The organism is uncultured Bradyrhizobium sp., from assembly GCF_947648125.1.
In the GTDB taxonomy this organism is placed as follows: domain Bacteria; phylum Pseudomonadota; class Alphaproteobacteria; order Rhizobiales; family Xanthobacteraceae; genus Bradyrhizobium.
Map to the genome: position 1 here is coordinate 1 of NZ_CANSMR010000041.1, position 48718 is coordinate 48718.

A 48718-nucleotide genomic window follows, 5' to 3' on the forward strand; every position below is an offset into this window, starting at 1 on the left:
TGTCGCGCCGCTCCAGGGCAAGCTCGCGCTCGGTGGCTATTCGGGGCTTGGCCTCACCGGTGCATCCGCCGCGCAGGTCGTCTTCGGCCGGGCGCCTGAGATCACCGATGCGCTGAATACCACCTCGGTTTTGCCCGACAACCGGATCGGGACCGCATTCTTCAATTCGGACGCGCTCAATGTCGCCAGGCTGGGCGGTCTCAGCGTTGCGAGCAGCAAGGACATCCTCGTCGAGGCGCCGCTTGAGCTTGCTCCCGGCGCGCAGGTGACCTTCATGGCGCCGCATATAGAGATCGGCGCGAACGTCACGGCGCATGGTGGCAGCGCGACGCTGACCAATCTGATGCATGCCGTATTCGGCCAGGGGCAGAACGAGCTATGGTGGGCGCTGAACTATGCGAACGGCAAGTCGCAGGTCACGATCGGCCAGAACGTCGCCGTCGATCTCAGCGGATTGTGGAGCAACGAACTGACCGGAACGGATGGGTCCGGCCGGGCGCATCTCAATGGCGGCAATTTCACCGTTTCGACCACAGGCGGCATCACGCTTGCGAGCGGGTCGCTCATCGATGTGTCGTCAGGTGGCGCCATCCTGGCGAACGGCAAGACACAGGGCGGCAAGGGCGGCGATGTCAGCCTGGTGGCCAATGACTATTCGCATCTAGCTTGGACGCAGTTCTTCACCAATCCGCTCATCCTCGACGGCACCATTCGCGCCTACGGCTTCGGTGGCGGCGGCACGCTGACGCTGAACGCCGGCCAGGAGATCTCGATCGGCGAAGCCGTGGCCGATGCGCTGGTGCTCGATCCGGCGATCTTCCAGTCCGGTTTCACGGCCTACAACATCAGCAGCAACATCGGCATCCAGATCGGCGAAGGTGTCCGTGTGGACGCCGAGGTGCCGGTCTATCGCTTCACCTCGCGCAGTTTCACCACGCCCAGCGGGAGCCTCGTCACGGAGGCCGCGGACCTCTGGACGCCCGCCAAATTCACGATCAATTCCTTCACGCGCAGCGCGACGCCGCGCGTCGGCGCAGATCTGACGTTCTGGAGCCTGCATGATTTCACGCTGGCGAAGGGCGCGTCCGTCAGCGTCGATCCAGGGCATTCGGTCTCGATCTTCGCCAATCGCCAGACCCTGATCGACGGAGCGATCAGGGCACCCGCCGGCAATATCCTGATCGCGAGCCTGCAGGACGCCACCGGCGACGCCCGCTACAATATGGGTTACGGCGAGTTCGGCCTGACGCGTTCGTTCTGGATCGGCGACGACGCGGTGCTGGATGTTTCCGCGCGTGATGCGGTGGGACGCGATGAGCGCGGGGTTTCGTATGCGGCCGTGCCCGACGGCGGCACGATCCGCATCGGAGCGCTGGATCCGAAAAATCCCGTTGTCAGCGACGCCTTCGTGATCGTTCGCCCGGGCGCGCTGATCGACGCGTCGGGTACCTCTGCATTGGTCGATGTGCAGAGCGGCTACAGCTATATCCCGACGCTTGCCGCGAGTGATGGCGGGACGATCTCGCTCTATTCCAGCTTCGGCATGGCGCTCGATGGCACCTTGCGCGCGGCGGCCGGCGGTAGCGGCGCGTCGGGCGGCGCGCTGAACCTGACCATGTCGTGGCGCGGCTATATCGTAGGACAGCCGAACGCCAATTCGCCCTATGCCAGCGGCGATCTGCCGCTGGAGTTCCAGAGGTCGCGCGATATCACGCTCGTGCAGACCGCCACAGGCAGCGGCCTGAGCGCCGATCTGTCGCCTGGTCAGGCCGATCCGGCCCTGCAATTCGGACGGACGGTGATTGGCGTCAACCAGGTCGAGAAGGGCGGCTTCGGCTCGCTCGTGCTCTATACCCGCGATCTTCTCATCTTCGACGGCAATGTGGATCTCAGCCTCTCGCGCAGCCTTCGGCTTTCGAGCGGCCTCATCGCCGCGGCGCCTGACACCCCGAACAGCACAGTTCGCTTGTCCGCGCCCTATGTCCGGCTCGATGGCGTCTACAACGCCGCCGATGCGCAGACGTCGGTGGGATATGCCCCCGGGATCAACAATCTCCACGTCCGCAATCCGGCGGCGGGCGGAAGTTTCTCCGTCGCAGGCAACTTGATCGATGTCTACGGCTCCGTCCTGTTCGGAGCCACCGGCGTGCAGGGCAGTGGGGCGGTCGATCTCGGTCCCGGACGTCCTGTCAGCATTCCATTCGATGCCCGCGGGTTTCATCAGGTCGCGTTGCAGAGCAGCGGCGATATCCGGTTCGGCAATGGCGGCCTCGATGTTGAAAACCTCGCGCTGACCGCCGGCCAGATCTATCCCTTGAGCGGCGCGGTCGCCACGATCTTGGTTGGAATAAGTGCCGCCTATGATCCCGACGCCCGTCTCGTTATCCGCCGCAACGACGACCAGACACCGGCGGTACCGGCTTCGGTGTTCGGCGATCTAACTCTTGTTGCCGCCAATATCGACCAGGGGGCGTTCTTCGCGCGCCGCTGGGCCGCATCTGGTTCAACAATGATGCTGCGCGGATCGTCTTCCGCAGCGGAAGCATCACCTCCGCGAGCGCAGCCGGCTTGATCATGCCGTTTGGCGGCACCTCGGATGGCATCACCTATCAAGGCGCGGACGGCACGCTGCACAATCTGGCGAGCGCTTTCTATGACGATCATACGAGCAATCTCAAGATCGCCAGCGGCATTTTGATCAATGCCGCGTCTGTTGTGGGCGAGCCGGGCTCGGTGCTCGATCTCTCCGGCGGCGGCACACTCACCGGCGCGGGCTTCATCTCCGGCCGTGGCGGTTCGGTCGACGTGCTGAAGACCGCGCTCGTTAACGCCAATCCGGTCAACAGCTACAGCGCTGCGGGCAACAAGGTCTATGCCATCCTGCCCGGTTACGCCGCCGACTACGCGCCAGTGATCGCATCCAATGGCGCCGGTGATCCCGTGATCGGCCAGCAGATCACGTTTCCTTCGGGTGCGCCGGGATTGCCCGCGGGCACCTATACGCTGCTGCCCTCGAGCTACGCGCTGTTGCCTGGCGGTTACCGCGTCGAGCTTGCCGCGACAGGAACGACCATGATGGCGCCCGTGACCGCGGGCAATGGCTCCGTGGTCACGTCAGGCTATCTCGGCGTTGCCAACGCCGGAATCAGGGACACGCTGCCAACCCGGGTGATCCTGACCTCCGGTCAGACCACGCGGCTTTATTCGCAGTATAACGAGACCGGCTATGCCGATTTCGAGCGCGCACAGGCGGCCCAGTTCGGTGGCTTCCGGCCTCATCTGCCGGAAGACGGCAAGGTCCTTGTACTGAATCTCTTCCCGTCGCCGGACAATACGAAATCGCTGTCCTTCGCCGGCACCGCGCTGTTCGACGGCGCCAAAGGCGGCGTTGACGGCACGCTCGTCATCAGGCCGCGGCTCGCCTCATCGGCTGACGGCGTGCTCGACATCACGGCACCGGGAACCGCACCCGTAGCGGGTCATACGTCAATTTCGAGCGACGACATCAATGCCTTCAAGGCATCGACGGTGCTGCTGGGTGGCGCAAGCGTGTACTTCGAGGTCGACAATCCCGGGGCCGGCGCCAATATTTACTTTGATGGGAGTTCGACCGCAGCCGTCAACCTGCTCGATGGCGCTACGATCCGTGCGGGCCAGGTGTTCCTGATCGGCAAGACGGTCAACATGGCGGGCGGCGCGACCATCGACACGCGCGGGCTGAGCAGCAACGTGATCGATTCCACGCTGGGTTACTCCTACGCCAACATATCTACCGACTCGTCTGCAAACCCTGCCTACAGTCCGGCCGTGCTCGCGGTCGCCAATGGCCGGTTCCAATTCCTGGACGCGGTTGGGCCGGGCAACATCAGCATCGCGAGCGGTGCCTCGTTGCTCACGGACGGCAGCGTGGTGCTGGCCGCGCCGGGCGGACTCTCAATGGGTGACGTCAATTTCGGCGCGCGTTACCTCAACGTCACGCAGGAGCAGATCAATGTCGGCACCGCGGCCGCGCTTGCCGCGGCGCAGGCCGCAGGCCAGCTGCCGTCGGGCTGGAATCTCACCCAGAGTGTGCTCGACAAGCTGCTGCGGCCGTCGACGACTGCCGGCAGCCCGACGCTCGAGCAACTCATCATCACGGCAAGCGGCGCCTTCAACCTGATCGGCAGTGTCGACCTCGACGCCACGCGCCGGGGCGGCGCCTCCACCGATTCCCTCAAATTCGTTCTCAATACACCGGCGATTTATGGCCTCGGCGCCGCGGGCGACACCGCCAGCATCACCGCCGACACGCTGGTCTGGAACGGCATTCGCACGGGCAACGGCAGCACCACGAGCCCTTACGGCAGCCAGGCGCCTGGCGCGGTCCTGCCCGGCGGGCCCGGCACGGGCGCGGGGCGTCTCGCCATCACGGCCAACGAGATTCTGTTCGGCTATGACGCCTCGCTGAGCAAGCCGACCGATGGTGCAACGCTGAACCGTATTGCGCTCGGCTTCTCCGACGTTACGCTGACGGCTGCGAAACGCATCACCGCGAACAGCAACGGCACGCTGAAGGTGGGGCTCAGCCAGGACAGCACCGGCGCGTTGCAGGGCGGCGCGCTCACCATCGCGACCCCGCTGATCACGGCGAGCGGCGGGGCTACGCTTGATATCAGCGCGGGCGCAGCCGTCCGTCTGGTCACGCCGGTGGGGTCCGCTCCCGCCGACACGCGTGGCGTGACGGATCTCGGCGGCACGCTCTCTTTCACCGGCGACAGCGTTCTTGCCGACACCGCATTCGCCTTGCCGTCCGGCAAGCTGACGCTGAATGCGACGCACGATGTCGTGCTCGGCACAAACGCCACGGTCGACCTGTCGGGCCGCGGCATCGCCTTCTTCGACGTCACCAAGTACAGCTGGGGCGGCGATCTCATCCTGAACTCCACCAAGGGCAACATCATCCAGAATGCGGGTTCGGTGATCGATGTCTCGGCCATGAACAACGCGGCGGGCTCGATTGCGGCCAAGGCGATCGACGCCGCGCATGGGCAGGTGTCGTTCGGCGGCACGCTCATGGGATCGTCGACCGGCGATTACGATAGCGGCCAATTCACGGTCGCGGCGCAGAATTTCGGCGATTTCGCCGCGCTGAATGCCAAGCTCAACGATGCCGGTTTCTTCGGCTCCCGCAGCTTCGATCTCCGCCAGGGCAGCCTTGTCGTCGGCGATGGCGTCAAGGCGCGCTACCTGACGATCTCGGTCGATCAAGGCAGCCTCACCGTCACGGGCAGGATCGACGCGAGCGGGTCGAAGCCCGGTACCATCCGCTTGTCCGCGCGCGACGATTTCACGCTCACATCGAATGCCGTGCTCGATGTTCACGGCAATGTGCTGCAGACCGACTCTTACGGCGCGCCGATCGAAGCCAACAACACCGCGCATGTCGAACTCACCACCACGCACGGCACCATGACGTTGGCCGCGGGCGCGACCATCGACATGACCTCGCCCGATGGCGTGCAGCGCGGCAGGCTCGAGCTCAACGCGCCGCGCCGCGGCGGCACCGGCGGAGACGGTGCGGGTGCCAACGATATCGCCGTCGACGCGCGTGGGCCGCTCAATATTCGCGGTGCCGGCAGCATCGCGATGAACGGCTTCCGAACCTACGACCTGCCGGGCGGCAGCGTCATCGATCAGGCTTATCTTGACGGGCTGCACGACGACAGCACGAAGTTCATCAACGCGGCGCTCCAGAATGGCGACTTACAGAACCGCCTTGCCGGGCTTGCGGCCTATGGCTCGGCCTTCCATCTGCGGCCTGGCGTTGCCATCACCTCAAGCGGTGATCTGTCGACGAAGGGCGATCTCGATCTCTCCGGCTATCGCTATGGTCCAAATGCCGATCCGGCTGTGCGCGGCTCCGGCGAGCCGGGCGTGCTTGTCATTCGCGCGGCCACCGATCTCAAGATCAACGGCAGCATCACCGACGGCTTCGCGCCGCCGCCGGCATCGCCCGACGCGGTCGTAACACTGATGCAGGACGCCACGGTGGGGGCCGGTGGCTATACCGTCAAATTCGGGGGAACGACGCTCGGCACGGGATCGAAGCTTCCCGCGACGGCCCGGGTGAACCTGTGGCTGGAGTTCACGGCCACCGGTCCGGGTATTGATCGCAGGATCGGCGTCACTCCGAGCAGCGACCATCCGCTGCCCGTCGATATCGAATTGTCTCAGCAGTTCAGGCTAGCCCTGCCTGGAAGCATCAAGCCAACGTTAAGGGGCGGGAACATCTACAATTCGGACGGCAGCGTCCTCTATAAGGCGGGCGATCTGCTCCAGGGTACGGTGACCTGGCCGGCTGGCACCAAGCTCAGCGCGGGTGTCTATTTCGATGGTCCCGGTGCGAACAGGCTCCTTGGGGCAGGAATTTTTTTTTACCCGACGAAGCTTCCCCCCAACACGGACCTTACACTCTTCAGAGGCTTTACGTTCCGGCAAGACGTCGATCTCCCAGTCGGCTTCGTGCTGCCACAGGGAACGGTCGTCAGCCTGCTGACGGGGCCAGGTGATCGCCAGATCTGGGCGATCGCACCGATGCTGACGCCCGGGATGCAATCCTGGTCGATGCGGCTGGTCGGCGGTGCCGATCTTGCCAGCGCTGACAGCCGCGTGCTGCAGACGGCCGACGCGCTGGCCGGTTCGGGCAATGTGGTGCTGAACGATCCATTTAATGTCACCGTCAACAAGCCGACGACATCAGGCGTCAGCGTCGTGCGCACCGGGACGGGCAATCTCGAACTTCTCGCCGGTGGCAATTACGACCAGCAATCGCCATTTGGCGTCTACACCGCTGGCACCGCGATCAAGGAGACGGGGACGGCGGCGAACGATCCCTACAATCTTGACCGCGGCACATTGGCCGATGGCACGGTACTGGGATCGGCAAACGCCAACTATAAGCCGACGCTCGGCCCGGAGCGGATGTACTACGCCGAGCATGGCGGCGACTTCCTGCTTGTCGCGCAGGGCGATGTCAGAGGCACGCTGGCGAAGCGGACGACGGAGATCGGGTCCTGGTTGTGGCGCCAGGGTGGTTCGGAGATCGGCCAGCGGACCGCCTGGGGGATCAATTTCGGCAGCTATACGTTCGATCTGATCAGCGATCAAAGCCGTTTGTCCCTGGGACTATCAGCCTTCTCCGGTCTCGGCGCGCTCGGCGGCGGCAATGTCACGGTGCAAGCCGGAGGCACGGTCGGTGACGCAGGGCGGGGCGTCGTCATCGCCGTCGGCGGCAGCGGCCGCGTGATGGCCGATGGCAGCCTTGTGCAGTCCGGCGGCGGCACGCTGTCGGTGAAGGCGAGCAATATCGGCACCGGCGGCAATCAATTCGTGGACTTGCGCGGTGCAATGGATGTCGCGACTGGAGATTTCGGCAGCCTCACCGCGACCAATGACCGCAACTACGGGTTGGATCCGCGGCCGATCAATCCGCTGACGCCCTATTCAATGACCACTCTCAGTGGTGGCGATTTCGCACCTGGCGACAGTGCGATCGACATCCGCGCCCGTGGCGACCTGGCGGTCGGAACCATTCTCGATCCGGGCCGCGTCGGCACCACCGGTCTGACCGCCGCCGGCAACGGCGGCGAGGGGGCGAGCTGGTTCACGCTGTGGACCGGGACCACCGCAGTCGACATGATGGCCGCGGGCGGTTCGCTCTCGCCGGGCAGCGGCCCGGTCAGCTCCCGTTTCCTGCCCTCGATCGTGCGGGCGGTCGCCGCAAACGGAAATATCTACGGCTTCGGTGGGGGAATGCTGCTGCCGTCACCGAGCGGCGCATTCGAGGTCCTCGCACAAGGATCGATCTTCGGCAACGCGCTTGAGACCGGTCTATTGACGACACCGACGTCGGGCTTGGCAACGCCGTTCAGGCCTGGCTGGGCGACCCTGACGGATGGAGCGAGCATCACTGCGTCCAATTATTGGGGCGACTACAATGCGGTCAGCGATCAAATCAACGGCGGGCAAACGGTTTACTCTTACGGCAGCGGCGGACAGCCCTTCGTGTTCGATGCAAACACGGTGAAGGACAGGGTTGTGCCGGTCCAGAGCGATCTGTCGCGCATTTATGCAGTGAACGGCGATATCACGAGCGTCACCTATGGCCGGATCCTGACAACGGGCCGGACCGTCGCCGGCGCTGCCGTGAACAGTGTCTACTATCAGGCGGCAAGACCGCTGCAGATGCTTGCGGGTGGTGACATCGTCAGCACCAAGGGTCTGATCTTGCACACCGATATCAACGATGTGTCCACCATCGCGGCCGGCGGCAGCATCATCTATGCAGGTTGGCCGGGCAACGACAGTGGAGTAAACCGAGGCTGGGATATTGCCGGACCGGGTACGCTCGAAATCACGGCGGCCAAGAACATCTACCAGGGATCAACGGCGACGGTCGAAAGCATCGGAGCTCTCGCCGCCGGCGACAACCGGCCCGGCGCTGGTGTCGTCATGCAAGCCGGCGTCGGCGCGGGCGAGATCGGCATCGGACAGGTGGACTGGTCCGGCTTTGCCAGGCTCTATCTTGATCCACACAATCTTGCGGGCGCGGGGCCGATCGCTGACCAGCCCGGCAAGGTGGCCAAGACCTATGGCGACGAGCTCTACGATTGGCTGAAGCAACGCGTCGGGTACAGTGGGGCCAAGGCCGATGCGCTCAACTACTTCCTCACGCTGGCACATGCGCAGCAGCGAGTCTTCCTGCGCCAGGTCTACTATGCCGAGCTGACCGCAGGCGGGCGCGAGTACAACGAAGTCGGCGGCCCGCGCGCCGGCTCCTATCTGCGCGGGCGCGAGGCGATCGCCGCGCTGTTCCCAAATGAGGCCGCCTACCGTGGCGACATCACGATATTCACCGCGGCGACCGGCACGCTAGGCAAGCCGAACTACGCCATTCAAAGCGGCTTTGTTCACACCGATTTCGGCGGCGACATCCAGTTCCTCACACCGGGCGGCGGCGTCACGATCGGCACCGAAGGGCTGCTGCCGGGCGCCGATGCCGGCCTCATCACGCAAGGCGCGGGTAACATCCAGATCTACTCGCAGAACAGCGTGTTGTTGGGGCTCTCGCGCATCATGACCACGTTCGGCGGCAATATCGTCATCTGGTCGGCGGAGGGCGACATCAATGCCGGCCGCGGCGCCAAGACCACGGTGATCTATACGCCGCCGAAACGCGCCTACGACAACTACGGCAATGTCACGATATCGCCGGTGGTACCGTCCAGCGGCGCCGGCATCGCAACATTGCAACCGATCCCGGAGGTGGCGCGCGGAACCATCGATCTGATTGCGCCGCTCGGCACCGTCGATGCGGGCGAAGCCGGAATCCGCGCGTCGAGCTTCGTCAACATCGCGGCCTTGCATATCGTCAACGCTGCCAACATTCAGGCGCAGGGTGGCGTCATCGGCGTGCCGCAAGTTCAGGCGCCCAACATGGGCGCCCTGAGCGAGGCCTCGAACACGGCGGGCGCCGCTGCCAAGCAAGCGGCCGTGCCGCTGCCGCAGGCAAACGAGCAGCCCTCCGTCATCATCGTCGAAGTGCTCGGCTACGGTGGTGGCGACGGCGGCGATGATCAAAAGCGGCGCGGCAACGACAAGCAGAGCCAATACGATCCGAACAGCGCTTTCCAGTTGATCGGCGATGGCCAGTTGACCGCGGAGCAGATGAAGAAGCTGACGCCGGATGAGCGCCGTCAAGTCGCGAACTAACTTCTGCCTACGTGGCGGGGCTGCGATTTGGCATTAGCGACGCGGGTCTAGCCGGCTGCGCGGGGCAGGGAGCCGTTTGCCGTGATCTCGGCCGAGAGCTCCTCGATGGTCTTGCGCTGCTCCATGGCGGCTCGCCGGATCAGCGCAAAGGCGGCCGGCTCGGCCAGCGCATGGGTGTGCATGACCTGGAGGACGGCGGCGAGCACGACGCGGCGGGATCGAAGCCGTTGTTCGAGCTTGAGCACCTGCTGCTTCAGCTCATTGGTGCGCTCGCTTCGTTCGAAGGCCAGGACGAGCGCGGCATAGATGCCGGCCGAGCGCAGCGGCTTGACGAGGAATGAGGCCGGATCGAGGTCGAGCACCAGCTTCAGGCGGCTCGGCGTCTCGGTGCCGAGCAGGGCGATGACCGGGCTTCGCCCAAGCGACGCGCGCTGCGCCGTCGAGGCGAGCGGCAGGAATTCGTCGTCGATCAGCGTCACGTCCGGCCGGCAGTCGATCTTGGGGCCGCCATCCCATATGACGATGTCGATCCCGAGACGCTCGAACTGACGCCTGACGATCGTGGCGTCGCGCTCGTCCTTGATGGCGACGAGCGCCTTGCGTCCGCGCAGCGAGAATGAAGACGGCTTGCTCATTTCACAACCCGCAAATGGGGCGCATTCGGCAACGTTCCATCCCTTGCGGGGCCGGCGGCGATGTCGAGCTGCGTCAGATAGGGATCCGGTTTAACCGGGGCTTCAGCTTCCCAGAAGATGTCAAACTGTCCTTCGGCATTGGAGACGGCGAGCCGCGGCGTCAGGACGCAGTGATTGTTGCTGCCGTCGATCCAGACCGGACCTTGCGGCGAATTGTAGCGATGGCCGGCCGCGGCGCGCCGCACCTCGCCGATATCGGATGTGCCGGCGCGTTGCAGCGCGCGAGCCAGCAGATAGACCGCGACATAGGCGGATTGCCCGTCGACCGACGGGCTGCTGTGCGCGCCGTGGCGCGCTTTCCAGCGTGCGACGAAGGCCTGGTTCTCGGGCAGGCGAATGCTTTCGAAATAGGCCGACGACGTGATGCAGCCGGCCGATGCGGGACCTGCGATCTTGAGCTCGGGCTCGCACAGGCTGCAGCTCAGCATCGGGATGTCGAGACCCGCAGCAAGGGTCGCGGCATGGAAGGCGCGGATGAAATCATAGCTTGAACTGCCGACCAGCGTGTTGAACACAACCGGCGGCCGGCGCCGCACGATCTCGTCGACGATGTGCGTGACCGCGCTTTCACCGAGCTCAAGCAGGCGTTCCGCGAGAATCCGCCCGCGCGCCGCCGTCACCAGCTCGCGGGTGACGCGATTGGTTTCCCAGGTCCAGACATAGTTGGAGCCGACGCAGAAAATCTCGCGCGACAGATTGTCGAGCACGTAGCGCACCAGCGGCAGCACGTTGTGATTGGGTGAGGCCCCGACGTAGATGACGTTGTCGGAGCACTCGAACCCCTCGTAGCGCGCCGGATACCAGAGCAGGCGGTCGGTGCGCTCGACGATCGGAAGCACCTGCTTGCGCGATGCCGAAGTGTAGCAGCCGATGATGTGCTCGACCCCGACATTGCGAATGAGATCGTCGCAGACCGTATGGTATTCGGAAATGATGCCGCGGGGATCGCGGACATGTGCTGATATCGCGAAGTCGAACTCGTCCTGCTCGTTGATCTCGTCGACCGCCATCATGGCGCTCTTCAGGATCTCGCGCCCCATGGCCTGATAGGGCCCATGCTGCGAGCAGATAATGCCAACGGGAATGGACGGCTTCGTCATCGAGAACTTTCAGTGCACTTCATGCAGGAAACCATCTTCGCAGAGACCGGCGCAAGTGGTCATGCCGATTTGCTGCGCAGCACCTCGCGAAATTTGTGCAGCCAGCCTCGTTGACAACGCGCTGCACACCTCCTTAGAATTTTCTCCTACAGGGCTTCCTGTCGAACCTTGCGTGCGTCGATCTGGCCGATGACGTCCCGATCGCCGCGCAGAGTGCTCCGTTCGATCCCGGACCCACGCGATAGTTCATAGCCGCGGCATTTGGGCCATTCGTCACCTTCGTTTTGGAGGGGCGGGTGGCTTTTTGCTTTTGCCGCCAAACAAATTGACGACACGTCCGTGTCGTCAAGCCGGAGGCGCATGCGCGGTGATGGGCAGCGCCTGCGCTTGCGTCGTGCCAAGTGCGGGGATGAGAAACGATGCCGACAACGGATCTTCACTATCTCGGGCTCATTGAGGTCGGGCAGCAAATCCAGGCCAGGAAACTCTCACCGGTCGAGGTGACGCGAGCGATGCTCGGGCGGATCGAGCAGCTCGACGGCCAGCTCAAGAGCTACGCTAATGTGATGGGCGACGCAGCGCTTGCCGACGCCGTGGCCGCCGAGAAGGAGATCGCATCCGGCAAGATCAAGGGGCCGCTGCACGGCGTGCCGATCGCCGTCAAGGATTTGTGCTGGGTCAAGGGCGCGCCGGCCGCGCACGGCATGACCATTCATCGCGACTTCCGTCCCAGCGAGGATGGCACCGTGGTCGCGCGGCTGAAGGAAGCCGGCGCTGTTATTCTCGGCAAGCTGCAGCAGACCGAGGGCGCCTATGCCGATCATCACCCGAAGATCGATCCGCCGAAGAATCCCTGGAATGCCGATCTGTGGTCCGGCGCCTCGTCGAGCGGTTCCGGCGTCGCCACCTCGGCGGGGCTCTGCTTCGGTTCGCTTGGAACCGATACCGGCGGGTCGATCCGCTTTCCCTCAGCCGCCAACGGCATCACCGGGCTGAAGCCGACCTGGGGGCGTGTCAGCCGCTACGGCGCCTTCGAACTCGCCGCAACGCTGGATCACATCGGTCCGATGGCGCGCAGCGCGGCCGATTGCGGCGCGATCCTCGCCGTGATCGCCGGCCAGGATCCCAAGGACACCACGTCCGTGCCGTTGGCCGTGCCTGATTATCTCGCAGGTCTGACTGGAGACTTGCGCGGCGTGACGATCGGGGTCGATCGGCGCTGGACCAGCGAGGGCACCGACGAGGCCGCCGGCAAAGTGCTCAGCGAAGGCCTGCGGGTTGCCGCTGATCTCGGTGCGAAGATCAAGGACATCACGTTCCCTGATCCGAAGGCCGTGATCGAGGACTGGTTCCCGCTGTGCGGCATCGAAGTGGCCGTTGCGCACGAGGAGACCTATCCGGCGCGCAAGGACGAATACGGTCCGGCACTCGCCGGCCTGCTCGATCTCGGCCGCGCGCAGTCCGGCATGGACTATCAGAAGATCGTGCTGCGGCGCGAGGCGTTTCGCGGCGCCGTGCGGCTGTTGTTCGAGACGGTCGATCTCGTCGCGGTTCCGGCCCAGGCGTTCGCTGCGCCGACATTGGCCAAGATGGCGGCGCTGGGTGAGGACCCGTCGCTGATTACCGGGCTGCTGCGCTTCACCTGTCCGTTCGACATGACCGGCAGCCCGACCGTGACGCTCCCCGGCGGCTTCGCGCCGAACGGTGGTCCGGTCGCCTTCCAGTTTGTCGGCCGTCATTTCGACGAGGCAAGCCTCGTCCGTGCGGGCGATGCCTTCCAGCGCGTCACCGACTGGCACAAGCGTCATCCCGCGATCTGAGTTGAGGAGCCGTTCGCATGACCGAAGACTGGTTGAAGAGTTCCATCATGGCCAAGCGCGCCGTCGGCAAGGGCGCGACCGGCACGACCCATAGTTTGACCATCGAGCAACAGGGCAGCTTCCATTACGTCTATGGACCCTATGCCAAGCCGACGCTGTCGATCGATCCGGGCGGGGTTGTCGTCGTCGAGACCGAGGATGCCTTTGGCGGCGTGCTCACCAGCGAAAGCGACAGCCCCACCGCGAAGCTGAACTTCCCCTACCTGAACCCGCAATGCGGGCCGATCGCGGTGAAGGGTGCCAGGAAGGGCGATTGCCTCGCCGTCTATATCCGCGATGTCGAGACCCGCGGCGCGCAGCCGGCCGGGACAACCTGCATCATCCCGGAGTTCGGCGGCCTGGTCGGAACCGCGTCCACGGCACTGCTCAATCCGCCGCTGCCGGAGCGCGTCAAGAAGCTGCATGTCGATCGCAACGGCGTGCGCTGGAATGACAAGATCACGCTGCCCTATGAGCCGTTCATCGGCACCATCGGCGTGTCGCCCGAGATCGAGGCGATCTCCTCGCTGCAGCCCGACTATCACGGCGGCAACATGGACCTGCCCGACGTCGCACCTGGCTCGATCATCTATTTTCCGGTGCATGCCGAAGGCGGGCTGCTCTATGTCGGCGACTGCCACGCCACGCAGGGCGACGGCGAGCTCTCGGGCGTCGCGCTCGAACAGCGCGCGACCGTGACGCTGCAGATCGATCTGATCAAGAACTGGAGCTTTGCCTGGCCGCGGCTCGAGACGCGCGACTTCATCATGACCATCGGCAGCGCGCGGCCGCTCGAGGATGCCGCGCGGATCGCCTATCGCGAGCTCGTGCGCTGGATGAGCGCCGATTACGGCTTCGACGAGATCGACGCCTACATGCTGCTCAGCCAGGCCGGCCGCATGCGGCTCGGCAACATGGTCGACCCCAAATACACGATGGGGGCGTCGATCCTGAAGAATTACCTCAAGGCGTGACGTCCAACATCTTTCAACAAGGAACATCGCGATGAATTCGGGGCGTATATTTGGAATGGCTTTGCTTGGTGCCGTGCTCGGGACGGCTGCAATTGGCGCTGCTCAGGCGGCCGACCCGCCGCTGAAGGTCGGCTTGCTGGAGGACGTCTCCGGCGACCTTGCCTTCATGGGCATGCCGAAGCTGCATGGATCGCAGCTCGCGGTCGAGGAGATCAACAAGAGCGGCGGCATTCTCGGCCGCCAGATCGAGCTGATCCACCTTGATCCCCAAGGTGACAATGCCCGCTATCAGGAATTCGGCCGGCGGCTGCTCAACCGCGACAAGGTCGACGTGCTGATCGGCGGCATTACCTCGGCGTCGCGCGAGGCGTTGCGTCCGATCGTCGATCGCACAACCACACCGTACTTCTACACCAACCAGTATGAAGGCGGCGTGTGCGACGCCTCCATGGTCAGCATGGGCGCGGTGCCGGAGCAGCAGTTCTCGACGCTGATCCCCTGGATGGTCCAGAAATTCGGCAAGAAGGTCTACGTCATCGCTGCCGACTATAATTTCGGCCAGATCTCCGCCGAGTGGAACCGCAAGATCATGAAGGACCTCGGCGGCGAGGTCGTGGGTGAGGAGTTCATCCCGCTCGGCGTGTCGCAGTTTGCGCAGACGATCCAAAACATCCAGAAGGCGAAGCCGGACTGGCTGCTGACGATCAATGTCGGCGCCGCGCAGGACTCGTTCTTCGAGCAGGCCGCCGCCGCCAACCTCAATCTGCCGATGGGGTCCTCGATCAAGATCATGCTCGGCTTCGAGCACAAGCGGTTCAAGCCGCCGGCGCTCAACAACATGCATGCGACCGCCAACTGGTTCGAAGAAATCGACACGCCAGAAGCCAACGACTTCAAGAAGCGCTGGCACGCCAAGTTCCCCGACGAGCTCTATATCAACGACATGGGCTACAACGCCTATAATGCGCTCTACATGTACAAGGCGCTGGTCGAGAAGGCCAAGTCGACCAAGCTCGAGGACATGCGCAAGGTGATCGCGACCGGTGATGCCTGCATCGACGCGCCCGAGGGCAAGGTCTGCATCGATCCGAAGAGCCAGCACACGTCGCACCGCATGCGCCTGATCTCGGTCGGCCCCAAGCATGAAGTGACCGTCGAGAAGGACTACGGCACGATCCAGCCGTACTGGCTGGGCGAGATCGGCTGCGACCTCACCAAGAAGAACGACAAGGACCAGTACACGCCGAGTCATCTTCCCAGCAAATCGTGATGCGCACGGGCACGAATCTTGCTCGTGTTTTGCATCTCGAATTTGAAGCGAGCCGGCGCCGCAATGATGCGGCGTCGTGACCATGGAGACAGGAATGTCGGCTGAACTCTTCTCGGTATTCTATCAGTTCGCCGACGTCTTCGCGTTCCTGATCCTGTCGGCGGCGGGCCTTGCCATCGTGTTCGGCATGATGGGCGTCATCAACATGGCGCATGGCGAGTTCATCATGTGCGGGGCCTATGTGACGGTCGGGCTCGTGAATCTCGGCGTGCCGCTGCCGATCGCCCAGATCCTGGCCGCGCTGACCGCGGGGATCATCGGCATGATCGTCGAGTACCTCGTCGTGCGGCGCTTCTACAAACGTCCGCTGGACTCGTTGCTGGCGACCTGGGGCCTCAGCCTGATCGTGACGCAGTCGATGCTGCTGATCGTCGGGTCCGCGGTGCGCGGCATCGGCACGCCGGAAGGAAGTTTTGCGATCGGAGGCTACACGTTCTCGACCTATCGGCTTGTGCTGTTCGGCTGTGCCGTGGCGGTGCTGGCCGGGCTCTACATCATCTTCATGAAGACGCGCTTTGGCGTGATCGCGCGCGCCACGATGCAGAATGCGGCAATGGCGAAGGCGCTCGGCGCGCGCACCGGGCGCATCTATTCCATCAGCTTCGGGATCGGCACGGCGCTCGCGGGACTCTGCGGTGCGCTCTATGCGCCGACCATGACGCTGATCCCGACCATGGGCGCGACCTTCGTGGTCGAGAGCTTTGTCACGGTAGTGATCGGTGGCGCCAATGTTCTGCTCGGAACCGCGCCGGCCGCGGTGTTCCTGGCGATGATCAGGATGGCGCTGAATGCGAGCTACGGGCAAATCATTGGGCAGATCGGCATGCTGTTTGCTGTCATCCTGATCATCCGGGTGCTGCCTGAAGGGCTATCCAGCGTGCTGGTTCGTCGTGGGCGCTAGACGGGAATTGCTGATGTTGAAGCTGCTCGACGGTCCGCAGACGCTCGGACGCGGAAAGATCTTTTGGTCCGGCTTCCTTACCGTACTGGCGGGGGCGCTGATCTATCCGCTGTTCGCCGACTCCTATGATGTCGGCAACTTTGCCTACTTCCTGATCTGGATCTTCATGGCGCTCGGGCTCTGCCTGATGTGGGGCTACGGCGGCATGCTGTCGTTTGGCCAGACCTTCTTCTTCGGCATCGCCGGTTACGGCTATGGCGTGCTCGCCATCAACATGGGCGGGGGCACGGCCACGATCGCCGCGCTCGTTCTCTCGGTCGTCATCGCGATGATTGCGGCAGGGATCCTCGGCTATTTCATGATCTGGGGCGGCATCAGCGGGATCTTCTTCGGTATCGTGACGCTGTCGGCAACGCTGGTGCTTGCCTTCTTCCTCGGGCAGACCGCCGGGCCGGAATGGCATATCGGACCGGCGCGGCTGAACGGCTTCAACGGCATGAAGGGGATGGACCCGCTCACCGTCGGCAATTTCGACATTGAGGGGTCGGCGCTCTATTACGTCATGATTGCGCTTATCGTGATCGTGTACGTCGCGCTGCGCATGCTGGTGAACTCGAGCATCGGCAATGTGATCGTGGCAACGCGGGAAAACCCGCAGCGCGCCGAGATGCTCGGCTACGACGTCCGCAAATATCAGCTCCTGACATTCGTGATCGGCAGCGGCCTCGCAGGCCTCAGCGGCGCGCTGTACACGTCCTGGGGGCAGTTCATCACGCCATCCAGCATCGGGCTCCCGGCGGCAGCGATGCCGATTGTCTGGGTGGCATTCTCCGGGCGCAACGATCTGACCGCGACCCTGGTCGGGTCGTTCCTGCTGCTGTTCGGCTTCCAGACCATCACAGTCTACAGCCAGCAGGCCGCGCTGGTGCTGATGGGCGTGCTCCTGCTCGCCACCGTGATGCTGGCGCCGCAAGGCTTTGTGCTTGGCATCGGCAAGCTCGTCGTCGACTGGTGGAGCAGGCGCCGGCGGCGCGACGAGGCTCCGACGCTTGCCGATACCGCCCGTCTGCAATCGGATGAGACCTGATCCATGGCGCTGGTCGATGTAAAAGGCGTCTCCAAGCGCTTCGGTGGACTGACCGCCGTCTCCGAGGTCGATCTGACGGTCAATGCCGGTGAAGTCCATTGCCTGATCGGGCCCAACGGCGCCGGGAAGAGCACGCTGTTCAAGTTGATCGTCGGCCTCTATCCGCCGACCACGGGCAGCATCTTCTTCGACTCCGTCGATATCACCGCCGAGCGGCCCTACGCACGTGTGCAGCGTGGCATGAGCATCAAGATGCAGGCGCCGAGCGTGTTCAAGGAACTGCCGGTGCGGCAGAACATCCAGATCGCGCTGCAGGAACGTCTCTCGGGCGCGGAATGCCGGGCCGAGGAGGAGCGGCTGCTGGCGCTGCTCAATCTGGCCGAGGACTCTGGCAAGCTCGCCGGTGCGCTGTCGCACGGCCAGCAGCAATGGCTGGAGATCGGGATGGCGTTGGCATTGCAGCCGCAGCTTCTGTTGCTGGACGAGCCGACCGCCGGCATGTCGCCGGAAGAGACCTACAAGACCGGCGAACTGATCAAGTCGTTCAATGCCGAGGGCATGACGGTTCTGGTCGTCGAGCACGACATGGCGTTCGTGCGTCAGGTCGCCCAGCGGGTCACCGTTCTGCATCTTGGCAAGATCTTCGCGCGCGGCAGCCTCGAGTCCATTCTGGAGGACGAGAAGGTCGCAGAAATCTATCTGGGTAAGACTCATGCCCACTGATCGCATCCTGGACGTATCGGGACTTTGGGCGGGCTACGGCGCGACGCCGATCCTGCAGGACGTCAGCATGCAGGTTGCGCGCGGCGAGATCGTCGGCGTGATCGGTCGCAATGGCGTCGGCAAGTCGACTTTGATGCGGTGCCTAATCGGGCTGCTGCAGACCTGGCGCGGCACCATCACCTTCATGGATCAGGATGTGACGCAGCTCGAAGCCGATGCGCGGGCGCGCGCCGGCTTTGGCTACATCCCGCAGGGCCGCGATGTGTTTCCGCAGATGAGCGTCGAGGAGAACCTGCAGGTCGGCGAGCTGATCGGCGGACCCGACGGAAAGAAGCTGCCGGAGCTCGTCTACACGTATTTTCCGCGCCTGAAGGAGCGCCGGCGGCAGATCGCCGGCACCATGTCGGGCGGCGAGCAGCAGCAGCTTGCGATCGGCCGCGCGCTGATCGGCAATCCCTCCTTGATGATCCTCGACGAGCCGTCCGAGGGCATCCAGCCCTCGATCGTGCAGCACATCTGCGAGGCGCTGCAATCGTTCCGCGCCGAGCTCGGCACGACGATCATCTTCGTCGAGCAGAACCTCGACACCATCCTGGCGATCGCCCAACGCTGCTACATCATGGAGAAGGGCAAGATCACGCGATCGCTGGCCGGCGAGCAGGTCAACGCGGACAATGTTCGCGCGCAATTGTTGCTTTGATCGGCCGCGCCATGTGGTGAGACAGTACGCGTTCCATAATCGATAACAACGGAGGGAATGGATATGGATCTGGGACTCAAGGGAGCAAAGGTTCTCGTGACCGGCAGCACCAAGGGGATCGGCCGGGCGATCGCCGACACATTTGCAGCCGAGGGCGCCAATGTCGGCATCTGCGCGCGCAATCAGGCGGATGTCGACACTGCGGTTGCCGCGATCAAGGCCAAGGGCGTTGCGGCGTTCGGTGGCGCGGTCGACGTCTCCAACGGACCGGCGCTGAAGGCCTGGGTCGCCGACATGGCCTCCAAGCTCGGCGGCATCGATGTCGTAGTCGCCAATGTCAGCGCGCTGTCGATCGGGCAGGACGAAGAGAGCTGGGAGAAGGAATTCTCCACCGACATGATGGGGACGGTGCGGCTCGTCAACGCGGCGATGCCGTATCTCGAGAAAAGCGCGGCGGCGGCGATCGTCACGATCTCCAGCGTGTCGGGGCGCGAGGTCGATTTTGCCAGCGGCCCCTACGGGACGTTCAAGGCCGCGATCATCCACTACACGCAAGGCCTCGCCTACCAGCTCGCGGCCCAGGGCATTCGGGCCAATTCGGTGTCGCCGGGCAACACCTATTTCGAGGGCGGCGTCTGGAACATGATCAAGGACGGCAATCCCGAACTGTACAAGACCGCGCTGGCGCTCAACCCGACCGGCCGGATGGGCACGCCACAGGAGATGGCGAACGCCGCCGTGTTCCTTGCGAGCAAGGCGGCGAGCTTTATCACGGGGACCAACCTCGTGGTGGACGGTGCCCTGACGCGCGGCGTCCAGTTCTAGCCGGGGCCACAACGACATGTCAGCGGATCCATTGCACTACAAGTCCATCACCGAGATCTCCGGGCTCATTCGCCGCGGCGAGGCCAAGGCCGCGGAGATCACGGAGGCGATCCTCGGCCGGATCGCAAAGCTGGATGGGCAGTTTCATGGCTATGCGCACGTCCTTGCGGAGCGGGCCCTGGCGCAGGCAAAGCAGCGCGATGCGGAGATTGCCAAGGGCATCTGGCGCGGCCCGCTGCATGGCGTTCCGATCGGGCTGAAGGACCTCTGCTACACGACGTTTGCGCCAACCGCGGGCGGCACGACGATCCATGCGAAGTTCGTGCCGTCGTTCAGCGCCACGATCGTGGACCGCCTCGAATTCGCCGGCGCGGTGACGCTCGGCAAGCTCAAGATGACGGAGGGCGCCTATACCAGCCATCATCCGGCCGTCCAGGCCCCGCTCAATCCGTGGAATGTGAACTACTGGGTCGGCTCCTCGTCGAGCGGATCGGGCGTCGCGACATCGGCGGGGCTCTGCTACGGCTCGATCGGCAGCGACACCGGCGGCTCGATCAGGTTTCCATCGGCGACCTGTGGCTTGACCGGCATCAAGCCGACCTGGGGCCGCGTCAGCCGGCACGGCATCTTCCCGCTGGCGGACTCGCTCGATCACGTTGGGCCGATGTGCCGCAGCGCGGCCGACGCCGGAGCAATGCTCGGCGTCATCGCCGGCGCGGATGCCAACGATCCGACCGCTTTGCGCGCCCCGGTGCCGAACTATCTGGCCGGCGTCGGCGAGAGCATCCGGGGCCTGCGGATCGGCGTCGATCGCAGGTACACCCAGGAGGGAATCGATCGGCAGGTCGTTGCCGCTTTGGTGCAGGCCGAGCGCACGCTGGCCGATCTCGGCGCCGACATCCGCGAGGTGCATTTCCCGCCCTATCAGAAGCTCGTCAGCCAGTGGATTGCGATGTGCTCGGTGGAAACGGCGGAGGCGCACCTCGACACCTATCCGTCGCGGAAATCGGAATATGGTCCGGACCTCGCGCAGCTGATCGAGCAGGGCAGGGCGACGAGCGGCGTCGATATTGCGGCGATCCATCACGAGCGCCTGAGGTTCGCAGGCAGCCTCGCTGCCATGTTCGAGGATATCGATCTCTTGCTGATCCCGACGATGCCGGTGCCGATCCCAACGCTGACAAAGATGAGCGAATACGGCGCCGACCCCAACGTCCTCCTGAACATTCTGCGCTTCACGGCGGTGTTCGACTTCTCGGGCAGCCCGACCGTCACGCTGCCGATGGGCATGGCGTCGGACCAGATGCCGCTCAGCATGCAGCTGGTCGGCCGGCATCTGTCCGAGGACGTGCTGGTCCGCGCCGGCGCCGCATTCCAATCGGTGACGGATTGGCATACGCGGCGGCCGCCGATCGAATGAAGCTTCCTCAATCGCCTTCCATGCCGCGCCTTATCAGGCCCTGCCGGCAAGCCTCGCCGCGATCGCTCGATAGCCGCGCATCCACATGTGATCGAGATCGAGGTCCATCGGCAGCGGCTGCGAGGAGACGCGCGCGATCACGGTCTCGCTCGTCGGATCGATGTAGATCCATTGGCCATGGATGCCGACCGCGGCAAACGGCGTTTCGCCGCGGTCGATCGTGTACCACTTGTTGCGGTAGTTGCCGTTCGGAAACACTTTCGTCAGGTCGCCGCGCGACCATGCCTCGGCATTGCCGTTCTGCCTGATGTCGTCGACCCACCAACTCGGCACCACCTGCCGTCCGTTGCTGATGCCGTGATTGCGCATCATCTCGCCGAAGCGGGCGAGATCGCGCAGTGTGGCGCAGATGCCGCCGGCGACGCGCGCTGCGCCGCGCGAATCGACGGCGATGTAGGCGTCGTGCTCGGCGCCCATCGGCTGCCACAGATAGTGCGCGAGGATTTTCGCGTAGGACACACCGCAGGCGCGCTCATAGACCCAGCCAAGCACGTCGGTGTTGGTCGAGACGTAGTGGAAGACTTGCCCATGTGGCGTACCGTTCGGCCGCAGCGTGCGCAGATAGTCGCGCAGATTGCTCGGCGGCACGGTCGGGTCCGGCGGCTCCCAGCCAGTCGAGCGCCGGTAGTTCATGACGTCGCCGTCGCGCGCCATGTAGTCCTCGTCGAAGCGGATGCCGACGCTCATGTCGAGCAGATGCCGCACCGTGCAGCTGCCGCCATAGACCGATCCCTCCATCTCCGGGATGTAGCACGTCACCGGCGCATCGGGATCGAGCTTGCCGCGGTCGGCCAGGATGCCGCCAAGCGTTCCGGCGATCGACTTGCTCACCGAGAAGATCAGATGCGGGGTGTCCGGCGTCAGGCCGTGGGCATACCATTCGAAGGCGACCTGTCCGCGATGCGACACGACGATGCCGTCGGTGTGGCTTGCGCGCAGCGCCTCGCCGACGCCGATCGTCTCGCCGCGCGGGTTCGCGAAGCTGACGTCGTCGACATAGCGCGGCGCAAAGGACAGCGGCGCCGGCGCCGCGGCGCGCGGGATGTTGGCGGTCGGCAGCAGTTCGCGGACATTGCGGAATGCCCACTCGCTGAAGGGATGCTGACGCCAGTTGGCGAGCGTGACTTGTTCGTCGGCCGCCGAGGGGAAGGCGGCCATGATGCGACGCGAATTCATTCTTGATCCAGCAATGACATTGGGAGACGTGCGAAAGTTCCGCATCGGTCGCGCCGCCTGCAATCAACCGGATGGTGGAGGGGATCATCGGGTTACTCCGGCGTAACCGTTTCAGGGATGTGCGCTTGGCCCGCAATTTGCTTGACTATATCCCGCGTCTGTCCCAGCGTGCCGGCCATGCGACGCGCAGACGTTCGCCATCGGGAAACATCGGGAGGTAGGTCATGATCGCGCTTCTGGGCCGACCGGATCCGGCGACCACGCAGGCCATTCAGTTCGCGCGCGGGATTCTCGAGGGGTCGGCGACTGCGTTCTACGAGGTCGACGGCAATTTGACCCTCAACCGCTTTGTGCTCAGCAGCAACGTCCCGCCGAGCTTTCACGACCAGTATCTCGCCGGCATGAACCGGCTCGATCCGTTGCATCCGCGGTCCGCGAGCAACCGGCCGATTGCCCGACTGAGCGTCGCGCTTAGCCAATGCGCATCCCAGGAGGCGGCAACCTACCGTGCCTTCGCCGGCCAGTGCGGCGTTGCCGACATGATTGAATTCTTCTTCCGCCGCAACGACCGGATCGTGGCCGGAATGAGCGTGCTCTGGGCGCCGGGCTGCGCGATTCCCGACGGCAGCATGCACATTGCTGAGAAGATCCACGATTACCTCGAATTCAACCTGACCAGCCGCCTGTCCTCGAATCCCGACGAGCCGGCGCGCTACGGATTGACCTCGCGCGAGATGGAAGTGGTCGAGCTGTTGTGCTGCGGCCGCACCAACCGCGAGATCGGCGAGTGCCTGAATATCGGTCTCGCGACGGTGAAGACGCACCTGATCCATATCTTCGAGAAGCTCGGCGTCGAGACCCGCTCCGCCGTCGTGGCGCTGATGTCGCGACCGCATTGAGGGCGTGAGTCCACGACTCTTTCCACGCGTCGTCCCGGCGAAAGCCGGGACCCATAACCACAGAGTTGCGTTGTTGAGGCAGGCTGTGGCCGCAGCGTCCCGCAAACAATTCGCATTCGTGGTAATGGGTCCCGGCTTTCGCCGGGACGACGCCGAGTTTGTTGCACGGCCTGTGGGTCAAGCATCCGCATTCTCGTGACATGATCTGTCCGAGCTTCGTTATTCGCTTCGCCCGCGCGTTCACCCGGTCCACCGTTAGGTGGATTGCCGCTCACCGTGCCGCCGACCGAAAGTTCCCCAAGGACCGGTGTCGTTTTCGACAATGTTGGCGAGCGGCTGCCGCTCGCGAACATTGAAGGAAGCGATATGCGTGATTTCATGGCCATCGGCCGTTCCGTGGCGGTCGCGGAGCGTGGCATGGCCGCGACCTCGCACCCGCAGGCGACGCTTGCCGCGGTCGAGATGTTGAAGGCCGGTGGCAATGCCGTCGATGCCGCGGTGGCGGCGGTGGCGGTGCAGGGCGTCGTCGAGCCACAGATGACCGGGATCGGCGGCGACTGCTTTGCGCTGTATTCGCCGAAGGCCGGCGAGCCGATCGCGCTGAACGGCTCGGGCCGCACGCCCGCCGGCACCGATGCAGAAAAATATGCCCGCAGCGGCGCGCGCGACATTCCGCCGACTGCGCCCGAGGCCGTGACCGTGCCGGGCGCCATCGATGCGTGGTGCAGGCTGGTCGCCGATCAGGGCAGCAGGTCGCTGGAGGAGATCTTTCGGCCGGCGATCGCGGCTGCTGAGCAGGGCTTCTGCGTGACACCGCGCGTCGCGGAGGACTGGCGCCGCTTCCGGGCGCGGATCGAGATCGACGCCAACGCGGCGGCGCAGTTCCTTCCCGGCGGCAAGGTGCCCGAGGTTGGCGACATCCGCACGCAGCCTGCACTTGGCCGGACCTTGCGCCGGATCGCGCAGCACGGGCGCGAGGCGTTCTACGCAGGCGAGGCCGCCGACGAGATGGCCGGCATCTTGCGCAGGCTCGGCGGCGCCCACAGCACAGACGATTTCGCCGCGCAGACCTCCGACTATGTGCAGCCGATCTCGGCGCGCTACCACGACCACGACGTGATCGAGTGTCCGCCGAACGGGCAGGGCCTGGCGGCGCTGATGATCCTGCGGACGCTCGCCGGCTTCGATGTCGGCGCGCTCGCGCAGGCCGATCGGATCCATCTGCTGGCTGAGGCAACCAAGGCCGCTTACCGCGCGCGCGACGCCTTCTTCTGCGATCCCGCCGCCGGCAAGGTCGATCCGGCCGCATTCCTGGCCGAAGATCATATCGGGAGGATCCGCAGCAAGATCGACATGGGCCGCGCCTCCGCGCCCGCCGCCTGGGACGATATCGAGCATCGCGACACCGTCTATGTCACGGTTGTCGACCGCGACCTCAACGCCGTCTCGCTGATCAACTCGCTGTTCTATCCGTTCGGCAGCGGCATCTACGCGCCGAGATCGGGCATTCTGCTGCATAACCGCGGCTGGAGCTTTCGCGCCAGGCCCGGACACCTCAATTCGCTCGGGCCGCGCAAGCGCCCGATGCACACCATCATCCCCGGCCTGCTGCGCAAGGACGGCAAGACCGTGATGTCGTTCGGCGTGATGGGCGGGCACTACCAGGCCGCCGGCCATGCCAATCTGCTGTCGAACATCTTCGATCTGAAGATGGACATCCAGGCGGCCGCCGAGGCACCGCGCTCCTTTGCCTTCGACGGTGCGCTGTCGCTGGAGACGACGATATCGCCAGCAATCCGCGACGACCTTCGCGCCCGTGGTCACGATGCGCGCTTCTCCGAGGAGCCGATCGGCGGCTGCCAGGCGATCCGCATCGACCATGCGCGCGGCGTTCTGCTCGGCGCCTCCGATCATCGCAAGGACGGGCTGGCGCTGGGCTACTGAGAGGGCCGCCTGCCCGCATTGCGGCAGGCGGCGGAGCATCCACCGGACGGTGGATTGTTCCAAATGCCGACATGTCGAACGTTTGGCCGATCATGCCGGCGCCACGCGCGGTTTCGCCGCTGGCGCCGCGAAAGGCTAATCGCTCCGGACTTTCCCAATCGAGAAGTTGCTCCGTATGAACAGGACATTCGCCGACACGGTCTTCCGCAACGGCCGGATCTACACGTCGAACCGGGAGCTGCCCTGGGCGACCTGCGCGGCGGTCAAGGCCGGCCGGTTCATCGCCGTGGGCGAGGAGCGCGATGTCGCGACGCTGGTCGGCGAGGGGAGCAAGACCGTCGATCTCGGCGGACGCATGGCGATGCCGGGGATCGTCGACATCCACAATCACATCATGATGGGCGGGCAGGCCGATCTCTACGAGCTGCGCTTCTCCAACGCCGACAGCGTGCCAAGGATCGCCGAGACCCTGCACAAGGCGGCCTCAGCGGCTGCGCCCGGCGCCTGGATCGTCGGCGGGCAGTTCGGCAACAATCTGCTGAACGAGATGAACACCGCGGAGTCCTGCGCGCTGCTGGATGCGGCGTGCCTCGGGCATCCCGTCGTGCTGCGCGACGACACCTATCACAATCGCTGGGCAAGCTCGGCGGCGCTGCGGTTGGCCGGCGTTGAGGCCAATACCCCCGATCCGACCGACGGCGAGATCGGCCGCGACCTCAAGACCGGGACGCTGACCGGGATCATGATCGAGGCCGCCTCGGGTCTGGTCGAGCGGGCGCTCGCGGCCTCCGGTCACTACACGGCCGAGATGGACCGCGCGGCGGTGGCGCGCTCGATCTCGGTGCTGAACGCCTATGGTGTCACCGCCTTCATCGACGCCGCCAGCATGCAGCCGATCATGGCGGCGCTGAAGGGGCTCGATGACCGCGGCGAGCTGACCGCCTGGGCGGTCTGCGCGATGCCGGTGGTCGAGCCGGGCTTCATGTTCGGCAAGGCTGGCGAGGAACTGTTTGCGCTGCGCGAGCAGTATCGCGGCGCGCATGTGAAGCCGGACTATGTGAAGGTGTTTCTCGACGGCGTGCCTGGCGCCAAGACCGCCGCCTTCCACGAGCCCTATCTGGCCGACCCGGTGCGCGGCTGCTGCTTCCGCGGATCGACCATGCTGACTGTGCCCGACCTGATCCGCTGGCTCGGGCGCTGCGAGAAGCTCGGCCTTGCGGCGAAGATCCATTGCGCGGGCGATGCCGCGGTGACGCAGGCGCTCGACGCGATCGATGTCGTGCGCAGCTTCAACGGGGCGACCCATCTGGTCCACCAGATCGCCCATGCAAGCTACATCGCGCCCGACGACATCAAGCGCTTCGCCGAGCTCGGCGTCGCGGCCGATCTGTCGCCGATCATCTGGTATCCGACCGTCTTTCTCGAAGCGCACAAGGCTGCGATGGGCGAGGAGCGCGCGCAGCGCTTCTGGCCGAACAGGGACCTGAAAGACGCCGGCGCGCTGATGGCCGGCGGTTCGGACTGGCCGGTGATCCCGATCCCCGATCCCTGGCAGGGCATCGAGGGCATGGTGACCCGGCAAAATCCCACCGGGGATTTTCCCGGAAAGTCGTTGTGGGCCGAGCAGGCGCTCGATCTCGCCACCGTGATCGACATCTACACCATCGATGCCGCGCGTGCGGCCGGCCTGGGCCAATCGATCGGCTCGATCGAGGTCGGCAAGTCGGCCGACCTGATCGTGCTCGACCAGATGATCTTCGACATCCCGCCGGACCAGCTGGCCGACACGCGGGTCGAGATGACCTTCTTCGAAGGCCGCAAAGTCTACCAGCGGGGCGCGTGATGATTGCGGCGGATCAGATCCCGGTCACGGTGCTGACCGGTTTCCTCGGCAGCGGCAAGACCACGGTGCTGAACCATCTGCTGCGCCAGCCCGAGCTCAATGGCGTCGTCGCCATCATCAACGAGTTCGGCGAGGTCGCGCTGGATCATCTGCTGGTCGAGAGCAGCAAGGACCGTCTCGCACTGCTCGACAATGGCTGCATCTGCTGCTCGGTCCGCGGGGACCTGATCGAGACGCTGGCCGATCTCGCCGCCCGCCGCGCCACTGGGGCGATCCCGCCGTTCCACCGCGTACTGGTCGAGACCACCGGGCTCGCCGATCCCGTGCCGGTGCTGCACACACTGATGACGGCGCCCGATGTCCTCAGCCGCTATCGGATCGACGGCGTGGTCGCGACGGTCGATGCTGTCAACGGCGCGCATACACTCGAGGCGCACAGCGAAGCCGTCAGGCAGATCGCGGTCGCCGACCGGCTGCTCGTGACCAAGACCGATCTTGCCGCCGAAGAAGAACTGGCGCGGCTCGATACGAGGCTTGCCGCGATCAACCCGGTCGCGACGCGCGCGCATGTGCGGAACGGAATCGTCGATCCGGCCAGGGTTCTCGACGCTGGCCTGTTCGATCCGGCGGCCCGCTCCGCCGATGTCGTGCGCTGGTTCGATCTTGCAGCGCAGGCGGCGAACGCGCCGCATCATCACGCCGATCACGGTTGCGACGGCGCGGATTGCGGCCACCACAGCCATCACGCGCACGATGCCGACGTGTCGTCCTACAGCCTGATCATCGACGAGCCCATCCAGCGCGACGCATTCGCGCGCTGGCTCGACTATGTCGCGGCGCTCAAGGGCGAGGACCTGCTGCGCTTCAAGGCGATCGTGCATGTCGCCGAACAGCCCGATGCGCCGGTCGTGGTGCATGGCGTGCAGCATGTGTTCCATCCGCCGATCACGTTGCAGGGCTGGCCGTCGGCGGACCGGCGCTCGCGGCTCGTCTTCATCGTGCGCGGCATCCCGCGCCAGATCATCGAGAACACATTGTGCAAATTTGCCGCGGTGAGCCGGGCGGCGATCCAGCAGTCGGCGGCGTGAGCCCGAGATCGAACAATTTCATCATTGGTTATGGAGGGAGAGGGACATGACTGAGACAAAGAATGACAAGACGTCCGGCCGGCTCGACCGGCGCACGCTGCTGAAGGCGGCCGGTGCGACCGGTCTCGCATCGGCGATGAACGTGCCGCTGGTCAACGTCGCGCGGGCCGCCGGCAACACCATCAAGATCGGCTGGGTCGGATGCCTGTCCGGCGTCCGCGCGCCGTTTGCCGAGCCCGACACTTGGATCCATGAACGCATCAAGGCCCGGCTCAAGGACGGCCTGAAGATCGGCGGCAAGACCTGGCAGGTCGAGTTTGTCTTCAAGGACAATCAGTCCGATCCGAACCGTTCGTCGGTGGTCGCGAGCGAACTGGTGCTGCGGGAGAAATGCGATCTGATCCTGATCGAGGACGGCGACGCGCAGGCCCCGGTGCAGGAGCTCGCCGATGCCCGCGGCATTCCATCGATTTCGACCATGGTGCCGTGGCAGGGCTGGATGTTCCCGCGCAAGTCGACCCCCGACAAGGGCTTCCCTTACAGCTATCACTTCTTCTGGGGCGCCGATGACGTCGTAAAGAATTTCCTCGGCATGTGGCAGTCGGTCGACACCAACAAGAAGGTCGGCACGCTCTACATCGACAATCCCGCGGGCCAGGCGTTCTCCGACCCGAAGGTCGGTCTGCCCGGTGGCATTACCGGGGCGGGCTATCAGGAATTCTCCGCCGGAAAATTCCAGATCGCGACCGATGACTTCACCAACCAGGTGTCGTCGTTCAAGAGCAACGGCGTCGATATCGTCTCCGGATTTACCTACGGCAATCACTGGGTGACGCTGTGGAACCAGGCGGCGCAGGCCGGCTTCAAGCCGCAGATCTGCACGGTCGCGGCGGCTTTCCTGTTCCCAAGCGCCGTGAACGCGCTCGGCGATCGCGGCGACGGCATGTCGACCGAGGTGTGGTGGACGCCGGCCTATCCGTTCAAGTCGTCGTTGACCGGGCAGAGCGCCGCCGAGCTCGCCGCGGAATGGGAGAAGACGACGGGCAAGCAATGGACCCAGCCGATCGGCTACGCCCATGCCCTGTGGGAGGTCGCGCTGGCGGCATTGCAGAACAGCGACCCGAAGGACAAGAACTCGCTGCGCGATGCCATAGCGGGTCTCGACATGGAGACGGTGGTCGGACCGGTGAAGTTCAAGGGAACGCCGATCAAGAACGTCGCGGTGACCTCGCTGTCCGGCGGGCAATGGCGCAAGACCAAGGGCGGCAAGGCGAAATACGAGCTCTTGATCGTGCACAACGGGACGGCGCCGTTCATCCCGAAGCAGGCCGATCTCGCATTGCTGTCGAAGCTCGCCTGAGATGGCACCGCTTCTGCGCGTCAGCGGGCTGTCGAAGCGTTTCGGCGAGATCGTGGTCGCCGATAACGTCAGCTTCGAGCTGGCGCGCGGCGAATGCCTCGGCGTGATCGGCCCGAATGGCGCCGGCAAGAGCTCGCTGCTCAACCTGATCGTCGGCCTGCTCACGGCCGACGGCGGTTCGATCATGCTCGACGACAAGGAGATATCGGGCCTGCCGCCGCATCGACGGGCGCGGATGGGGCTCGGGCGGGCGTTCCAGATCCCGCAGCCCTTTCCGCATCTATCGGTCTACGAGAACGCGCTGGTCGCGGCGTCCTACGGGGCGGGTCTCTATGGCGAGGCGGCGTCCGACTGGACCATGCAGGTGTTGCAGCGGACCGGGCTCGACGCCAAGGCGGACAAGCTCGCGGGCGCCTTGCCGCTGATCGATCGCAAGCGGCTGGAATTCGCCAAGGCGCTGGCCTCGAAACCGAAGCTGATCCTGCTCGACGAGATCGCCGCCGGGCTGACCGAGCCCGAGGTCGAGCGACTCGTTGCCATCATCAAGTCGGTGAAGGCAGATCACGCCATGATCTGGATCGAGCACATTCCGCACGCGCTGCGCGCGGTGTCGGATCGGATCATGGTGCTCGATTTCGGCCGCAAGGTGCTGGAAGGACCTCCGGCCGAGGTGATGGACAGCGCCGTGGTGCGCGAGATCTACATGGGATTGAAGGCCGATGGCGTTGCTTGATGTGAACGGCCTGCAGATCTTCTACGGCGATCTCCAGGCCGTGTTCGACATGAATTTCACCGTCGCCGACGGCGAGGCGGTGGCGCTGGTCGGCGCCAACGGCGCGGGCAAATCGACGTTCCTGAAGGCGTTGGTCGGGCTCAACGAGGAGCGGCGCGGGGCGGTGCATTTCGACGGCATCGACATCTCGCAGATGCCGGCCGAGGAGGTGTCGCGGCTCGGGCTCATCATGGTGCCCGAGGGGCGCCTGCTGTTCGACTCGCTGACCATCGAGGAGAACCTGCTGATGGGCAGCGTCAACCGTCGCAAGGGCAGCTGGACGCTGCGGCGGGTGTTCGACCTGTTCCCGATCCTGGAAGAGCGGCGGCGGATGTTTCCGGGCCAGCTCTCCGGCGGCCAGCAGCAGATGGCGGCGATCGGCCGCGCGCTGATGTCGAACCCGCGGCTCCTCCTGTGCGACGAGATCTCGCTCGGGCTCGCGCCGGTCGTGGTCGAGCAGATCTATCGCTCGTTTGCCGACATTCGCCGCGAGGGTACTGCCGTCGTGCTGGTCGAGCAGGACGTCAAGCGCGCGCTCGCGACATCGGAGCGGATCTATTGTCTGTTGAAGGGGCGGGTGTCGCTGACCGGCCTGGCGCAGGGGTTGCAGCCGGAGCAGCTGACGCACGCTTATTTCGGTAACTAGCCAGGATTGGCACGACATGATCTGGGTTGAGACATTGATCAACGGGGCCCTGCTGGGCGGGCTCTACGGCCTGCTCGGCATCGGGCTCGCACTGGTGTTCGGCGTGATGCGCGTCGTCAACATCGCGCACGGCGAATTCATGGTGCTGAGCGCGTTCTGCGCCGTGCTGCTTTCCAACCTGTTCCCGCAGGTCTCGCCGCTCTTGATGCTGATCCCGGTGATCGCGCTGTCTTTTGCGGTCGGCTGGCTCTACCAGGCTGCCATCGTCAACCGGGTCGTGACGTCGCCGGATCCGCTGTCGCCGCTGCTGCTGACCTTCGGCGTTTCGGTGATCCTGCGCAACGTCATGGTCGAGTTATTTGGAGCCGACGTGCGCAGCCTCCAGGTCGGCGAGCTGTCGCGCGCCAGCCTCGAGATCGGCGGCCTCAACATCGGCATCATGCCGCTGCTCACGCTGGTGCTCGCCGCGCTGCTGTTCATGGCGCTGCAGCTCGTGCTGCGCCATACCGAGTTCGGGCGGATCGTGCGTGCCACCGCCGACCGCCGCGACATCGTCCGGCTGTCCGGGGTCAAGCCGGACCGGGTCTATAACTATGTGATGGGCCTGTCGCTCGCGCTCGGCGCAATCGGCGGTGTGCTGCTCGCGGTGCGGTCGAGCTTCACGCCATTCTCGGGGGCCGAGCGGCTCCTGATCGCCTTCGAGGTCGTGGTGCTGGGCGGGCTCGGCTCGTTCTGGGGCGCGCTGCTCGGCGGCATCGCGCTCGGCATGGCGCAATTGATCGGGCTGAAGATCGATCCGAACGCCGGGCTGCTCTACGCGCATCTGCTGTTCTTCATCATGCTGTTGATCCGCCCGTCGGGTCTCGTGTCGAGCAGGGTGTGACGCCGATGCCGACACGGACAATTCTCCTGGCCTGCGCTATCGTGCTGGTCGCTGTTATCGCCGGCGCACCCTTCGTGCTGAATGAAGGCATCCTGCGGCTTGCAACCGAATGCCTGCTGCTGCTGACGATGGCGCAGATGTGGAACCTGCTGGCGGGTTACGCCGGGCTGGTCTCGCTCGGCCATCAGGTCTTTATCGCTTTCGGTGCCTATGCGCTGTTCCTGACCTCCGGCTGGCTCGAGGTGACCCCGATCTGGGTGTTGCCGGTGGCGCCGCTGGTGGCCGCGGCCGTCGCGGCGATCATCGCCTTTCCGCTGTTTCGTTTGCGCGACGCCTATTTCTCGATCGCGATGTGGGTGTTTGCCGAGATCATCGGCGCCTTCACGATGAAATCGCAGGCGGTCGGCGGCACCTCGGGCGTGCCGCTCGCGACCAGCAAGCTGATCGATTTCGACTGGTTCGAGCCGACCATGTTCTGGCTCGCCGGCGGCTTGACCCTCGTCACCATCGCGGCGCTGTATAAAATGATGACCTCGAGCTTCGGCCTCGGGCTGATGAGTGTGCGCGACAATGATCTGGCCGCGATGAGTGTCGGCGTCGACGTCCGGCATAATCGCTTCATCGCCTTCGTGCTGTCGGCGGCGGGATGCGGGCTTGCGGGTGCGCTGAGCTTCATGGGCAATTTGTTCATCGCGCCGCTGGCGGCCTTCGACGTCAACTGGTCCGTCTACATGATGTTCATCGTGATCATCGGCGGTATCGGAACGCTGGAAGGCCCGATCCTCGGCGTCATCATCTTCTTTGGCCTGCGCGAGCTGATGACCGGGCCGCTCGGCCTGTCCGGCGGCTGGTATCTGGTTGGGCTCGGCATCATAGCCGTCGTCGTGATGATCGTGGCGCCGCGCGGCATCTGGCCGGCCTTGCGCGATCGGCTCGGCGTGCGGCTGCTCGACGTCCACCGTGCCGCGCCAAGGCCGACCACGGCCACCATCCTGCCGGGCGCGTCGGAACGGGTTACCGGATGAGGCAGGCCTTCACGCCGTCACCTTTGCTTGTATTCTGAGCGTTCTGGCTTCGAGTGGAGGGCGTGATGGCTCTGAGATACCGGCATGGTGGATGGGCATTGGCCGGCCTGATTGCGGCAATGATGGCGGCGCCGCTGCCGGCGCAGGCCGAGCGCAGGATGTGGCCGCAGGCGGCCGCGATGCACCCGATGGACGGGCTGACGACGGACGAAATCCGTTCGGTCTCCGATATCCTCCGCGGCGCCGGCAAGTTCGACGATGCGACGCGGGTCGTTTCCATGACGGTCGACGAGGATCCCAAGGACGAGGTGCGGGCGTGGAAGCCAGGACAGCCGTTCACACGGCGCGCGAACGTGACGCTGCTGAGCGGCGGGCATCTCTACGAGGCGCATATCGATCTCGCCGCGCGCAGCCTGCTTGGCTGGGACGAGGTCAGGGATCATGAGGCCGCGCTGACCATCGACGAACTGATGTCGGCCGGTGATCTGCCGAAGCAGGACCCGCGCTGGATCGCCGCGATGGCCAAGCGCGGCATCACCGACTTCCACAATGTGCTGTGCCTGCCGCTGACGGTCGGGCCGGTGAGCGACCCGGCCCTGAAAGGCCGCCGTCTGCTCAACGTTCCCTGCGTCGACACCACGGGCGCTGTCAACAATCTCTGGGGCAAGCCGATCGAGAACCTGGTCGCCCAGGTTGATCTCAAGAGCAAGACCGTGTTGTCGGTAACCGATCTCGGCGTGGTGCCGCCGCCGGCGCAGACGCCTTCACACGCCTACGCCGACTCCGGAAAATACCGCAAGCCACCGAAGCCGATCGAGATCACCGCGCCCGAGGGCAGCAATGTGAAGGTGGAGGGCGGCCAGGTCCGCTGGGACAACTGGTCGTTCCATGTCCGCCTCGAGCCGCGCGTCGGCGCGGTGCTGTCGCTCATCCGCTACGACGACCACGGCACGTTCCGTGACATCGCCTACCAGATCTCGGCGAGCGAGATGTTCGTGCCCTATATGGATCCGGCGCCGATCTGGTCGTTCCGCGCTTATATGGATATAGGCGAGTATGGTTTTGGCGTGCTCTCCAGCGAATTGCAGCGCGGCATCGATTGCCCGGAAGGCGCGCATTTCCTCGATCTGACGATCTCGGACACCAAGGGCATGCCTGTCGTCTCCAAGGGCGCGGTCTGCATCTTCGAGCGGCCGACCGGAGATCCGATCTGGCGCCACAGCGAACTGCTCAACAACACTGCCGAGGTGCGGCCGAACAATGAGCTGGTGGTGCGGATGGCGCCGGTCGTCGGCAATTACGACTATCTGGTGGACTACGTGTTCGATCGGGCCGGCAATATCGACGTGCGGCTCGGCGCCTACGGTATCGACGCGACCAAGGGCGTTGCGAGCCGCAATTTGAGCGACCCGACGGCGAAGCAGGATACGGCCTACGGGACGCTGGTCGACGAGCGGCTGCTGGCCGTCAATCACGATCACTACATGACGTTCCGAATCGACATGGACGTCGACGGCACTTCGAACCGGCTGGTCGAGGATCGCTTCAGCGTCCACCGGCTGGATGAGGGCCAGCGCAAAAGCCTCTGGCAGGTCGACACCAGGCCGGTTGCGACCGAAGGGCCGATCACGACGCCGCTGAGCGCGGCGCAGTTCAGGATCGAGAGTACGGGCAAGACCAACAGCCGCGGCTATCGCACGAGCTATCAGCTGATGCCCGGCCACTCCGACGTCTCGCTGCTCGCCAAGGACGATCCGATCCAGTTGCGCGCAGGGTTCAGCGCCTACACGCTGTGGACCTCGGCCTACGCCAAGGACGAGCGATACGCGGCAGGCATGTATCCAAACGAAAACCCTGACGTCGATGGCCTGCCGAAATGGACGGCGGCGAAACGGCCGATCGAGGATCGCGACCTCGTGCTGTGGTACACGGTCGGCTTTCGCCACGTGCCGCGCGCCGAGGACTGGCCGGTCATGCCGGGCCTGTGGCATGGCTTCCGGCTCCGTCCATTCAACTTCTTCGATCGCAATCCCGCGCTCGACGTGCCGCCGATGGTGAATGCCAGGGACAGCAAATGAGGGGCCGTGTGCATCGCGCGGGTGCGCTGGCCGGCGTGCTGCTGGCGCTGTTGGCGGTGCAGCCAGCCGCGCCCGGCGCGGCGGCGGAAAGCGGCGCTGACGATGCGTCCTTGCTCTATCTGAGCAGCGGCGACTGGCAGCGCCAATCCGCGCCGCGCAAGGTCGCGCTGGCGGCCGATTTCATGCGGATCTTCTGCACCGATCAAAGAATGTCGGCATCTTCGCTCGCCGATTGCCTCGACCGCGACAAGGCCGATGGCGCGCCGTTCGAGCGTGCCATGGCCTGCGTCAGCGCGCTGTCAGCCGGCCGCTGAGAGCCCGGCGTCGATCCCTTCGGCGATCGCCTTCACATCCAATGCGGTGAGGATCAGGGGCGGGGACAGGATCAGGTTATTGCCGGAGACGCGCAGCATCACGCCGGCCTCGTAGGCGCTATCCGCTACCTTCGCCATCGTCTTCTTGTCGGCGGGTTTCTTGCTGTCGCGATCGGCGACCAGCTCGAGCGCCGCCATCAGGCCCTTGCCTCTGACGTCGCCGACCAGCGGATGTTTGGCCTTGAGCGCGGCCAGCGCCTGCGCGAGGTCCTTGCCGCGCGCGGCGGCATTCTCGTCGAGCTTGAGGCGACGGGTCTCGGCCAGCGCCGCAAGGCCGGCGGCGCAGCCGACCGGATGACCCGAATACGTGTAGCCATGGCCGATCGAGCCGAAACTGGTGGTGTCAGTCTCGAAGGCTTCCGCGACCTGCTCACCGATCAAGGTCGCACCGAGCGGGAAATAGCCCGAGGTGATAGCCTTGGCCATCGTCATCATGTCAGGCTTCACGCCCCAGAGACGCGAGCCCGACCATGCGCCGGTGCGCCCGAACCCGGTGACGACCTCGTCTGCGATCATCAGGATGCCGTGCCGGTCACAGATCTCGCGCACGAGCTTCATGAAGCTGTCCGGCGGCACGATCACGCCGCCGGCACCTAGCACCGGCTCCATGATGAAGGCCGCGATGGTGTCGGCGCCCTGGAACGCGATCTCCTCCTCCATCGCCGCCGCGCAAAGCTGCGCGAGCCTGGCCGGATCGGTCTCGTTGAAGGGATTGCGATAGGTCGACGGCGCCGGGATATGGAATACGCCGGGCAGCATCGGCTCATAGTTGCGGCGGAAATTGGCGTTGCCGTTGACCGACGCGCCGCCGAAATGGGTGCCGTGATAACCCTTCTTCAGCGCCAGAAACTTGGTGCGGTCGGCCTGGCCCTTGATCTTCCAGTATTGCCGCGCAAGCCGCAGCGCGGTCTCGACCGAGTCCGATCCACCCGACGTGAAGAAGGCGCGAACCATGCCTTCCGGCTTGAACCATTCGGTGAGCTCGTAGGCGAGCTCGATCGAGGGGCCGCTCGAGGTGCCGCGGAAGCCGGAATAATACGGCAGCGCGCTGAGCTGATCTGCGATCGCTTGCTTGATCGGATCGCAGCTGTAGCCGAGGTTGACGTTCCAGAGGCCGCCGACCGCATCGATCACGGTGTTGCCGTCGATGTCGGTGACGTGGACGCCTTCGCCCTTCATCACGATCCGCGGCGGCTGCGCCTGCATCTCGGCAGGATGGGCCATCGGGTGCCAGATCGGCTTGGCGTTGTTCTCAACCAGGAAGTTTCTGTCGCGCATGATCGTTCTCTGTCTGGTTTTGACGCGTTTTCTTCATGCGAACCGGTACCGACTTCGCTCGAAAACGCTTTAGTCGAATTGCAGCCCGAAATGCCGCAGCGCCTCGCCGTAGGATGCGGCCGGGCTGCGCACGTCAAACAGCACCGTGCGCATGTTGCACGCAGCGGCGCCCGTGATGTTGCGGCGCTGGTCGTCGACGAAGACGCAATCTTCTGCTTCCAGCGCCAGTTCGTCCAGCACGCTTTGATAGGCCCGCGGATCGGGTTTCAGGATCCCGGTATGGGTCGCATCGACGATGGTGTCGAAGCGCCTGAGGATCGAAAGGCGGGTGCGGAAATCGGCACCGTAGAACAAGTCGAGCTCGTTCGAGAGGATCGCCAGCCGGAACCCGGCGTCGGCGGCGAGGGTGATCGCGCGGGTCGCCTCGGGGCGGATCACGGTGTCGGGATCGGCGCCGCGCGCGCGCTTCACGAAGGTTTCCATGTCGCGCCAGTCCTCGCCGACCATGCGCCCGACCTCACGGCTGCGGGTCAGCCAGTAGTCGCGCTCGGAAATCTCGCCGTGCTGCATCGCAGTCCAGAGCGGATCGCTGTCGGGGGCAAATGGTCCGAGCCATTTCAGCGTGCAAGGTGCGAGCCCGAGCGCGCGCTCGGTCAGGTCATGAGTCTCGAACAGAGTCTTCGAGATCACGCCGCCGAAGTCGAGCACCAGCGCCTTTGCGAGCGGCCTCGTCATGCGGCAACCGTCGCGCGGCCGGGGCGGACAATTCCGGCCGCGACCCAGCGATCGAAGATGCCGAGCACCGTTGCATTGAATGTCGCGCTGTTGATGTGGTCCTTGATCTCGTGCAACTCGACCGGTGGCCGGACCGCCGACCGCATCGCATCGACGAAGGCGGCGAGGGCGTCGGGATCGTGCAGGGCTTCGCCTTCGCGGTCCCATTGCTGGATGCCGCCGGCGGGCAGCACAAAGGCGACCGGCGCGCTGGCGCCGGCCAGCTTCTCCGCAATCGCGTGGGCGATCCGGCGGCGATCTGCGGCTCCCGAAGTCGCCGACGCGAGCAATCGGTTATGCGCATGAAAGGGCCGATCCGACAGCTCGTTCGGAACCCCAAGCCACGCCGGGAAGTCCACCATGTCGACCGCCCCCGGGGCGACGATTTGTGGAATGCCGGCCTTGCCGGCATTCTCCAGCCGGTCGGCGCCTGAATTGACCACCGAGCCGGTGAGCTGATTGGCGACCTCCTGCAGGCTGAGGTCCAGCACCGCGGCAAAGCCGCCTTGGGCTGCGATCGATTCCATCGCGCGGCCACCCATGCCTGTGGTGTGGAAGACCACCACCTCGTAGCCGCGCTGCTCCAGCTGCGGCTTGAGCTCCACCATGTAGCGCAAGCAGCTCTTACCGAGCGATGTGATCGCAACGACCGGCCGGTCCCGGCTCGGCTTGCTGGCGCTCTTCGCCGCGCCGACGATCGCGCCGCAGGCTTGCGACAGCACGGCGGTGCAGGTGCCGTTGAGGCCATAGAGGCCACCGGCCCACAGGATCATCATCAGATCGGCGGCGACGCGCTCGGGCGGGATCAGATGCGAGAAGGCGACGGTCGAGACGATCAGCTTCGGCAGGCCGAGCGGCAGCGCCTGTGCGACGTCGAGCGCAAGGTCGGTACCCATCGTGCCGCCGATCGCGATCACGCCGTCGATCGCACCGCGCTGTGCAAGCTCGCGCGCCAGAGTCGCAGCGCCGACCGCCATCAGCGACATCGCGGAGTTTTCGTCGCCGCTGGATGCGATCGCCGCGATCGTGGTCTGCGCAGCGGCCGCTACCGCATGCTTGTCATGAGCCGGCTGATACGGCGGATCGCCGAGCACGCTGATGTCCATCATGATCGTTGTGCCGCCGGCGCGGGTGATGCACTCGCTCATGAACAGCAGTTCGTCGGCCTTGGTGTCTCCAGTGCCGATCAGAAGAATACGGGGCTGCGTGATCTCGGGCATGACCTTCGGCTTGCCGGCGGCGTGAGGGATGTGGACGAGTTGGTTTGCACCCAGCGGGCAGGGCGTTCGGCCATCGTGCGAACACGCTATGAGGGCGCTGGCCGCGGCGACATCCACCTATCGGTTGATTGCTGCCAAAGCCTTGATTTGGCGAGGATTGCGCCATGCCAGCGGTCCCGGGTCGGGAGCCGCTTTTGTCTCCGTCATGATGATCTCGCATGCAGCAAGCCCAGATCGATCTGTTACGCTCGGCCGCAATTCCGGCCCAGCAGCTCTTCATCGGCGGCCGGCCGGCGCAGGCGATCGGCGAGGCACGGCTCGATGTGGTGTCGCCGATCGACGGCCAGGTGCTGACAACCATTGCAGACGGCGATGCGGCCGATATCGACCTTGCGGTGAAGCGGGCGCGGCAGGCCTTCGAGCAGGGAAGCTGGTCGCGCGCGGCACCGGCGCAGCGCAAGAAGGTGCTGCTGCGGTTCGCCGATCTGATCGAGCAGCACGCGCTCGAGATCGCGGTCCTCGGTGTGCGCGACAACGGCACTGAGATCAGCATGGCCTACAAGGCCGAACCGCTGTCGGCGGCCGGAACTATTCGCTACTACGCCGAGGCGATCGACAAGGTGTATGGCGAGATCGCGCCGACCTCAGGTGACGTGCTGGGGCTCGTGCATCGCGAGCCGCTCGGCGTCGTCGGTGTGATCGTGCCGTGGAATTTCCCGCTGATGATCGGGGCGTGGAAGATCGGCCCTGCGCTCGCCGCCGGAAACTCGGTCGTGGTCAAGCCTCCGGAACTGGCATCGCTGACGCTGCTGCGGCTTGCCGAGCTTGCGACCGAGGCAGGCCTGCCGGACGGCGTGCTCAACGTCGTCACCGGCCGCGGCGCGTCGGCGGGCGAGGCGCTCGCGCTGCACATGGATGTCGACGTGCTCGCCTTCACCGGCTCGGGCGCGGTCGGCCGGCGGCTTCTGGAATGCTCGGCGCGGTCGAACCTGAAGCGGGTTCACCTCGAGCTTGGCGGCAAGTCGCCCAACATCGTGTTTGCCGATGTGCTCGACATCAAGCATGCGGCCAAGGTTTCCGCGAACGGCATCTTCCGCAATTCGGGCCAGGTCTGCGTCGCGGGCTCGCGGCTGCTGGTGCAATCCGCGATCTACGATCGCTTCATGGATGCGCTGCTCGACGCCACCCGAAAGCTCAGGGTCGGCGATCCCCTCGATCTGACTTCGGATATCGGCGCCATCTCAAGCAAAGTGCAGTTGCGTAAGAACCTTGATGCGGTGGCCCACGCGGAAGCGCAGGGTGCGAAGCGGCTGATCGGCGGCGAGCAGATCCGCGCCGAGAGCGGCGGCAACTTCATGGCGCCCGCGATCCTCACCGAGGTGACGCCGTCGATGGAGGTTTGGCGCGAGGAAGTGTTTGGGCCGGTGCTGTCAGTCACGCGGTTCGACGGCGAGGATGATGCCGTCGCGCTGGCCAATGCGACGCCCTATGGGCTTGCCTCGGCGGTGTGGACCGGAAGCCTGTCAACGGCGCATCGCATGGTGCGCGCCATCAGGGCTGGCGTCGTGCACGTCAATGCCTATGGCGGCGCCGACATCACGGTGCCGCTCGGCGGCTTCAAGCAATCCGGCTTTGGACGCGACAAGTCGCTCCATGCCCTCGACGCCTATACCGACCTCAAGACCGCCTGGATCGCGCTATGACATCAACAACTACTGAGCGCGCAGGCGTTCTGAACCGCTTGCTCGATGCCGAGCAGGAACGCTTTCGGGCATTGCATCCGCGATCGGCGGCGGCTTGGCAGGATGGCAAGCAGCATTTCCTCTATGGCGGCCCGTCGCACTGGATGCGGCGCTGGGCCGGCGGCTTCCCGGTTTATGTCGACGAGGCCCACGGCGCGCATATCAGGGATATCGACGGCCGCGACTATATCGATTTCTGCCTCGGCGATACCGGCGGCATGTGCGGGCACGCGCCGGAGGCGGTGACGGAAGCCGCGCTGCATCAGCTCAAGCGTGGCGCGACCATGATGCTGCCGACGGAGGACAGTATCTGGGTCGGCGCCGAGCTGTCGCGCCGCTTCGGTCCGAAATACTGGACCCTGACGACGTCTGCGACCGATGCCAACCGCGCCGCGATCCGCATCTCGCGCATGATCACCGGCCGGCGAAAGGTGCTGGTGTTCTCCGGCTGCTATCATGGCGGCGTCGAGGAGGCGCATGTCGAGATCCGCGACGGCCGCGTCGGCTTGCGCAACATGATCCATCCCAACGGCATCGATCATGATGCCGTGAGCCGGGTGGTCGAATTCAACGATGTCGCGGCACTCGAGGCGGCGCTGGCGCAGGGCGATGTCGCCTGCGTGCTGACCGAGCCGCTGATGACGAATTTCGGCATGATCCCGGTCGATCCCGGTTTTCACCAGGCGTTGCGCGACCTGACCCGCCGCGCCGGCACCGTGCTCATCATCGACGAGACGCATACGCTGTCCTGCGGACCGGGCGGCTACACGGAGAGCCACGGGCTCGAGCCCGACATCTTCGTCGCCGGCAAGGCGATCGCGGGCGGCATCCCCGCCGGTGTGTTCGGTCTGAGCCACGAGATCGCCGAGCGGCTCTGGAAGCTCGTGCCCCACGTCAATCCGCGCGAGCGGCAGTCCGCGCATCTTGGTTTCGGCGGCACGCTTGCCGGCAACGCGCTGACGGTCGCCACCATGCGCGCGGTGCTGGAGAAGGTCCTGACCTCAGCGAATTATGAGCGGATGATCGGAACCGCGACCTCGCTCGCGCGGGAAGCGCGCCGGCTGATCGAGGCTGCAGGACTACCCTGGCACGTCACCCAGATCGGCGCGCGCGCCGAGATCATGTTCATGCCACACCCGCCGCGCAGCGGCGCCGACGTCATTGCGGGCCGGCAACCCGATCTCGAGACCTTGCTGCATGCGTTCTACATGAACGAGGGCATTCTGGTGACGCCGTTCCACACCATGCTGCTGATGTGTCCGGCGACGTCGGGGCGGGACGTCGACAGGCACACGGCGGTGTTCGCGCAGTTCATCGATTTGCTGCGCGGCGCGGGAGCAATCTGATGCAGGCGATTCCGTTCAATCTCGACGGCCGGGTCGCCATCGTCACGGGCGGGGGCAGGGGGATCGGTGCCGCCATCGTGACACGGCTCGCGCAGGCCGGCGCGACCGTGGTGATCGCCAACCGGACGCTCGATGTGGCGGAGGCGCTGGCGCGCGAGCTGGCGGCCGACGGACGGGTCGCGCATTGCGTGCCGTTCGACAAGTTGGACCGTAGCAGCTTGCGGGCGATGGTTGACGATGTCGCCGCTCGATACGGCCGGCTCGATATCGTCGTGCACAACGCCGGCGGTTGTCCGTGGGCCTCGCTTGACGAGCTCGATGAAGCAAAGCTCGACGAGACGCTGGCGCTCAATCTCAACGCCAGCATCTGGCTCGCGCAGGCCGCAGTTCCGCGTATGCGCGCCGTCGGCTTCGGACGCATTCTGGTGACATCCTCGGTCTCGGCGCGCGTCGCGATGGGCGGCGGCGCGCACTACTCGGCGGCGAAGGCCGGCGTCAACGCATTCATCCGCGGCGCTGCATTCGAGCTCGCGCGCGACGGCATCACGGTCAACGGCGTCGAAGCCGGCTTCATCGAGAAGCCCGGCCGCGGCACCATGAGCGCGCCGGAGAACAAGACGAAGCTCGAGCGCTTCATTCCGATGGGGCACATGGGGAGTGCCGACGACATCGCCTGCGCGATGCTCTTTCTCGCTTCCACCGAGGCCAAATATGTCACCGGGCAGACTATCGTCGTCGACGGCGGTTCGACGCTGCCGGAGACCGGATTTGCCGTCGAACGACAGTGGGGACTCTAGATGAGCATGATCTTTTCGGAGAACCGGTTTCCACTTTTCCGGATCATGCTCTGATGCCGCGGCTGGACGGAAAGACCGCGCTGGTGACGGGTGCAGCCACGGGGATTGGCCGGGCCACGGCTGTGCTGCTGGCGTTGAGCGGCGCGCGCGTCGTGCTGTTCGGGCTCGGTGACGCCGAGTTGCAAGCAGTCGCCGCGGAGTGTGGAGGGCAGCCGGTCCATGGTGACGTCACCCGGCCGGACGACATTGCCAACGCCGTCGCCGCCTGCGGCGCGTGGCTCGATATCGTCGTCAACGCCGCCGGCCTGATCGTGCCGGATCAGCCCGCAAGCGTCTCCGACGAGGTCTGGGCCAGGACGCTCGACGTCAACCTCACGGGTACCATGCGGGTCTGCCGGGCATCCCTGCCGCTGCTCCGGCAGCGCGGCGGCGCGATCGTGAACATCGCCTCGGTTGCGGCGTTCAATGCCAGCCCGGACAGCGCAAGCTACGCCGCCAGCAAGGCGGCCGTCGTCGCCTATACGCGTTCATTGGCCTACGCCCACGGCGCCGACGGCATTCGCGCCAATGCCGTGGCGCCCGGTTGGGTGCGGACGCCGATGAGCGCTTATGAAATGCAATTGCTCGCGGACCAGAATGGCACCACCGCCGAGACCGAGTTTCGCGGCGTCGAACGGCGGATCGCACTGGGACGGATGGCCGAGCCCGCCGAGATCGCGGCGTGCTGCCTGTTCCTGGCCTCCGACGAGGCGTCCTTTGTGACGGGAGCGGTGCTGGTCGCCGATGGCGGCGGCCGCTCGCCGACGCAGAATCGTGCCGTGTAGACGGCCGGTTGGCGTCGCGTCGCGGGCGGCCGGCACCTTGATAAGGACCGGCGGATTTGGCACTCTCGCGTCGTCACGTCATTCGATCGAGGGGCGTTATGAACAAGTCATTTTCTGCGATCATTGCCGCGGCCGCTTCAATCGTCGTTCTGTCATCGACGGCGGCGCGATGCGGCGACTATCCGTTTGGTGATCCGCCGTACCGGCTGGACTACGTGCAGGAGCCTCAGATCGAATCTGGCTGCTGGAAATGGAATTGGCAGCAGTATCAGTGGCAGGACCACTGCCCGGTCTACGTCTATCCGAAGGCGTACATGTTTTCACGATCGTCGCGCGTCGTGCTCCGCACCAAGGGGTGAGGAGCGGCCGGCTTCGTGTCGCGCCGATCGGTGCGACGCGACGCGCAGAGTAACGCGTGATCGAGCCGGCCGAATCGCTATCGCGCCTCGTTTGAGCATGATCTCCGCGCGGGCGCGGAGCGCTGACAGTGGGAAACCGCTTCGCGCTTTTCCGGATCAGGCCTTGATCAGTGTGCGATGCTGCAGGCCACCTGGTGGTGCTTGCCGAAGTTGAGCAGCGCGTTTTCCCGGAAGCCATCCAGCCAGACACCACGGCCGGCATAACGATAGCCGACGCCCATCGGCACCAGCCGCACATGCACCCCGCCATGGCCGGTCAGCAGTGAGGCCGTGACCACTTCGCCCTCCACTGACACGGCGCGCGGGCACAGCGGATATTGATGACCGTTCTCGCAGGTGAACACGATCTCGGTGCAGGTGCCGACCGGCGCTTTCGTGACGAGGCCGAGGTCCGCGGCCGCCGCCGGCCGGGAAGCGCCTGATAGCGTTGCGCCCAAGGCCAACATGCCCGCGACCATGTAGCAAATCCGAATACGCATCAGTGCCCCCTCGTCCGGCGATAGGCTAAGTAATTGAGCAAAAAATATCTCGCGCTAAATGAGCAAAAAAAACCTCCAAGGTCAAACCGCTCCGCCCAGTGCAGCGCGGCGGGCTAAGCCAATCACCTTGGGGATTGAGCGTTAGGTGTTGCAGCTTTGGTTCAGTGGAACGGAATTAAGTCGAAGACTGTCCGGCTGCGACAACGTGCCTTTACTGGCCACAATTGGCCTGCGAGTGGTGAGGGACATCTGAGTCGTTTCGCAGCGACTGCTTCCAAGCGCCTGACCGGATCGCATCGCGAACGGGTTTCGGGGCGAACATCGGGGGTGGGAATGAACTTTCGTGGTGCCATTGCAGGTTCGCTACTGACCTTGATGATCGTCTCCGCGTCGTCGCTGACGACGCATGCACAGGCACCATCTCCTCAATCGGCGAACGGCCGGTACGCGGCGGCTCAGCCCGCTCAGGGCACTCAATCCTTCTCTGGTCCCAGCTTTCGCAAGGGCCTCTGGCGCTTCATCCGAACGCTCGACGTCGTCAGGACTGCGAACAAGAATTTCAAGTATCGGGTGGTCAACGCAGAAACGACCCGCTGCGTCGACCCAACCTATGCCATGAAGGCGACCTTCTCGCCGGATCCGATCGGAAACTGCGTCTCGGACAAGCCTGAAAAGGTGGGCAATCAATACACCTTCGGGCATCGGTGCGATTACATGGGCGCGGTCAGCACCGTCATCACCGTGCGCAGCGACGAGGCCTATACCGAGCTCAACGAGGTCAGCACCGGAGAGAATCCCAGGACCGATACGGTCGTCGCGACCAGGATCGGCGACTGCGACGACGGAGGTGCAGCCAACTCCGAAAAGTCCGCTCCGGCGCGTTTGCAGCACTAGGTTGGCGATCAGTCAGACAGGCTAGCAGGCAAGCTTGCCAGCATCAGCTCGTGGGCGCTGAGGCACGGGCCCGATTTGCGACGGGCCCGGACCGGTCCCTTTCGTCGGGGCGTGGATCCGAGAGCGGAGAAACCTCAACCAAAAAGGATCAGTATTTACTCGACCTTAACGCGAAGTGTTCTGGAATGAAGTGAGGTTGCGCGTGCTTCAAGTCGAAGTCACGCGATGCGCATCACGCGGCCGATAAGGATTCAACAAATGACTTCGCGTGAGGGCTTCGGGCAGTCGAAGGTCTTCGCATGCAAGCTTGGCGCCGTGATCGCGCTTTCCGTGTCCTTCTCCCATGGCGCGGTGGCCGATGACGGCTTCAACGGACCGACTTTCCGGAAAGGCATGTGGCGCTTCGTGCGGACGATGGAGCTCGTGTCGCCCTCGAACGTGCGGCAAAAGCTGCTCGAGCGCGAAATGATACGCTGTGTCGACCCGACCCAGGCGATGAAGGCGACGTTCTCATCGCCGTCGATCGGAAATTGCCATTCTTCAAGGCCTGAGAAGATCAGCAACAGGTATGTCTTCTCCAACCGGTGCGACTACATGGGGCCGGTGAGCACCGTCATCACGGTGCTGAGCGACGAGGCCTATACCGAAGTCAACGAAGTCCACGGCCAGGCGCCGAGGACGGACCGGGTGGTCGCCCGTCGGATCAGCGACTGCCACGAGGACAGGGCTGCGCTTGTCCAGCAGCCAGCCGCCGCGCCGAGCGAGGTCTCGCGCGAACTGGAGCAGGAGACGGCAGAAGGCGAGCCGCTCTAAAGCGGAGTTCAGGCCCGGAGCGGCTGGGCTCCGATGCGCGCGCCGGAGGCTAGGCAAGATCGGCGGTCGCGTCAGATCTTCTGCCGGCCGCCAGGCCCGCTCACGTTGACCGTGATCTTGTGAATTTCGGTGCGGCCGCCGTGGTACTTGACCTCGATGGTCAGGGAGTCGTCGCCGAGAAATTCGGGCGGCGCCTTGTGGAAGGCGACATAGGCGGGCACCTCGAGCGCCAGGCAGGCCTTGTAATTGGTCGTCTTGGCGTTCGCTGTCTTCACCACCACCTTTCCCGCGGCCGGTGACGTGACCAGACGGATAGTCGGCAGCGGCCCCGACGTGCAATCAGGTAACACGTTGAGGTAGATGCCGATTTGAGTGTCCCGGTTGGCCACGGCGCGAACCTGGCGTTCGACCGTGGTTTGCTGCGGGACTGGCGTTGGGGCTTGTGCGGATGCCGCACCGATCGAGCTCCAAAGCAAAACCGCGGCGCATCCCTGACGAATCACCCGCATCGACCACTCCAAATCACCGGCCAGCATGGGCCGTGCCCGGCGGCCCGTATCGACTTTCGACCGAACCGAATCGGCCAAGCCGTTGTTCTCGCAGCTGCGACCTGTTCGATCTTTACCACACTCGCAGGGAAAGCATTGATTAACCAAATACATTTCTTGACCGGGGGGAGGGTTAACAATAGCCTAAAACTAAATTTTTCTACAATTTTTCCTCTAATCGCATTTTGCGGAGTCGATAATGCAGGGTTCGTTTCAGGTCGCGCAGGCTACCGGCACCGGCAATTCCACTAATTCGGCTCCCCTACGAATTTACAAGCTGACCAAGCCGCTGACCGATCAGGCGGTGGTCGTCAATCTTGGATACGACCAGAAGGCGAAAGTCGACTTCTCGTCGATCGCCAATGAAAAGATCACGCTGGTTCATATCGGCGAAAAGCTGATCATCCTGTTCGACAACCAGTCGACCGTCACGGTTGAGCCGTTCTTCGACTCCCGCGCGGATGGACAGAACAACGTCACGATTGAGATGGCGCCTGGTCGCGACGTCTCGGTGCAGGAATTCGCAAGCCTGTTTCCGATCAGCACGGACTCCTCCGTGTTGCCGGCGGCCGACAATGGCGGCAACTCGAACGGCAACGCGCAGGCGAGCGGTGCGAACTTCCGTCCGTTTGCGGTGGATGATCTCGGTCCCGTTCCCACCAACGTTCTGGCTGGGCCGGAAACGCTGCCGAATCCCAACGACACTGGGCCGACCGGTACCACGCTTCCCCAGACGTCTACTCCTGCTGCCCCCACCATTTCCCTGGGCGCCGCGCCGGATCTGGCGGTGGACGAGAGCTTCCTGACCGTTGCGACCAACGGGATCGCTGGCTCCGGGCTCGGACCCGCAGGATCGACCGTGGCGACGGGGCTGATCCCGTTCTCGATCACCGTGCCCGGTGGCGAGAAGTCGCTGACCTTCGCGCTGTCGATCAGCGCGCAAGGCATCGATTCCGGTCTGATCGATTCGCAGACCGGCAACCACGTGTTCCTGTTCCTGGAGAACGGACAGGTTGTCGGCAGGGGAGGAGGTCAGAACGGCCTCGCCAACTTCACGATCTCCGTGGACGCGACCGGCCACATCACGCTCACCGATCTTCGCTCGATGCACGAGGGCACCGGCGAGGTGGGAGGTGACATCAACGAAGGCGTACATCTGCCGTCCGGGATGGTCACGCTGACGGCGACGGTGACGGATAACAACAACCAGACCGGTACCGCGACCGCCGATGTCGGTCCGCATCTGACGTTCCTGGACGATGGTCCGGCGATCTCGCTGAGCGGGACGACGAGCTCGCTGAACACGTTCGAAGCGTATCTGTCGGCCGCGACCAACGCGGGCATCAACGGCTCGACGCCCGATGCGTCGCCGACGCAGGGTCATACGCTGGACAAGGAGAACTTCGCCGGCGCGTTCACGATCGTGACCGGCGCCGACGGTGCGACCACGGCGTATGCGCTGAGCATTGCCGGTAACGGCACGGTGACCAATCTCATCGACAGCGCCTCCGGTCTCGGCGTCGTGCTCGACCAGAGCGGCAACACGATCTCCGGCTATGTGGCCGGCCACGAGGGCCAGGCCGCCTGGCTTGTCTTTACACTGACGATCAACCCGGCGACCGGCGACGTGACGCTGACGCAAGACCGTGCGGTGCACGAGAACACCGCGTCGAGCCCGGATACCCATGAGGGCATCAGCCTGACCGGCGGCCTGGTGACGCTGACGGCGACCGTGACCGACAATGACGGCGACAGCGTAAGCCAGAAGCTCGATCTCAGCTCGCATGTCACCTTCCACGATGACGGCCCGTCGATCTCGCTGAATGAGACGGTCGTCTCGCTGAACACCTACGAGGCGTACCTGTCGGCCGCGACCAACGCCGGCATCAACGGCTCGACGCCGGACCTGGTGCCGACCCAGGGTCATGCCCTCGACAAGGAGAGCTTTGCCGGTGCGTTCACGGTGAAGACCGGCGCGGACGGCGGCACCACGGCCTATGCGCTGAGCATTGCCGCCAACGGCACGGTGACCAATCTCATCGACAGCGCCTCCGGTCTCGGCGTCGTGCTCG

37 protein-coding genes and 1 pseudogene are annotated in these 48718 nt (G+C 64.8%); 30 read left to right on the forward strand and 8 right to left on the reverse strand.

From position 1 onward, the window contains the following. Together Q0030_RS37320 and Q0030_RS37325 are read left to right on the forward strand one after the other, a co-directional pair. Window positions 1-2572 (forward strand): annotated as a pseudogene (locus tag Q0030_RS37320) (hypothetical protein); the annotation flags it as partial. Between the two features lie 2 nt (window positions 2573-2574). After that, on the forward strand, window positions 2575-9750 hold the full coding sequence (locus tag Q0030_RS37325; RefSeq protein WP_298379180.1) for a filamentous haemagglutinin family protein: 7176 nt from the start codon (window positions 2575-2577) through the stop codon (window positions 9748-9750). A gap of 47 nt (window positions 9751-9797) precedes the next feature. Here the strand turns inward: Q0030_RS37325 and Q0030_RS37330 are convergent, their stop codons facing one another. Together Q0030_RS37330 and Q0030_RS37335 are read right to left on the reverse strand one after the other, a co-directional pair. Next, window positions 9798-10385 carry an ANTAR domain-containing protein gene (locus Q0030_RS37330; protein ID WP_298379088.1) on the reverse strand — a complete coding sequence of 196 codons (588 nt, stop codon included), beginning with the start codon at window positions 10383-10385 and terminating at the stop codon, window positions 9798-9800. Continuing rightward, entirely contained in the window at window positions 10382-11545 is a 1164-nt protein-coding gene (locus Q0030_RS37335; RefSeq protein ID WP_298379091.1) for a transporter substrate-binding domain-containing protein, read from the reverse strand. Before Q0030_RS37335 ends, Q0030_RS37330 begins: the two co-directional genes overlap by 4 nt. A 419-nt stretch (window positions 11546-11964) precedes the next feature. Between Q0030_RS37335 and Q0030_RS37340 the strand changes: the two genes are divergently transcribed. The 9 genes from Q0030_RS37340 to Q0030_RS37380 all read left to right on the forward strand — a co-directional run bounded on the left by Q0030_RS37340 (window position 11965) and on the right by Q0030_RS37380 (window position 21364). Further along, a complete protein-coding gene (locus Q0030_RS37340; protein WP_298379094.1) occupies window positions 11965-13365 on the forward strand; it encodes an amidase in 1401 nt (466 codons plus the stop codon). Between the two features lie 17 nt (window positions 13366-13382). Further along, window positions 13383-14378, forward strand: coding sequence for an acetamidase/formamidase family protein (locus Q0030_RS37345; protein ID WP_298379095.1), 996 nt, complete (start codon window positions 13383-13385; stop codon window positions 14376-14378). 55 nt (window positions 14379-14433) lie between these two features. Continuing rightward, a complete protein-coding gene (locus Q0030_RS37350) occupies window positions 14434-15648 on the forward strand; it encodes an urea ABC transporter substrate-binding protein (RefSeq protein WP_298379098.1) in 1215 nt (404 codons plus the stop codon). 94 nt (window positions 15649-15742) lie between these two features. Further along, window positions 15743-16609: a branched-chain amino acid ABC transporter permease gene (locus Q0030_RS37355; RefSeq protein ID WP_018270848.1), complete on the forward strand. Its 867-nt coding sequence runs from the start codon at window positions 15743-15745 to the stop codon at window positions 16607-16609. A 13-nt stretch (window positions 16610-16622) separates the two neighbouring features. Continuing rightward, complete coding sequence (locus Q0030_RS37360) at window positions 16623-17696, forward strand: branched-chain amino acid ABC transporter permease (RefSeq protein ID WP_298379109.1); 1074 nt, start codon at window positions 16623-16625, stop codon at window positions 17694-17696. Window positions 17697-17699: 3 nt separating this feature from the next. Then, window positions 17700-18419: an ABC transporter ATP-binding protein gene (locus Q0030_RS37365; RefSeq protein WP_298379112.1), complete on the forward strand. Its 720-nt coding sequence runs from the start codon at window positions 17700-17702 to the stop codon at window positions 18417-18419. Beyond that, window positions 18409-19119: an ABC transporter ATP-binding protein gene (locus Q0030_RS37370; protein WP_298379115.1), complete on the forward strand. Its 711-nt coding sequence runs from the start codon at window positions 18409-18411 to the stop codon at window positions 19117-19119. Before Q0030_RS37365 ends, Q0030_RS37370 begins: the two co-directional genes overlap by 11 nt. 63 nt (window positions 19120-19182) lie before the next feature. Beyond that, the gene (locus Q0030_RS37375; RefSeq protein ID WP_298379118.1) at window positions 19183-19944 is read left to right on the forward strand and encodes an SDR family NAD(P)-dependent oxidoreductase; all 762 of its coding nucleotides are present in this window, start codon (window positions 19183-19185) and stop codon (window positions 19942-19944) included. Window positions 19945-19960: 16 nt separating this feature from the next. Further along, window positions 19961-21364, forward strand: coding sequence for an amidase (locus tag Q0030_RS37380; RefSeq protein ID WP_298379120.1), 1404 nt, complete (start codon window positions 19961-19963; stop codon window positions 21362-21364). A 33-nt stretch (window positions 21365-21397) separates the two neighbouring features. Here Q0030_RS37380 and Q0030_RS37385 read toward each other — a convergent pair whose 3' ends face one another. Next, a complete protein-coding gene (locus Q0030_RS37385; protein WP_298379123.1) occupies window positions 21398-22600 on the reverse strand; it encodes a serine hydrolase in 1203 nt (400 codons plus the stop codon). A 224-nt stretch (window positions 22601-22824) separates the two neighbouring features. Here Q0030_RS37385 and Q0030_RS37390 point away from each other — a divergent pair, with 224 nt between their 5' ends. The 11 genes from Q0030_RS37390 (at window position 22825) to Q0030_RS37440 (ending at window position 35452) form a co-directional block, all read left to right on the forward strand. Beyond that, the gene (locus Q0030_RS37390) at window positions 22825-23499 is read left to right on the forward strand and encodes a LuxR C-terminal-related transcriptional regulator (RefSeq protein ID WP_298379126.1); all 675 of its coding nucleotides are present in this window, start codon (window positions 22825-22827) and stop codon (window positions 23497-23499) included. Between the two features lie 366 nt (window positions 23500-23865). Continuing rightward, window positions 23866-25443 (forward strand): gamma-glutamyltransferase family protein, encoded by a 1578-nt coding sequence (locus tag Q0030_RS37395; protein WP_298379129.1) that lies wholly within the window; start codon window positions 23866-23868, stop codon window positions 25441-25443. A gap of 175 nt (window positions 25444-25618) precedes the next feature. Beyond that, a complete protein-coding gene (locus tag Q0030_RS37400; RefSeq protein ID WP_298379133.1) occupies window positions 25619-27286 on the forward strand; it encodes an amidohydrolase in 1668 nt (555 codons plus the stop codon). After that, entirely contained in the window at window positions 27286-28374 is a 1089-nt protein-coding gene (locus Q0030_RS37405) for a GTP-binding protein (RefSeq protein ID WP_298379135.1), read from the forward strand. Before Q0030_RS37400 ends, Q0030_RS37405 begins: the two co-directional genes overlap by 1 nt. Before the next feature lie 46 nt (window positions 28375-28420). Continuing rightward, window positions 28421-29734 (forward strand): ABC transporter substrate-binding protein, encoded by a 1314-nt coding sequence (locus tag Q0030_RS37410; protein ID WP_298379137.1) that lies wholly within the window; start codon window positions 28421-28423, stop codon window positions 29732-29734. 1 nt (window position 29735) lies between these two features. Then, on the forward strand, window positions 29736-30467 hold the full coding sequence (locus Q0030_RS37415) for an ABC transporter ATP-binding protein (protein ID WP_298379138.1): 732 nt from the start codon (window positions 29736-29738) through the stop codon (window positions 30465-30467). Continuing rightward, complete coding sequence (locus Q0030_RS37420; protein ID WP_298379139.1) at window positions 30454-31152, forward strand: ABC transporter ATP-binding protein; 699 nt, start codon at window positions 30454-30456, stop codon at window positions 31150-31152. The genes Q0030_RS37415 and Q0030_RS37420 overlap by 14 nt, the downstream gene beginning before the upstream one ends. 16 nt (window positions 31153-31168) lie before the next feature. After that, the gene (locus Q0030_RS37425; RefSeq protein ID WP_298379140.1) at window positions 31169-32035 is read left to right on the forward strand and encodes a branched-chain amino acid ABC transporter permease; all 867 of its coding nucleotides are present in this window, start codon (window positions 31169-31171) and stop codon (window positions 32033-32035) included. 5 nt (window positions 32036-32040) lie between these two features. Next, entirely contained in the window at window positions 32041-33060 is a 1020-nt protein-coding gene (locus Q0030_RS37430; protein WP_298379142.1) for a branched-chain amino acid ABC transporter permease, read from the forward strand. 65 nt (window positions 33061-33125) lie between these two features. Continuing rightward, entirely contained in the window at window positions 33126-35138 is a 2013-nt protein-coding gene (locus Q0030_RS37435) for a tyramine oxidase (protein WP_298379144.1), read from the forward strand. After that, entirely contained in the window at window positions 35135-35452 is a 318-nt protein-coding gene (locus Q0030_RS37440) for a hypothetical protein (RefSeq protein WP_298379146.1), read from the forward strand. The genes Q0030_RS37435 and Q0030_RS37440 overlap by 4 nt, the downstream gene beginning before the upstream one ends. On the opposite strand, the gene Q0030_RS37445 is transcribed toward Q0030_RS37440, so the two are convergent. The 3 genes from Q0030_RS37445 to Q0030_RS37455 form a co-directional block, all read right to left on the reverse strand. Continuing rightward, window positions 35438-36790, reverse strand: a complete 1353-nt coding sequence (locus tag Q0030_RS37445; protein ID WP_298379149.1) for an aminotransferase class III-fold pyridoxal phosphate-dependent enzyme — start codon at window positions 36788-36790, stop codon at window positions 35438-35440. The genes Q0030_RS37440 and Q0030_RS37445 overlap by 15 nt on opposite strands. 69 nt (window positions 36791-36859) lie before the next feature. Then, window positions 36860-37525, reverse strand: a complete 666-nt coding sequence (locus Q0030_RS37450) for an HAD-IA family hydrolase (protein ID WP_298379152.1) — start codon at window positions 37523-37525, stop codon at window positions 36860-36862. After that, entirely contained in the window at window positions 37522-38784 is a 1263-nt protein-coding gene (locus Q0030_RS37455; protein WP_298379154.1) for a Tm-1-like ATP-binding domain-containing protein, read from the reverse strand. Before Q0030_RS37455 ends, Q0030_RS37450 begins: the two co-directional genes overlap by 4 nt. 218 nt (window positions 38785-39002) lie before the next feature. Here Q0030_RS37455 and Q0030_RS37460 point away from each other — a divergent pair, with 218 nt between their 5' ends. The 5 genes from Q0030_RS37460 to Q0030_RS37480 all read left to right on the forward strand — a co-directional run bounded on the left by Q0030_RS37460 (window position 39003) and on the right by Q0030_RS37480 (window position 43852). Further along, complete coding sequence (locus Q0030_RS37460; protein ID WP_298379157.1) at window positions 39003-40487, forward strand: aldehyde dehydrogenase; 1485 nt, start codon at window positions 39003-39005, stop codon at window positions 40485-40487. Further along, window positions 40484-41872 carry a transaminase gene (locus tag Q0030_RS37465; RefSeq protein WP_298379159.1) on the forward strand — a complete coding sequence of 463 codons (1389 nt, stop codon included), beginning with the start codon at window positions 40484-40486 and terminating at the stop codon, window positions 41870-41872. Before Q0030_RS37460 ends, Q0030_RS37465 begins: the two co-directional genes overlap by 4 nt. After that, window positions 41872-42669: an SDR family oxidoreductase gene (locus Q0030_RS37470; protein ID WP_298379161.1), complete on the forward strand. Its 798-nt coding sequence runs from the start codon at window positions 41872-41874 to the stop codon at window positions 42667-42669. Before Q0030_RS37465 ends, Q0030_RS37470 begins: the two co-directional genes overlap by 1 nt. Before the next feature lie 53 nt (window positions 42670-42722). Then, a complete protein-coding gene (locus Q0030_RS37475; RefSeq protein WP_298379164.1) occupies window positions 42723-43493 on the forward strand; it encodes an SDR family oxidoreductase in 771 nt (256 codons plus the stop codon). A 98-nt stretch (window positions 43494-43591) separates the two neighbouring features. Beyond that, window positions 43592-43852, forward strand: coding sequence for a hypothetical protein (locus tag Q0030_RS37480; RefSeq protein WP_298379167.1), 261 nt, complete (start codon window positions 43592-43594; stop codon window positions 43850-43852). Window positions 43853-44019: 167 nt separating this feature from the next. Here the strand turns inward: Q0030_RS37480 and Q0030_RS37485 are convergent, their stop codons facing one another. Further along, on the reverse strand, window positions 44020-44391 hold the full coding sequence (locus Q0030_RS37485) for a hypothetical protein (RefSeq protein ID WP_298379169.1): 372 nt from the start codon (window positions 44389-44391) through the stop codon (window positions 44020-44022). A gap of 333 nt (window positions 44392-44724) precedes the next feature. On the opposite strand from Q0030_RS37485, the gene Q0030_RS37490 reads away from it, so the two are divergent. Together Q0030_RS37490 and Q0030_RS37495 are read left to right on the forward strand one after the other, a co-directional pair. Then, the gene (locus tag Q0030_RS37490; RefSeq protein ID WP_298379172.1) at window positions 44725-45285 is read left to right on the forward strand and encodes a hypothetical protein; all 561 of its coding nucleotides are present in this window, start codon (window positions 44725-44727) and stop codon (window positions 45283-45285) included. A 225-nt stretch (window positions 45286-45510) separates the two neighbouring features. Continuing rightward, the gene (locus tag Q0030_RS37495; RefSeq protein WP_298379174.1) at window positions 45511-46098 is read left to right on the forward strand and encodes a hypothetical protein; all 588 of its coding nucleotides are present in this window, start codon (window positions 45511-45513) and stop codon (window positions 46096-46098) included. A 71-nt stretch (window positions 46099-46169) separates the two neighbouring features. Here the strand turns inward: Q0030_RS37495 and Q0030_RS37500 are convergent, their stop codons facing one another. Next, the gene (locus Q0030_RS37500) at window positions 46170-46685 is read right to left on the reverse strand and encodes a hypothetical protein (protein ID WP_298379176.1); all 516 of its coding nucleotides are present in this window, start codon (window positions 46683-46685) and stop codon (window positions 46170-46172) included. A gap of 160 nt (window positions 46686-46845) precedes the next feature. Here Q0030_RS37500 and Q0030_RS37505 point away from each other — a divergent pair. Next, window positions 46846-48718: DUF5801 repeats-in-toxin domain-containing protein (locus Q0030_RS37505; protein WP_298379178.1), on the forward strand; the 1873-nt coding region annotated here is incomplete at its 3' end.

Coding starts and splice junctions, on each gene's coding strand:
- Q0030_RS37325 (WP_298379180.1), top strand. CDS start 2,575: ATGCCGTTTGGCGGCACCTCGGATGGCATCACCTATCAAGGCGCGGAC.
- Q0030_RS37330 (WP_298379088.1), bottom strand. CDS start 10,385: ATGAGCAAGCCGTCTTCATTCTCGCTGCGCGGACGCAAGGCGCTCGTC.
- Q0030_RS37335 (WP_298379091.1), bottom strand. CDS start 11,545: ATGACGAAGCCGTCCATTCCCGTTGGCATTATCTGCTCGCAGCATGGG.
- Q0030_RS37340 (WP_298379094.1), top strand. CDS start 11,965: ATGCCGACAACGGATCTTCACTATCTCGGGCTCATTGAGGTCGGGCAG.
- Q0030_RS37345 (WP_298379095.1), top strand. CDS start 13,383: ATGACCGAAGACTGGTTGAAGAGTTCCATCATGGCCAAGCGCGCCGTC.
- Q0030_RS37350 (WP_298379098.1), top strand. CDS start 14,434: ATGGCTTTGCTTGGTGCCGTGCTCGGGACGGCTGCAATTGGCGCTGCT.
- Q0030_RS37355 (WP_018270848.1), top strand. CDS start 15,743: ATGTCGGCTGAACTCTTCTCGGTATTCTATCAGTTCGCCGACGTCTTC.
- Q0030_RS37360 (WP_298379109.1), top strand. CDS start 16,623: ATGTTGAAGCTGCTCGACGGTCCGCAGACGCTCGGACGCGGAAAGATC.
- Q0030_RS37365 (WP_298379112.1), top strand. CDS start 17,700: ATGGCGCTGGTCGATGTAAAAGGCGTCTCCAAGCGCTTCGGTGGACTG.
- Q0030_RS37370 (WP_298379115.1), top strand. CDS start 18,409: ATGCCCACTGATCGCATCCTGGACGTATCGGGACTTTGGGCGGGCTAC.
- Q0030_RS37375 (WP_298379118.1), top strand. CDS start 19,183: ATGGATCTGGGACTCAAGGGAGCAAAGGTTCTCGTGACCGGCAGCACC.
- Q0030_RS37380 (WP_298379120.1), top strand. CDS start 19,961: ATGTCAGCGGATCCATTGCACTACAAGTCCATCACCGAGATCTCCGGG.
- Q0030_RS37385 (WP_298379123.1), bottom strand. CDS start 22,600: ATGAATTCGCGTCGCATCATGGCCGCCTTCCCCTCGGCGGCCGACGAA.
- Q0030_RS37390 (WP_298379126.1), top strand. CDS start 22,825: ATGATCGCGCTTCTGGGCCGACCGGATCCGGCGACCACGCAGGCCATT.
- Q0030_RS37395 (WP_298379129.1), top strand. CDS start 23,866: ATGCGTGATTTCATGGCCATCGGCCGTTCCGTGGCGGTCGCGGAGCGT.
- Q0030_RS37400 (WP_298379133.1), top strand. CDS start 25,619: ATGAACAGGACATTCGCCGACACGGTCTTCCGCAACGGCCGGATCTAC.
- Q0030_RS37405 (WP_298379135.1), top strand. CDS start 27,286: ATGATTGCGGCGGATCAGATCCCGGTCACGGTGCTGACCGGTTTCCTC.
- Q0030_RS37410 (WP_298379137.1), top strand. CDS start 28,421: ATGACTGAGACAAAGAATGACAAGACGTCCGGCCGGCTCGACCGGCGC.
- Q0030_RS37415 (WP_298379138.1), top strand. CDS start 29,736: ATGGCACCGCTTCTGCGCGTCAGCGGGCTGTCGAAGCGTTTCGGCGAG.
- Q0030_RS37420 (WP_298379139.1), top strand. CDS start 30,454: ATGGCGTTGCTTGATGTGAACGGCCTGCAGATCTTCTACGGCGATCTC.
- Q0030_RS37425 (WP_298379140.1), top strand. CDS start 31,169: ATGATCTGGGTTGAGACATTGATCAACGGGGCCCTGCTGGGCGGGCTC.
- Q0030_RS37430 (WP_298379142.1), top strand. CDS start 32,041: ATGCCGACACGGACAATTCTCCTGGCCTGCGCTATCGTGCTGGTCGCT.
- Q0030_RS37435 (WP_298379144.1), top strand. CDS start 33,126: ATGGCTCTGAGATACCGGCATGGTGGATGGGCATTGGCCGGCCTGATT.
- Q0030_RS37440 (WP_298379146.1), top strand. CDS start 35,135: ATGAGGGGCCGTGTGCATCGCGCGGGTGCGCTGGCCGGCGTGCTGCTG.
- Q0030_RS37445 (WP_298379149.1), bottom strand. CDS start 36,790: ATGCGCGACAGAAACTTCCTGGTTGAGAACAACGCCAAGCCGATCTGG.
- Q0030_RS37450 (WP_298379152.1), bottom strand. CDS start 37,525: ATGACGAGGCCGCTCGCAAAGGCGCTGGTGCTCGACTTCGGCGGCGTG.
- Q0030_RS37455 (WP_298379154.1), bottom strand. CDS start 38,784: ATGCCCGAGATCACGCAGCCCCGTATTCTTCTGATCGGCACTGGAGAC.
- Q0030_RS37460 (WP_298379157.1), top strand. CDS start 39,003: ATGCAGCAAGCCCAGATCGATCTGTTACGCTCGGCCGCAATTCCGGCC.
- Q0030_RS37465 (WP_298379159.1), top strand. CDS start 40,484: ATGACATCAACAACTACTGAGCGCGCAGGCGTTCTGAACCGCTTGCTC.
- Q0030_RS37470 (WP_298379161.1), top strand. CDS start 41,872: ATGCAGGCGATTCCGTTCAATCTCGACGGCCGGGTCGCCATCGTCACG.
- Q0030_RS37475 (WP_298379164.1), top strand. CDS start 42,723: ATGCCGCGGCTGGACGGAAAGACCGCGCTGGTGACGGGTGCAGCCACG.
- Q0030_RS37480 (WP_298379167.1), top strand. CDS start 43,592: ATGAACAAGTCATTTTCTGCGATCATTGCCGCGGCCGCTTCAATCGTC.
- Q0030_RS37485 (WP_298379169.1), bottom strand. CDS start 44,391: ATGCGTATTCGGATTTGCTACATGGTCGCGGGCATGTTGGCCTTGGGC.
- Q0030_RS37490 (WP_298379172.1), top strand. CDS start 44,725: ATGAACTTTCGTGGTGCCATTGCAGGTTCGCTACTGACCTTGATGATC.
- Q0030_RS37495 (WP_298379174.1), top strand. CDS start 45,511: ATGCGCATCACGCGGCCGATAAGGATTCAACAAATGACTTCGCGTGAG.